Below are 50,620 nucleotides of genomic sequence, written 5' to 3'. Positions count from 1 at the left end.
TGGAGAAGTGGTTGTAGAACGAGCCCATGCCGACGTCGGCGGCCTGGGTGAGGTCCAGGATCGCCATGTTGGTGTTGCCGTCGGCGATGAAGGTCTGGGCCGCGTGGATGAGCGCGGCGCGGGTGCGCGCCTTGCGCCGGTCCAGGCGGCTCGGTGCGGCGTCGGTCATCTGTCCCTCTCCTGTGGGCTGTGGTGCGCCCTCCACTGTAGTGGGATCCGTCAAGAGTGACGGAATCATCACTGATGCTTTGGCGAGTCATTACACGACTGACGATACTGTCCATAAATGACGAAATCATCAGATACCATCATGCCCGCAGTCACCACCACCACCGCGGTAAGTCCCGAGCACGCGGTCACGGCGCTGCTAAGCGAATACGACGCCCTGAAGGCGGAGGAGCGGCAGCGGATCGGCGTGCGTGGCCAGCTGTTGTACGCCACGCTCACCGCGGTCGCCGGCATCAGCACTGTCACCGCAACCGTGGGCCGGCTGGAGTTGTTGTTGCTGCTGCCGCTGGCCGCCACGGTGCTGGGCTGGGCCTACGTCACCAACGATCACAAGATCACCGCCATCGGGCGGTACGTCCGCAGCCGTCTGGGACCGTGCTTGGTCGGCCTCGTCGACGACGGCTCCAGTGACATCGACCTGTTCAAGTGGGAGAAATACCACCGCGAGGATCCACTCCGCCCCTCTCGCAAGCGGCTACAACTGGCGGTGGACCTGGCTGCGTTCTGCGTGCCCTCGCTGACGGCCCTCACCCTGCTCTGGCTGCTGGGCCCACACACTCCATCGGTCCTGCTCGGTTCGGCCGCCGCGCTGGCCGCTGTGGTGGTCCTGGCGACCCAGATCATCCGCTACGCGGACGTAGCCGGTCCCGTACAACGGGCATGAGCGACGGGTAGGTCCACGCTCAGCCGAGGAACCGCCGGACGTCCGCGATCTCGGCGTCGAGCTGCGGCCCCGGCGCCGGCTCGCCGAACGGCGACACCGTCACCTCGCTCCCCTTCCGTCCCCAGACCCCGGCGATCATCCCGTCGACGAGCACGACAGGGCGGAGGATCCCGCCGCCGGGGAACACCTTGCGGGCGTGTTCGGCGGGCAGGATGGGGTCTCGGCTCTTCCAGCCCAGCAGGTACTCGTCGAAGGCGGGGGCCAGTCGTACGAGCTGGGTGGACGCGGGAAGGCCGACGGCCGCGGGCGGTCCGGCGAGGGACCAGGCGGTGCGGGCGGCGCCCAAAGGGAGGCCTGACCAGGCGGCCAGGTCTTCGGGGGTCGATGGGTGGTGGGCGCGGCGGTAGCGGTGGGCCAGTTCGGTCAGTGCGCGGTCCCTGTCCGGTTCGGGGACGATGGGGGCGCCGAGCCAGTCGGCGGCGTGCACGTACGTGGGCTTCCCGCCGCGTGGCGGACCGAGCACGGCCAGGCCGTGGTGGGCGGCCAGGGCGACGAGGTGCACGATGCCCTGGCCGCTCGCCCTGCCCGCCAGCCGTTCCGCCAGTTCGGCCTTGGTGAGTGGGCCCTGTCCCGCGAGGGTGCGGTCGATCAGCGGGAGCAGGTCGTCGCCCGTTACGCCCTCCTGGTGGAGGCGGCGCGTGGTGTTCGTGGCGTTCCGGGTGAGCGCGTGGATCCACGGCAGGTCGTCGGTATGGACGAAGTGCAGGGTGCCGCGCGGGCCCCAGGTGCGTACGATCTCGCGGTCCCGCCACGCCGCCTCGACGTCGGCCACCGTGACCGTGGCCGACCGCGCGCGGAAGGCGAGGTAGGCGGCGGTGACGTCCTGCGCCTGTACGGCGAGCAGGTGACGGACGATCTCACCCACGCTCAGGCCCGGGGGGCGGTGCAGCAGCTGGGCCTCGACGCTTCTCATGCACTCGATCTTCCCGGACGAGGTCGGCGGAGGAGCAGGAGAGCCGGGATGAAGCTTTCATCGCGTCCGCGATGTTCGCGCTGGTCGTCGGGGTCAGGCGGGGGCGGATCTTGCGGTGGTGCGGTGCTTGGCGTCCAATTCACGGTGATCGCTCTTCGCGATTTCCGGCCCTTCATGAGGGGAGAACTGGTGCGTCGCCGAATCACCGCCTTGTCGCTTGTCGCGGTCACCGCTCTGGCGCCCATCCTGGCCACGAGCACGCCAGCACACGCCACGTCCACGCTCCAAGTCGTCTACACCAACCTGCCCTATGACATCTGCATCAGCTTCGGCCGGTCGGGCCAGGAGACCGGACGCTGGCAGACCTGGTGGTGCAGCACCCACCAGCCCGAGAACCCGATGTTCTACACCTACGACCTGTGGGCGTACGTGAACTGAGGGTCTAGCTTCGTGGCCCGCCGGGTGAACGCTCGACCGTCGCGGTGACGGCAGTCACCACCTCGCCGGGATCGGCGGGTTTCGGGGCTGTGGCGAACAGCGGGGCCAGGCCCTCGACCGCGGCCATGGCACGGGGGCGCCAGGTGTCCTCCCATTCGGTGATGGGCTTCAGGTTCTCCGGGCGGGCGGCGATGGCGTACCTGGCCAGTGCCGAGCTCCAGTCCTGGCTGCGGGCGGTGTCGGCGCCGGAGTCGCGCAGGAGTCGTGTGGTCAGGCCGTCGCCGTTGGCCAGGGCGAGGTCGGCGAAGCACTGCTTGAGCAGGGTGTCGAAGGCGGGTTTGACGACGAGGTTGAGTGCGGTGAACGCCTCGCCCCAGTCGTAGGCGAGCAGGAGCCTCTCCAGGGTCTCCCGGGCGGGCTGCCAGGCCGGGTCGTCCTCCCAGAGGGCGCGGGCCGTCTTCCCGTCGGCGAGTGCGGCGCCGTGGGTGAGCGACAGCGACTTGGCCCGGTAGGCGATCCATTGCAGCGCGCGGAGTTCGTCGGCGCCCTGGAACAGTGCCGCGTTCATGATGGCGGTGCTCGGGGCGAGCTGGCCGACGTACTCGCTGGTGATCTGCAGGACGTGGAGGGCGAATCGGGCCGGTAGGTACAAACGGCCCAGCACGGCGACCCATGCGGGGTCGAGGCGCGCGTCGTGGTCGTCGGCCTCGAAGCTGTCGACCACGCCCTCGGCGTAGATCTCGCGTTCGTGCTGCAGGGCGATGTAGCGCCGGTAGTTGAGCTGCGCGTGGTCGCGGAAGCCGTCCCAGTCGGGGGCCTGCAGGGGCGACCCCTCCCGGTGCCGTAGGTACCACTGGTTGATCGCGCTGCCGGGGTCGAGGTCGAACGGGGCCGGCTGGCGGCCGAAGTGGTAGTGGAAGCCGCGGGTGACGATGTCGTACTCGGTGGGTCTGCGGCGTTCGCCGTCGAACAGGCTCCAGGTACGCCGCCGGGTCGTGGCCATGGTCAGTCCTCCCTGGTCAGGTACCAGACGAGTTCGTCGTCACCGATGTAGCGCATGCGGCCCGCGAAGCTCGCGATCGCGGGTTCGAGACCGGCCAGCGGGAAGGGGTGCCCCGCGGCTTCCTCCAGGCTGGCGCGCGTCAGGCGGAGCAGATGGGGAGCGTGGATGCGCACGTATCCGCCGTGGTCCTCGACGAGGAGCTCCTTGTCTGGATTGTCCTTCTCCAGCGCGGTCACCAGCGCGTCCACGACCTCGGGATCGAATCCTCTGGCCACAGGTCCCACCAGGTGTTCGCGGTCATCGGCCACGACTGTGCTCCTCATCCACGGCATCGGTTGTGGTGACGCCGGCCGTCGGCCGGCACGGCTACGTAGATCCGCTCGCCGTCCAGGCGGACCGGGAAGGCGTACAGGCGGCAGGTGTCCGGGTTGTTCCCCCGGCCGGTCGTCAGATCGAACTCCCACCCGTGGCCCGAGCAGGTGAGCACCTCGCCGTCGAACTCGCCTTCGGCCAGCGGAAACTCCGAATGCGGGCACATCCCCTGGTAGGCCCGCAACTCGCCGCCCGGCAGATGGGCCAGCAGCACCTGGTCCTCCCCCACCGTGACCTCGGCGATGTCGCCCTCCCACAGCTCGTCGAGGGTGCCGACGCTCGTCCAGGACAGTTCCTCAGGATTCATCGAAGAACGCCTCCACGTGATCGAGCGGCCCCACCCCCGCCTCGCCGATGCGTTGCTCGGGCGGCAGCACCCGGCCCTCATGGCGAACGCGGATCGGGGCCGATCTGGCCGCCACCCGGTGGCCGACGACGTGCTCGGCGATCTTCTCGCCGACGACCTGAGCCGTGTCCTGATCGTCGACGGCGACGAGCAGCGCGACGATATCGTTCTCGAAGGTCGCGCTCAGCGGGAGCAACGCCATCAGATCCCCCTCAATCGGCGGCCGGGCCGAGCGCCCAGGCGTAGTCGGTGGCGTCGCGTCCCTGCTCGGCCTCGGACAGGCCCATGTAGGCGAGCGCTCCGGCCAGATCGGGCGGCACGATGTCGCCGGCCAGGAAGCGGTCGATGAGCGACTTGTGCCCGGCGAAGCGTTCCGGCCGTCGGGTGAAGATCCACTTGCACGGCTCCGAGCAGAACAGGTACGTCCGGCCGTTGTGGGTGTGCCGCAGCGGGGCGGCCGAGTCGAGCGCGCCCGCCATGACACCCGCCACGCGGACGATCGGGATCTGGCAGAGGTTGCAGGTGATCGGCAGCGTCTGGGGGAAGGTCGCCGCGACGTTCCCGCTGCGCAGGTTGTCCTGGATGACGTCCCAGTTGCGGCCGAACGTGCTGTTCCAGCCCGGGTACTTCTCCTCCAGCCATTGGCGTTCCGCGGCGGAGACGCCCGCGTCCGGGTTCCACCACACGGTGGGCCGATAGTTCCAGACGCCGAGGTGGATGGCGTGGTGGTACCAGGTGAGTTCGTCGATGAACTGGTCCCAGTACCAGGGATAGTCCAGGCCGAAGTCGCGGAACTGCTCGGCGAACTGCTTGACGACCCAGTCCTCGATGAATTCCTTGAACGACATCCGGCGGCTTTCCAGCGGCGTGTAGTAATCCATCGACAGCCCCGTGAGCACCGCGAACGCTCGCCAGGAACGCCAGAACATGTGGTCGATCAGAAACTGTCCCCATTCCTTGTGCCCGTTGTCGATGAGCACCTTGATGGTCGGCTCGCCCTGCTGGGAATGGCGCGCCTCATCGGTCTGGATACTGGAGATCAGCGCCCCGAATTCCAGATCGCCGACATCCATCGCATCGGCCGCCATGCCGAGGAACTGCAGGTTCGTGAAGCCCGTCTCCAGGGTGAAGGTGAGTTGCAGTGCGATGGAGACCGCGTCGTTGGCGACGAACATGTCGTCGAAAAGGTGCCGGACGGCGAGCACCACCCAGTTGTTCGTGTGGAACGACTTCAACGCCCAGTCCGCGCGCGGCTCCTTGTCCAGCAGCCCGTACGGGAAGAACGCCTGGATCTGCCCGTGCCGCATCTCATCCAGCGCGCCGAAGGTCGCCGTGTTGCGCCAGGCCGCCGACCTGCCGAATCGGGCCATGCGCGCCTCTCCGATGGCGGCCAGATACTCCGGCATCGTGATGGCACCGTAGTGCGCCAGAATCACCGACTTCCAGCCGGGATCCAGTTGGTCGAACAGCTTGGAGCGGCTGATCGCGTTCTTCAGCGAGTAAGTAGCGGTGTCTTTGGTGACCTGGTTGTGGACGTACTCGCGGTAGCTGATCTTGTACGGCTCGTCCCACTGGGTCCATGCCTCACTGGTGACCCGGTGAGAGCCGGATAACTCCTCCGGGAAGACCTCTTCTTCGGTGACATAGCGGAACGTCCAATTGGTGTCGCGTGATAGGTCGTACCAGTCGCTACGTGAGAGCTTCGGCATCGCCGCCCCTTGAACGGGTTTCACGACAAGAACAATCCCAGACTCCTCAATGTCATGGAATCGCGCTTCGGTCAAATGACTCTGGAGGGTCAGCGCAGGAGCAGTCGCTTGCGGAGGCGGGTTTTGAGGGGTGTTCTGGCGCGTACGGCCTGGCGGACGGCATCGCTGTGGCGCCAGGCGGCGTCGGCGGCCTCGTGGGCGACAGCGTCGGGGGCGTAGCGGACGAAGTTGGAAATATCGGCGAGTGGGCGGAGGTGTGCGGAGATGTCGGCGGGATGCCGGGCCACCACGTCCTCGGCGGTCAGCGCCTGCTCCCCCTTCAGGCCGAGGTCGTCGCAGGTCTGCCACCAGGCGCCGAGCACGCGCCGCTCCGCGCCCGCCACTGTCCTGCGGGCCCGCCTGCGCCACCACGGCAGCACCATCGCCGTGCCCGCGTACACCACCAGGATCCCCGCGCCCGCCGCCGGGACGATCACCCACAGCGGCGGCCCAGCGGAAGGCTTGTCGCCCGCCGTGGGCTGCTGGCCGGGCTCCGGCTGGTTCACGGTGCCCTGGGTGAACTCGCCCTCCAACTCCTCGCTCTCCTTGATCGCGGAGGACGCCACGTCGTGGTCGTCCTTCGCGCCGCCGCGGCCGGGCGTGGGGTAGAACGGCCGCCAGCCGAGCTTGTCGAACTTGATCTCCGCCCACGCCATGACGTGGCCCGATTTAACGTGATAAACCCCGCCGGACGCCTGCCACGGCCGGAACCCGACCACCACCCTCGACGGCAGCCCGAGCGTCCTGGCCATGAGCGCGAACGTCGACGCGAACTGTTCCGACGTCCCCCGGTGCGTGGTCTCCAGGAAGAACTCCAGGCCCTTCAGCGAGTGCCCCGGCGGCGCGGTGACGTCGTACGTGGCGTTGGTGCGCAGGTAGTTCTGCAGCCGGTACGCCTGCTTGATCGGCACGTCCGGCGACGGCGGCCGAGGCGGCGGCGTCCACGGCCAGTTCGGTGAGGTCGCGGGTGTCGAGGACGACCGTCGTGGTGGGCAGGCTGGCGTCGATGAGCTGGCGCACCATGAGCGTGCCGGTGCGGGCGCTGGACTTCCAGTGGACGTGGCGCAGGTCGTCGCCGACGACCCTGGCGGCGCGTCTGGGCAGGCGGGGCAGGTCGACGGTGTGCTCGGCCGTACCGATCCGGTCCTGTGCGCGCAGCCCCGACAGGCCCCGGCGGCCGAGATTGCGTACGTGAAGAACCGCGACGGCCGCGTCACCGCGCGCCACCTTGAGCGGCGTGACCTCGCGGTGCACCTCCAGCTTCGGTCTGGGGGCGGTCCAGGCGAGGGCGGCGGCGAGCGCGAGCAGCCCGCCGGTGGCCAGCACGACGGGTTCCGGGTAGCCGAGCCCGAACCCCGCCGCGTACAGGATCGCCGAACCGGCGAGCGTGCCCCAGCCCAGCGGTGTCAGCACCTAGGCCGCCTGCGGCACCGGCATCCCGGCGAGGAGCTCGCCGAGCACGTTCGCCGCGGTGACCTCGCGTAGTTCGGCCTCGGGGGTGAGGATCAGCCGGTGCGCGAGCACCGGGACGGCCAGCGCCTTGACGTCCTCCGGCACGACGTAGTGGCGTCCGGCGGCGGCGGCCTTGACGCGGGCGGCCCGCAGCAGCGCGAGGCTGCCTCGCGGAGAGGCGCCCAACCGCAGGCTGGGGTTGGTGCGCGTGGCGGAGCAGAGGGCGACGATGTAGTCGTACACGGGATCGGCGACGTGGATGCGGGTGGCGAAGTCGATCATCCCGGCCACGTCCGACGCGCGGGCCACCACGGGCAGCCGTTCGACCTGTGGCCCGTTGGGCATGCCCTTGAGCACCTCGACCTCCGACACGTGGTCGGGATAGCCGACGGAGATCTGCATGAGGAACCGGTCGAGCTGCGCCTCCGGCAGCGGGTACGTGCCGTCCATGTCGACCGGGTTCTGCGTGGCGACCACCAGGAACGGCCTGGGTACGGAGTGCGGCTCGGCGTCGACCGTGACCCGGCGCTCCTCCATGACCTCCAGCAGCGCGGACTGCGTCTTCGGCGATGCGCGGTTGATCTCGTCGGCGAGCACGATGTTGGCGAACACCGGCCCCTGGTGGAACTCGAACTTCTGGTGCGCCTGATTGAAGATGGACACGCCGGTGATGTCGCTGGGCAGCAGGTCGGGCGTGAACTGGATGCGCCGCCACTCGGCGTCGACGCTGGCGGCGATGGACCTGGCCAGCGTGGTCTTGCCGGTGCCGGGCACGTCCTCGATCAGCAGGTGCCCCTCGGCGAACAGGCAGATCAGGGCCAGCTCGATGGCTTCGTGCTTGCCGCGGATGATGCGCTCGATGTTCTGGGCCAGCATCTGGAAGCGCTGGGCGAACTGTGCCGCAAGCTGCTGCGGTTGCTGCGTCTGCTCGTTGTACAACTGAGGTCCCCTATCTCAGTCGGTGCATTCTTGACGTGCTCCTCCGCATAAATAATTGTGGAGGATTCCTGTGCTGCTTACGCAGCAGCTCGCAGCGCGGGTGCGGGCGAGACTGTGGGACAGGATGCTTGACGCTTCACAGGCCCCGGCATCCCGGAGTCTCCACGTCCTGTGACCGCCCATCCGGCGGCAGAGTTGTACCGATGAAGCTGGTTTCGGGCGGCGTTGGTGTCGGCGTTGCCGATCCATCCGCACGCCAGGTTCTTGCACGCGTACCGCGACTGCGTCTCGCGTGATCCTGCAGTGGTGGTGCGGCAGCGGTGGCACTCTTGGCTGGTGCCGTGCGGGTGGACCTTGGCGACCAGGCCGCCGCGGTCGGCGCTCTTGTAGGTCAGGAACTCCACCGTTCGCCCCCACGCCTGGCCCGCGATCGAGCGGTTCAGGCCCCGCTTTTGGGTGACGTTGACCCCCGGCTCCCGCACGGTCCCAGACGCCGAGGCCATCATGTTGGTGATGTTCAGGTCTTCGACCACGATCGCGCTGAACCGCCGCGCGAGGTCGGTCGTGCTCTGATGCTGCCAGTCGACGGCTCGGCGCTTGGCTGTCGCACGGAGCCGGGCGATCTGGTCGTAGGTGCGGCGTTCCCGATGGGAGACCGGGTCGCCTTTCTTGCGGGCGGCACGCTGACGGGCGCTTTTGCGCTCCAGACGCAACAGCCGCTCGCGCCGCCCGCTGCTGAGCCACGGACCGTGCCGAAGGTGCTCCCCGCTGGACAGGGCCAGGGGGACCGTGATGCCCCGGTCCATACCGGCCTTCGGCCCGATGTGCGGTACGGGGACGGATACGACCAGCTCGATACGGAAGGCGATATTCCACCCGTGGGCCTCCTTCACCAGGCGAGCCCCGGTGATCCTCCCAGAGGGTCCGCCCTTGGTGACGCCGGGCAGGTCTTTCGTCAACCGGAACCTCACCCGCCCGACCTTGGGCAGGTTCACCGCACCCCACCTGCGGTTGATCCCGGTGATCTGCAAGTCGCGGGCCTGGGGAACGTCCACGGCCATCCGGGACACAAACCGGCCCTTGAACGTCGGACGCTCGGCCGGGTGGTCGGGGTTGAAGAAGTTCGCCCACGCCTGCCGGTAGGTCTTCAATACAGCTTGCGCAGCCTGAGCAGGGAGCTGCCCCATCCACTCGATCTCGTGGCGGGCCTGCCGAATCGCCGCGTCGCACTCCTTCAATGACGCCAACCGGCCCTGGCGGAAGGTCGTGAACTCATGCAGCAGGTTCCACACGGCACGCGCGGTGTGCGCCTGAGCGTCCAAGACGGCCGATTGCCGCTTGTCCAACTCCAGGCGCGCGACGTGCGCACGCTTGTGGTTCACTCGCTCCACACCGTGATCGTATCGTTTGGTGTCATGGAGCAGAACCCCGACGTACGCAAGGGAAGACACTGCGTTCACGAACTCAGTGTCCACCTCGTTTTCGTCACCAAATATCGTCACAACGTCTTCACGGAGCCGATGCTGACCCGCTGCGAAGAGATCATGAGGAACGTCTGCACCGACTTCGGATGCGAGCTGATGGAGTTCAACGGCGCCGACGACCACGTCCACCTGCTCGTCGACTTCCCGCCCAAGGTCGCACTCTCCATCTTGGTCAACTCCCTCAAAGGCGTCTCTGCCCGCTACCTGCGCAAGGAATACGACTCCCACCTCCGCAACCACCTCTGGCGCGGACATCTCTGGTCCCGCTCCTACTACGCGGGCTCAACCGGCGCAGCCAACCACGCCACCGTCAGCAACTACATCCAGGACCAGGACCGGCCCACCCGCTAAGGTTCAGACACCCTCGCGCCCAGAGGACACTCCCGCATGGGCCTTCACCTCCCACCTAAAAACGAGAGCACTGGCCCACATTCCGGTAGAGCGGAGCCCCCGGGAAGGCGCCCCCTCGGGTGTGGCCACCAGAGTGTCATTGAGGTAGCCGTTGCCCGGTGTAGGCCGCGCCCTTGACCTGGCAGATCACCGTCAGCGTGATGTAGCCCTTGGTCACCGGTACGACCTCACCTTTCGCGGCCATCGCACCGGCTATCACGGCCGTCGCACGGTCGCCCCGGAGCACACGGATACGCAAAGCGTCACTCACCCCGTATGTACGATTACTTAACGTTTGCCCCCGCATTACCCTGAAGCACACTAGCGTGCGGCCCTGACTACTCGCGGGTAAGCGCGTCAGGTCGGGCCAAGATTGTCGGTCGGAAGCCGTACCTTAGTGCCCGTGTCCGAACAGCCCTTGACTCTCGACGCCGCGCTCTCGGAGGAGGCGGTGCTGTCGACCTACCGCCGGATGTTCGCGGCGCTGGCCCGCGACAGCGGCGCGGTCGTCGACGACCCGGCCCTGGTCGACATCGCAGAGACGCTGTTCGCGGCGTTCGCGGAGGCGGGCGAGGAGTGGCTGACGCACGAGCAGATGCGCTTCGCCTGCCGCGCCTACCCCGGCGACCAGTTCGACAACCGGCTGCGCGTGCTCAAGGGGCTGGGCGCGATCCGCGAGGTGTTCCCCAAGCCCAACCAACTGCGCTATCGCGCGTCGTTCACCAGCGTGGTCGGGCTGATGTTCATCAGGCGGATGATGGACGACGGCGGCCAGTCCGAGATGCACCGGCTGCTCGCGCTCGAAGACCTCAACGTCGCCGACCCCCGCACCACCATGGAGGAGGCCAGGCAGAGCGCCGCCAACCTGGCCAGGGCGTTCCGGCTGTGGGCGCTGGAGCTGATCACGCTCACCACCGGCACGATCGAGGAGCTGCGCGAGCAGGCACCCAAGCTGTGGGGCACCGAGGAGATCGCGCGCCGGGCCCAGAGCCTGCACGGCACGATCCTGACCCGCTGGCCGGTGCTCGACCGGGTCTGCACCGATCTGCGGGCGGCCATCTACGCCTACAGCGACGCCTCCCGGCGGGCAGCGGGACGCCTGGCCGACTCGGCGGGCACGACCCGCAACCTGACACTTCTGCCCACCGAGACGTGGCGCACGTTCTCTCAGACCGCTTCGCGCGAACGACTCGCGGCGGTGCTCGACGGCTTCGTGTTCGACGCTCCGGCGCCCTGGCACGACCCGGCGGCGATCGCCCGCGCGGTCGACGAGGCGCCCCGGCCCGCCCCGGCCCAGCCCACTCCCCCGCGCTCCACCCTTCCCGACCAAGGCCCGGAAGACTCGCTCGCCTCCTCACCGAGCGCGGCGATCGAGCGGCTGACCGAGGTGGCGGAGTCGCTGCTGGGGTCGTCGTCGCGGGTGGCGCTGGCCGGCGTGCTGCGCTCCGACTGGCCGTCGGCGCGGCGGCTGCTGGCCGATCTGACGACGGTTGATCTGCGGCCTGAGCTGCCTTATCGGCTGGTGTGGGCCGACGATCTCACGATCTCGCCAGGGGAAGAACCGGCCTGGCTGTCGCACGGCTTTCTGGAGCGCACCGCATGAGCGGCACTCGTCAATCTTCAGGCTCCGGTGACGCGGGCCGCTCTTCTGCTGGTGCCGGGGCTCGTCGCCCGCTGGGCGACGGCGCGGTGGCTCACGCGCGGGCGCGGTCGGGTGGGCCGCTGCGGCTGGGGGCCGGTGTCGCCGCGCCTCCTGGGATGCTCCGGCTCACGCGGCCCGACTCCACCGGCCAGGCACTGCCGGTGTGGCCCGATTCGGCCACCCCTTCGCTTCTCGACGAATACCAGGTGTCCCCGGTCCCGGTCGAGCGCGCGGGCGAGACGCGGCGGGTGCTGGCGGCGACGCTCAAGTGCTGCTGGAGCGACCTGTCCGTCGATCCGTGGCCGGGCACTCCGGCGCCGGCTGAGCTGATCCTCGACACTTATCGGGCGTTGATCGGCCGTACCGACGACCTGATGCGCAACTGGGCCATCGGGGCTCTGCGCCGGTTGCACGACTCGGCGTGGATCGTCATGTCCGACGGCGTGGTCTCGCTGGGCCCCCGCTGCGCCCTGTGGCCGGTCGAGTCGCACGCCCAGCTCAAAGAGCTGATCCGGCGCATTCCCGTGCCCGAGCACCGTGACCTCACGGTGGTGGCGGACGCCGACATCGTGGCAGCCGCCACGGAAGGTCCGCCGGGAGCGACCGCCACGGGAGAGCCACCGATGGCGACCGACGCGCAAGAGCCGCCGACTACGGTCGCCACCGAAGAACCACCGGTGGCGACCGTAGTCGAAGAACCGCAGGTGACCGCGGCGCAAGAGCCGGCGGCGGCGACCGGCGCGGAAAAGCCGCGGGCGGCGAGCGCGGCGCAAGAGTCTCCGAGGGCGCCGGATTCCGCGATGGCGGCGGGCCGGGTCGAGGGTGGCGAGGCGGAGTTCGATGATCTGCTGGGCGGCTATGACGAACGGCGGCGGGCCGAGCTGGTGGCGGCGTTCATGGCGGTGGAGCATGGTGCCGAGCCGGTGTTGGAGGCCCGGTTCGGTGGGCTCCGCGACCCAGCGCTCCGCCACACGCTCGGCGAGATGCTCGCCCGGCGCGGCCGGACGCTGATCCAACACCGGGAGCGATGGACCTCGGGCTACGACGACGCCTATCGCGACGGGCCGGTGCCCAGACACGGGCCCGCGCCGGGGCCCGCGTCGGGAGTCGCGTCGGGGCTTGGTGAGAGTGAGCGGGCGGTGTTGACGCTGGTGCTGGTGCATTCGGTGGCGATCCCGCGGGCGGAGGGGCTGCTGCCCGACGACACCTGGCTGTCGCCGCATCCCACTCCCGTCGATGAGCTGCGCCGCCACACCCAGTTGCCGATCGGCGAGCTGGAGGCGGCGCTGCGGATGCTGCGGCATGCCGGGCTGCTGACCCAGGTGAAGGCGGGCGAGGAGGCTGGCGGCTACGCGCCGGGACCGCAGTTCCACCGGCTCACCCCGGCGGCGCGGCGACGGCTGCAGGAGGAGCTGATCCTGGCGGCCGGGCCGCACAGCCCGCTGGCCTCGGCCGTACGAGCTCGAAGATCGGCCGGGTAGCCGCCCGGACCTAGCAGGCACAAGCGTCTGCCCCAGCCGGGACGGCACGGCACAGACAACGAGCGTCAGCCCCAACCGGGGCGGCGCGGTGAAACGGAAGGGCTACGGGGGTTACAGGTGTCGCAGGTGGAGAACGTCGTCGGGGACCGGGTGTTGATCGCCATGCAGGCGGTCAACATCTCACGGCTCTCGACCCATCCGGTGCCGACCGTCCCCGGCACGCTCATCGTCGTCGCGGGCGCCGGGCCCAAGGACTCCAACGGCGCGGGCAAGTCGTCGTTCATCGCGTCGATCACGGCGCTGCTGGGTGACGAGCAGTGGCGGTTCGCCTCGGGCGCGAAGGCGGTGTCGGAGCTGCTGTTCAACGCCGAACTGGCCAGCGGCGCGGGCGCCCGCCAGTGGGCCAGCGCCGACCATGGCTACATCGTCGGTGTCTTCGGGCCGCCGGGCGCCTCCTTCGACCTCCCGCCGCGCACCACCGAACCGCCCGCGACCCCCGCGGAGGCGGTGCCGACCGACCTCGTCGAGACGCTGGCCTCGGTTTCCCCCGACGCTGCTGCTCCAGGAGCCGGGTCTCCCCAAATGGGCACGGAATCCTCCGAGTCCGGCCCGGAGAGCGGCGAGCTGTTCGCCGTGCCCGACACGTCGGGCGGGGCCGTCACTGTGTGGCTCAAGGTCAACCAGGAGGCCCCCCACCTGGAGATCCGCTGGCGTGACGGCGTACACCTGGCCTCCGCCGCGTCCGAGGCCGAGCGCGTGGCGCGCGCCGACGAGATGTGGGCGACGCTGCCCAAGTCGGCCGGGCGCCGCGACGTGGTGGCCCGCGACCTGACCAAGGTGCTGTACGGCGACCGCATCCGCTGCGTGTCGTTCCTGTCGACCTCGGTTCGGAGCAAGGTCGCCACCAACCTGCTCTCGCAGCCGCTCAACGAGATCTCGCCGGAGCGCGTGTTCGAGGCCATCGCGGCCCTCACCGGGCTCGACGCCGAGCTCGAACAGGAGCGCGAGGCTCGCAGGGACGAACACGCCAAGCGGGTACGGGCGGCGCAGGCGGGTGATCGGCTGGCCGAGTTCGAGGCGGAGTCGAGGGCGTTGCTGACCACGTTCGACCGGCGCGATCAGGCGCGGATCCGGCTGGCCGACGCGCTGCGGTGCTGGCGTGGGCGGCAGGCCCGCAAGCTGGACGACGCGGCGGCCAAGGACGAACTGCTGGTGGCCGAGCTCGAACGGCACCGGGCCGCGGGGGAGGCGGCGGCCGAGGCGATCTCCAAGGTGAAGGCCGAGACCGCCACGCTGAAGGACGACACGCTCGACCGGAAGGTGGCGGAGGCGCGCAAGGAGCTGGCCGTGATGCAGGCGCGGGCCGCCAAGCTCGACGCCGACCGGGCCGTGGCGGAGAACTCCGCCGACGAGTTGCGCGGCCTGATCCCGGCGCTGGAGGAGACGCGCCGGTTCGCCGACGGCCGCGATGTGCCCACGGCCGAGCGGGAGCTGCGGGAGGCGCGGCTGCGGCTCAACGAGGCGCTGAAGGCGCTGGGCGTGGCCGATCGCGAGGTGGCCTCGGCCCAGGCGGCGCTGGACGACGCCGAGGGCGGTCCGGCCGCGGCGCAGCTCAACGCGCTCGCCACGGCCGGCGTCGGGGCGACGGGCCTGCTGGACGCGCTGGACGTGGCCGAGCAGGCGCGCGACTACGCCCGCGCCCACGGCACCGAGGACGGATCCGCCGGTGAAGCTTCTCGCGGGGGTGGGCTTGGGCTGGAGGAGCTGCGGGGTTGGCCCCATGAGCATGCGGTGATCGTCGACGCCGACCAGCTCGAGGCCGCCGCGGTCGCGCTGGCCGACCTGCCTGGATCGGTGCTGGTGAGCGCGGCCGGGGTGAGTGTGGTGGGGGCGTTCGACGGGGAGGCGACCGGCCGGGAGGCGCGGATCAAGGCCGCCGAACACCGGCTCAACCGGGCCAGGGACATCCAGGAGACGGCAGCGCAGGCCGTACGAGATGGGGAGGAAGGCGTCGCGGAGGGTCAGCGGCGACTGGAGGGGGCCAAAGCGGGTGTGCGGCTCGCCGAGCTGGAGACGAAGCTGGCCGGGCGGCGGGCGCGGCTGGGCGAGCTGACGGCGGCGCTGGAGGAGCTGACGCCCGCGGTGGCGGAGGCCGAACGGCAGGCGGGCGCGCTCGACTTCCGGGCTCGCACGAAGGACATGGAGATCGAACGCCTGGAGGGGCGGCGGCAGCGGCACGAGGGCGAGCGGGCCCGGTCGCGTCAGGACGAGACGAGAGTGAGCGGCGAGCGGGAGGCGCTCAAGGTCGAGGCCCTGGCCGCCGACTGGGGCGGCACCGCCGAGGGGGCGCGTGAGTGGCTGAAGGCGCTGCCCGAGGACGAACGTTCGCGTACCGCCGAGGAATGGTGGCGCATCGCCGAACGCCATTTCGATCAGGCGCTGCGCGACACGTTCCCTGAGGAGGACGCGGAGATCCCGGAGGAGCTGCGGTTCCTGCTGTCCGAGCGTGGGGGGAGCACGGCGCGGGAGCAGGCGACGTTCGCGGCGGTGTGCGGCTCGCTGGCCTCTTACCTGCGTGGGCAGGAAGAGTACGAGAAGCATCAGCGCCGCCAGATCGAGGCGCAGGTCGTGTCGCGGCAGCGCGACCTGGCCGCCGCCGACAAGGGCGCGGAGGAGGCGGCCAGATCGACGGCCGTCCACCGGGCGGCGCTGACGGCGGCGATCAAGTCCAGGCTCACCCGGGTGGCGGAGGAGTTCGAGCAGCTCGACACGTCGTACGGAGGTTATGGGGCGACCCTGGAGTTCCCGGTGCCACCGGCGCCCGCGGACCCCGAACAGCGCTGGCAATGGCGCGTCACCCCGAAGTGGCGGCGTGGCGAGGGCCAGGGCTTCGTCCCGTACAACCGGCGGGCCAACACCGCGCTCATGGACGAGAAGGCGGTCAAGCTGGTGTGCGCGGCGGCGATCGCGTCGTCCGGCGGCGGGCATCTGTGCCTGGTGCTCGACGAACTGGGCCGCAACCTGGGCAAGGAGCACCGGCGGGAGGCGGTGGCGCTGTTCCGCCGGATCGGCGAGACGTACGGGATCACGGTGATCGGGGCGCTCCAGGACGACATGGAGCCGTACGCGATCGATGCCTGTGGCCAGTACATCAAGCTCAGGCGTTCGTCGGACGCCATGCCGTACAACGAGCCACCGGTGATCGTCGGACACGACGAGCACGCGGAGCGGGTACGGGCGTTGGCCGCCTATGTGGACAGGAGCACCTGACCGGAGCGCCCATCACCTGATCAGCGGGCCGGTATACGAGGCGCGGAGGCGGAGCAGGGAGCCTTTGGCGTACTCCTCCATCGCGTGGGCCAGCCATCCCGCGACCCTGGCCACCGCGAAGATCGCCTCGCCGGACCCAGGCACCATCCCGGCGACGCCCACGAGGGTGGCGAGCGCGAAGTCGACGTTCCGCTCGGGCAGGCGTCGCCGACGGACTTCAGCCAGTACGGCCCGCGCCACGGCGACGCGTTCGTGGCCGGGTGCGGCCTCCGCCACCAGGTCGAGCAGGAAGCTGCCGCGGGCGTCGCCGTTCTTGTAGACGCTGTGGCCGAAGCCGGGGATGCGCTCGCCCCTGCGTACCCGCTCGGCGATCACGCGGGTGGCCTGGCCGGGCTCGTTGACCTCGGTCAGCAGGCGTTCGGCCGCGTAGCACGCGCCGCCGTGCAGAGGGCCGCCGAGCACACCGAGGCCGGTCAGCACCACGGCGTACGGGTCGGCCCGAGCGGAGGCGGCCACCCGGGCGGCCAGGGTGGAGGCGGCCAGTTCGTGGTCGGCGAGCAGCACGAGCGCGGCCCGCAGGGCGGCGAGGAGCGGTGGGCTGGCGGGGCGCGGGGACAGGCGGGACCAGAGCCGCTCGGCGATCGACTCACCGCCGGGGGTGTGGAGGGGCGGCAGGGCATCGACCAGGCCGGAGATGAGGCGACGGCCGGTGGCGGCGACGGAGACGGGATCGAGCTGGTAGCGGAGCGAGTCGGTGGCGCCGAGAACCGTGATGATCACTTGGAGGCGGTCCAGGGGCAGCAGCCCTTCGGGGAGGCCGCGCTGAGCTGCGACGGCGGCCTGCGAGGTCGCGGGATCGCGCACCCAGCCCTGCGCCATACCGGACCTGTGCACCGCTTCCGGGGGTGGGGCGGAGCCGCCTGCCGTTCGCCGGTGGTTTCGCGGGGAGCGGAGCTCGGCGTTCGGGGCAACGGCGAAGACATCGGGGTCTCCCGTCCACAGCCACTCGGCCACCGTCTCGAAATCCGTGGTTGTGGCCAGGTCGAGGGCGTCGAGGCCGCGGTAGTACGGGCGGTCGAGGCCGAGTGCGGTGATGCCCGACTCGATGACCAGCTCCGGCGGCTGGTTGCGCGGCCGCCCGCGCCGGGCCAGCTGCTCGATCTCCGCCGCGTCGAACAGGCTGCGCCGATCGTCACCGTGTCGGCGCTTGAGCACGCCCCGGCTCACGTACGCGTAGAGGGTGGCGGGCTTCACACCGAGCCGCTCGGCCGCCGTCGCCGCGTCGATCCACTCCACGCCCAGCCTCCTATGTTGATGAAAATCAATATTGATACACATTGAAGGAGCGTGTCAACGTGTGGGCATGCCCAAAGTCCATTTCCTTGATGTGACCAACCGGGACGGCGTGCAGACCGCGCGCACCGGCCTCTCGAAGTTCGGCAAGACCATGGTCAACTTCTACCTGGCCAAACTCGGTGTGGCTCAGTCCGAGATCGGTTTCCCCTTCCTGTTCCATGAGGTCCCCTACGTACGGGCGCAGACGGCGCTGGCCGAGGCGGGCGCGTTCGGCGAGCTGCGGCTGTCGGGCTGGTGCCGCGGCGTACCGCAGGACGTGGAGCAGGCGGCGCCGCTCGGCCTGAAGCACTACAACCTGTCGATCTCCACGTCGGACTACATGATCCAGAACAAGTTCCGCGGCCGACTCGACCGCGACGCGATCATCAGGGAGATGACGGCGGCCGTGCGGGCGGCCAAGTCGGCGGGCGCGCTGACCGTGGGCGTCAACGCGGAGGACGGGTCGCGGACCGATGACGGGTTCCTGCTGGAGTTCGCGCTGGCGGCGAAGGAGGCGGGCGCCGACCGGGTCCGCTACTGCGACACCATCGGCGGCGACACGCCCGACCGGATCCGCGAGCGCTTCGCCAAGCTGGCCTTGGCCGTCGGGCTGCCGATCGAAACGCACTGCCACAACGACCTCGGCCTGGCCGTGGCCAACTCCATCGCGGGCGCGCTCGGCGACCTGGAGGCCGGGCAGGACGCGTGGATCAACACCTGCGTGAACGGCATCGGCGAACGTTCCGGCAACGCCGACCTGCTGTCCACCATTCTCGCCTTCGAGCACGGCTTCGGGCTGGAGGCGGAGATCGGTGACGCCATCGATCTGTCGTGGGCGCGCAGGTTCGGGCTGTGGGCGAGTTACGCGTTCGGGCAGGCGCTGCCGTACAACCAGGTGGGGGTGGGGCGCAACGCGTTCGCGCACGAGTCGGGCATTCACGCGGACGGGGCGCTGAAGGATCACGGCAACTATGAGCTGTACGACGAGGCGACGCTCGGGCCGTTCCCCGAGGACTGGCACGCGCGCAGTGGGCGGGTCGTGCTGACCGGCGAGTACGGCGGGAAGGCCGGGTTCAGGCACGTCATGGACGGGCTCGGCGTGGAGGTGCGGGAGGAGGATCTGGCGTTCCGGCTCGTCCAGCTCTGCAACGCGATGACCGGCCGACCGCTCACGGACGACGAACTGCGGTTGATCGCGGCTTATCCGCGGGAGCTGTCACTGCTGTTCCCCGGACAGGACTGAGCACTCTCCAAGCCCGGCGGTTGTGCCTGAGCACTCCCCCGAAGCACTCTGGAGGTTTCGGGGTAGACGGGGCCCGTCGTTCAAGCTGCCCAATGGTGCACGGCCATCTGCCTGACGGGTCCGCTCGGCGATCACCGCGACCTCCTCGGGCGTTTACCGCGCCGGCTCCGTCCACTACGCGCCGCCCGGCGTTCATTGGGTCAAGGGGTTGTCGGAAACGGAGCTGTCGGGTTCACTTCGACTGCCACAGTGGGCTTTGGCGCCATACCGAGTGATGCCAGCGGGACGCTGGTGTTCGTGGACGCTCGGCCCCACCACAGCGCTGTAAGGACTGCCATTGAGTGATGATCACGCAGGTCCTCTCGATGCCCCGTTCGGCAGGATCAAGATCCGTGTCAACGCCCTGGTCTTCTGCGGGAACGAGGTCGCACTTTTGCGTAGGGACCGCGCCAACAACATCCACTTCTTCACCACCATCGGCGGGAACGTTTCCGCAGGCGAGCCGCTCAATACCGCCCTCGCCCGTGAACTGGAAGAAGAGCTCGCCCTCGCGCCGGGTTTAGGAACGGAGCCGGAACTGCTGTGGCTGATGGATGTGAGGGTAACGCGGCCGGGAAACACACCTGCGCCGCGTAAGCTCCACCTGATCTATCGCCTCCACGTCAGCGCGGATGTCCGTCGCACTCTCGCCACTCACGAGTTCGACGAACTCACCGACGGCGGCCATGAGGTCGGCCATGTGCAGTGGATCGACTACCGGCAGGCGGCTGACCTGCCGTTGTTCCCTCCCATCGGAACGGCGCTCGCCCAGTTGGCCAGTCCGACCGCGAGGCCGAGCATCGTGGAACTGCCCGCGGTAACGGACAAGGAGTATTCCTGGGTCTGATGCGGGCCGCCCGACCGAGCCTCGGCTATTGAGGGCCGGCAGTACCCGCCGAAAATCCAACGGACCTGGCTGCGGCCTGCGGCGTCGGGTTTCAGGGGCGGCGTTGGCGGTGATGTGGGCGGAAGTCACTTCGCCAAGAAGGACTCGGCGCCCGAGGCTGTCCAGGTCGCAGGCCTCTCTTAACTGACAACTGTCGCCTAAGAGCCTGCTACGGCCTGTCTCAACCGCCCGTATCTTTGTGCTTCTTCGATGGGTTGATGCTTACGCCTCGACGGCGCGAATATCCCCAATAATTCGATCCATATCAGCGATTGCCCGCCTCTCGCCCACAGTTCATTCGCTTAAGCTAAGTCGCTCGATGCCCGAGACCTCTCCTGTATCAACCAACTTCAATTTTTCAATATGGCGCAGTAGGCCGTTGACGTGAGAGAGTCACTTCGAGCATCGGGGGTGGTCCTGTGTGTGGGGCAAGCTATACGTACGTTTACAGCACGAAGTACCTGCCACTCTGACTCGAAGAAGTTCACCGACCGTCCGAGCCGACGTGTCTCACGGCCTGCCGAGGTTCTGAAGGAGAGACGTTGAACGACACGGCCGAAGCGCAGGGATGCGGCTTACCGCTCGGGAGAATGCTCCCTGTCGTGCTCGCCGCCTCGCTGGTCGTCTGCCTGGTGGTCATGGGGTCGGTGGTGTGGCGCGAGCAGGAGAGGGCATCGGCGCAGGAGCGTGTTGCGGTGGCCCGCAGGCTCGCGCTGCATGCCGCGGAACTCCGCGATGACGACCCGGCCAAAGCACGGGATCTCGGATTGGCCGCGGTCAAAATCCACGCGGATGAGCAGACCCGGGCGGGGTTGATAGACACTCTCGTCATGTGGCGTCGTACGGACGTCTACTCGCTCGCCAGTAGCGGCGTCGATGGGGTGGCTCTCAGCGGCGACGGGCGGATCGCTCTCACCGGGGACGCCGATGGGGTGGGCGTGTGGGACCTCAGGACCTGGCTTGATCCCGAGATCGCATTCACCGACAAAGCCGATCGGCTCGCCGTCCTGACGGGAAACAAGAAAGACGTCAGCGCACTGGTGTTGTCATTCGACGGCCGCACCGCGTTGATCGGCGGCGACGATGGCACCACGATCGTGTGGGATCTGACGGACCCGGCGCATCCGGCCCGGCTCGCCACTCTGCCGGGTGAGCCGAAAGACGATTTCGCGAACAGTGTGCGGGCTGTGGCATTGACGCGTGACGCGCGTATCGCCATGACGGCCGATTTCAGCGGCAACATCATCGTGTGGGACCTGGCCAACCCCTCTCATCCGGTGCGCCTGTCGATCACCAAAGCCCACCGTTCTTACGTACGAGACGTGACGCTGAGCGCCGATGGCCGGACCGCCGTCACCAGCGGCGAGGACTATTCGGTGATCGTCTGGGACCTGGCTGACCCCGTGCGGCCGGTCAAACGGGCCGATCTATCGCTTCCAGCCGGCTTCGCCGAGGCGACGGCCATGAGCGCGGACGGGCGTACGATCGTCGTTGCGAACCCGAACCAGGCTGATGTCTGGAGACTCGACGACCGGACGCATCCGGCTCACACCGCCATGCTGGCCCTGCCCCCAACGGACATGTACGACGTGGCCTTGACTCCGGACGGCAAGACCGCCCTCATGGCTGGTGGCAGTGGCACGGGTTTCCTGTGGAACCTTTCCGATCCGGCCCGCCCTGTCCGGCTGGCCAACTTGAAGGGATACACGCATGAGATCAACAGCGTGGCGCTAGGCGCTGATGGCCGAGTCGCCCTGATGACCAGCCCCGACAGGGGGTTGTCCGTGTGGAACCTCGCCGATCTGCGGGAGATCGTCGCGGATCCGGTGGAAACCCTGTGCGGGAGCATGCCTGGCCGGGAGACCATCAGTAGGGCGGAATGGACTCGGTTCGCGGGCGACGCGGACTGGTCCGACTACGGCGAGGACCCCATCACGGGCAACCTTCCCGTCTGCTTCATCCGCTGAGTTTCGGGCCGGCAATCGCCTAGGTCGAAGTCGACTCCACCGGCCCCAGCGCTTGCTCGGGCTCCCGTCCCAGACGGTGAAGGATGCCAACAGTGGGCCCAAGGAACTGAATTGCGCATTCTTCGCAGCGCCTCGTTGGTCAGCCTGTCCTGCTCGGGAACGCGGTTTCGTACTGTGAGCTGGGAGTTTTGCTGCGCGATCGGGCCGGCGGCTGCGACCCTGCCGGGCGTGGTTGTTGCTTGTCTACCGATTGGTGGTGGATTAGTCAGCTCATAACATGTCTGCATGCTGATCGAGGAACGGACCGTTGCCGATGCCGACCTGGGCGGGCTGCTCGATGCGGCGTTCGCCGAGCTGGTGAGCCGGTACGGAGCCGAGGGACGGTCTGTTGTTCAGGCGGAGGCTCGCTATCTCGTCGCCTATGCCGGAGCCCGGGCCGCCGGGTGTGGCGCCATCCAGCCGGCGGGTCCGGACACGGGTGAGCTCAAGCGCATGTACGTCGCGCCCGCATTCCGTGGGCGGGGCATCGCCCGGATGCTCTTGACGGCGCTGGAGGACCTGGCCCAGAGCATGGGGTACCAGACCGTGCGCTTGGCGACGGGTGTCAGGCAGCCAGAGGCGATCGCTCTGTACGAAAGCAGCGGATTCGTGCGTGTCGAGCCCTACGGGAGGTACACGGACCAGCCGTTGACCCGCTGCTACGAGAAGGCGCTCATCTTCGACCCCGTGCGGGCGCCTTCCTGGCGCATCGGCTGAGGGGTCTGTCGGAAACGCGATATCGATGTGCTCGAGATCGGGCCGGGGTACGGGCCGACCACCCGGGCACTGGTCGGCCTCGTTCCGAAGCTCACAGCCCTCGAGCTCGATCCGCGACTCGCCGAGGATCTGGAACGCACGCTGGGCGGCCGGGCGACCATCGTTCAGGGGGACGGCTCGGCGATGCCGTTCGGCGACGACTCGTTCAGCGCCGTCGTGTGCTTCACGATGCTGCACCACATTCCGTCCGCCGAGCTGCAGGACCGGCTCTTCGCCGAGGCCTGCCGGGTCTTGCGGCCCGGGGGCGTCTTCGCGGGCAGCGACAGCGGGATGTCCCTTGGTGTTCGGCTGCTTCATGTGGGCGACACCATGGTGGTGGTCGATCCGGACACGTTCGACGGACGTCTGAGCAGGGCCGACTTTACGGAGGTCCGGATCGAGCGGGCGGCTCCGCCGAGGAGATCATTTCGATTCACCGCCCGTAAGCCGCATGAGACCGGGTGAAAGGCTTCAGTGCGGGGCCACCGGTGAGCCGGGTACGCCGTAGTACAGGTGGCACGATCATCAGGAGACCACGATGCCGATCAACGCGACACCGATAGGCGGCCCGGCGGCATGGACCAGGTCCACCCTGCGCGAACGGGACTGGCTGCACCCCATCGACCAACCACTCACCGGAGCGCAACCGGAGTTCCACATCCCGGCGCTGACGCTGCTGGCCAAGAGGGCCAAGGCCGCCCTCGAAGAGGGCCCCGGTCTGGTGGTGATCCGGGGGTGGCCGGTCGAGGGCTGGTCCGAGGAGCAGATCGACCTGCTGTGCTACACGTTCGGCTCGCTCATCGGTACGCAACGCGCCCAGAAGACCGGCCTGGTCACCACCGGCGCGAACCAGCCGCGCAGAGGCATGGACAACCAGGGGCTCGCCTTCCACACCGACCGGGGCGGCCCGCCCGGCCCGCCGCATCTGGTCGGCCTGCTCTGCCTCCGCGCGGCCGTTCGCGGTGGAGAATCGCTGCTGGTGAGTGGCCACGCCGTACACGACCGGCTGCTGGACGAGCGTCCCGACCTGCTGCCGGAGCTGTACGAGGACTTCCGCTTCGGCGCGGGCACGGTCTCCGACTTCGACCGCGTCTATCCGGTCTTCAGGCGGCACGCGGGCCGGGTCCGCGTGCAATACAACCGCTACTGGATCGAACGCGGTCAGGAAGCCGCCCAGAAACCACTGTCGCCCAGCGCTGTGGCCGCCCTGGATGCTTTCGACGAGGTCCTCGCCGATCAGGACATGGTGCTGCGCCTCTTGTTACGGCCGGGCGATCTCCTGCTCGTCAACAATGACGTGGTCCTGCACGGCCGTACCGCGTTCACCGAGGACCCGCGCGCCCGCCGCCGCCTCGCCCGGATCTGGCTGGACTAACGGGTACGGTGGCGCAGCACGACGGCCAGGACGCGGGTCATGAGCCGGCCTTGTCATAGATCCCTACCGTCCAGGTGCTGCCCTGCTGAGGGCCGAGCTCGGCCGCCAGCCGTTCCGGCATCTTGGGGACCGCCTCGCGATCCCACGGTCGATCGCACCTCCCCTCCCGCCGGTCGGCGAGGGTGCAACTGGGCGAGCCGGTGATCGGCGTGTCGGCGGGGAAGACCCAGATCTCCAAGGTCTGCGGTGTCCGCAGCCAGTCCGGTGTCACGGACGTCTCGTTGTGCTGGAGGTCGAGGCCGCTCCCTCGTACGCCGCAGCGGCCGAAATTGCTCCAGGTGGCCCGCGCATCCCGCACCAGCAGCCACACCTTCGGATCAGCGCACTTGATCGCGAAGCCGGTGTAGACGCTGGTCGGCCGGAACGTGACCCGCACCCTCTCCCCCACGGCCTGGTAGGTCTGGCCGACGAGCAACGACAGCGGCCCCTGCGGGCTCGTCACGGTCCGCGGGAGTCCGGGCGCTGTCAGGACGTGTGACGTGGAGCCCGCCGTCGGATCGCCGAGCCACGGCACCACGCGGCCGGCCAGAGTCCCGACCGCCGCGGTGGCCCCCGTCAGGGTCACGACCACCGCGGTGGCCCCCGCCAGCGCCGCGCCCGCCGTCACCCGCCTGCGCAGCCGTGTCCTGGCTCCCCGCCGCCTGATCTCGCTCACCAGGGGCGCCCGCCCGTGGTCGCGGGCGCTGTGCTCGGTGAACGCCACCCGCAGGTCGTCCTCGGTGTACCGGGTCATTGAAGCGCCTCCATCTTCAGGTCGTGCAGGGCGGGATCCACGCGCAGCCGTGCCAGCGCCCTGCTGAGCTGCTTTTTCACGCTGCCGACCGAACAGCCGAGCGCGTCGGCCACCTGCTGCGGGGTCAGATCGTCGAAGTAACGCAGGACGAGGGCCGCGCGTTGCCGGGGCGGCAGGTCGCCGACCGCCACCCAGAGGGCCGAGCGTTCCGCGACACTCGTCTCGAAGTCCGGCTCGATCGGGCCCTCGGGCAGCACGTCGGTCGGCACCTCGTTCCGCCAGCGCCGCCGCCACCACGAGGCGTGCGTGTTGACGAGGATCCGGTACACGTACCGGTCGGGGTCGGCCTCGATCCTGCGCCACACCGCCCACGCTTTGACCAGCGCGGTCTGCACCAGGTCCTCGGCTGTCGCCCAGTCCCTGGTCAGCAGGTACGCCGTACGGCACAACCGCTCATGTCGTTGCCCGACATACTCGGCGAACCCATCCGCCATCATGTCCTCCAGCTCGGTACCGCCTCACGAGGTACTACCGGCTGGAGGGGCGCTCCGGGTGACAAGCCTAGAGAGCTTGCTCCCCCATCTCCGGAAGGGCGAGCAGGCACAGCGAAACTCGATGGCCGTGCCGATGAGGCCGGCCGCCGCGACTCTCGACCGACTGGGCAACCTCTTGACGCATTCTCCGTCTGAGTGAGAACGTTATCAACGCACGACTGAGAACGTTCTCAAAAGGACTGGGGAGACATCCGTGACCGACCTGCTGCCGCTCAAACCGATCGAGTCCGACCTGGCCGAGAAGACCCGCGAGACGCTCGACCAGCGCGCCCGGCTGGACGAGCTCGTCTCGGGCGCCATCGACAGGGGCCTGCGCAACGTGTTCTTCGTGGGCGCCGGCGGCTCGCTCATCGCCGCCTACCCGGGCCACTACCTGCTCGAGAACGAAGGCACCTGGCCCGTCTACAAGCTGCAGAGCGACGAGCTCAACACCGGCCGTCCGCGGCGCCTGGGCGACGGCTCCCTTGTCTTCCTCGCCTCGTACACCGGCAAGACCAAGGAGACCGTCGCCGCCGCGCGGTACGCCAAGAGCACCGGCGCGACCGTGGCCGTGGTGACCAAGGAGGGCGGCCCGCTCGCCGAGGCGGCCGACGTGGCCTTCACCGGCAAGAGCGACCTGTTCATGCAGTTGGCGGCTTATGCCCTGCTGCGCAGGTCAGGGGTGGAACGCGACTGGGCGCTGCTCGACCAGGCCCTCGACGCGCTCCCGGACGCCATGGTCGCCACCGCGCACGAGGGTGAGGAGCGGGCGCGGGTCATCGCCGAGGCGCTGAAGGACGAGCCGATCACCTATGTGCTCGGCTCGGGCCCCAGCTATGGCTGGGCTTACGGACTGGCCATGTGCTTCCTGCAGGAGATGCAGTGGAAGCACGCGGCGGGCTTCAACTCGGGCGAGTTCTTCCAGGGCGCGTTCGAGGTGATCAATGACGACGTGGCAGTGATCAACCTGCTCGGCGAGGACCCGTCGCGGGCCATGGCCGAACGGGCGAAGCGCTTCCTCGACACGTATGCGACCAAGAAGACCTTCCACATCGACACGGCGGACCTCACGCTGCCCGGCATCCCGAAGGCGCTGCGCGGCGAGGTGTCCGCGCTGGCGATCGCCGTGCTCATGGACCGGCTGGCCCGCCACTACGAGGCCGTGCGCGGCCACGACCTGGACAAGCGCAACTACATGTTCCAGGTGGATTACTGATCCCATCGGGGTGGGGCTGTCTCAGCGCGGCTATCCGTTTCATGCGAAAGGCGATCTTCTAGTACGGCAAGCATGGGCCGGCCCCACCCACCGCACATGGCTGAGGGCCTCCAGGAATACGCCCGCTGAACCCGCACAGGGCGGGCCGCCGAAACGTGCGCCTCCTGACCCAGCACCAGGAGGCGCATCGGCACGTTCAGCGTCCGTGAGGGCCCGGACGGCCGGCCGCGCTGGGCGGAACCGGCTCGGCGATGACCGCGTTGGGCAGGAGCAGCACCCCGAGCGCCAGCCCGATCAGCCCGGCGACGACCGGCGCGCCGGTCCACAGCTCCGGCACGGCGGGCAGGCCGCCCCCCGCGACCGAGGCGACCCCGAGGTACAGCGACCAGGTGGCGAAGGCCGACAGCCCGGCGAAGGCCCAGTAGGCGGCGCGCCGCTCGCCCGACGGTCGCAGCCGGCGGATCAGCAGGTCGCTCACGAACCCGGCGGCCACGAACGACAACAGGATCGGCACGTTGCGGAACCCCGTCTGGGCACCCGGCATGAGCACCATGATCGTGTACATGACGGTCACCGAGCCGAACGGCAGCAGCCAGCGGCGCACCAGGAACAGCACGGGGCTGAGCATGATGACGTTGGTGACGACCATCGCGACGGCCACCCGGTCGGCGCCCGGGCCCACCGGTCCGGGGCCGGCTCCCCGCTGCCCGGCACCCGAGTCCCGCAGCATGGAGAACGCCTGGACAATGCCCGCGGGGCGGTACTGCATGGCGTCGCCGTACGACAGGAACAGCGACACCAGCGTGGTGGCGAACGCGAGCCCGATCAGCGCGGGCAGCAGGCGGCCGAGCGACGGCCGGGCGGCGACGTCGGGGGCGTTCCACGCCGAGCGCAGCGGTGTGGTGATGATGAGCATCATCGTCACGACGAGGCCGAGGTGTGACGGGCTGAAAAAGATGTTGATGGTCGTCTCGATGCCGAGGATGGTGTGCCACATCATGTCGGCGAGTCCGAAGGCGGCGAACGCGGGAATCGCCACCAGCCCGGCGAGATAACCGGTGGGGACGGCCGCCGGCCCCTGCCGCCCGGCGCGCACGTTGCGCCACACCTGCCAGATGATCCAGCCGGAGACCACGGCGAAACCGGAATAGAACACCGCGTGCCACGGCGTGAAGAACGTCTCCAGCTTCGCCAGGTTGCTGTGCGCCCACGCGTCGATCATCAGTCCGACCCCGAACCAGATGCCGAGCAGCGCCATCACCAGGTCTGTCCTGGGGGACACCCATCCGCGGGGCTCCCCCGTGTCCACCATGAATCGCCGAACACCGGCGGCGGCAAATGCCACTTCATGCCCCCTTTCCGGCAGATCGCATCGATGTAGTCGGCAGCCGGGCGCCCGTCGGCAAACGCTCGTGCGAGACGGCTCATTGGTGAGCATGCACCCACCCTCTAACGGTTAGCCAATAGATAGCGGTTAGCCATAAGGGTGTCAAACGCCGCACGCCGCCGCGGATCCCCGACGCGTGGGAAGGCAGCTCTTACCGACGGGATAGCTCGAAAGTGAGTTCGACCATGGAAGCCTCTCTCTACCGGGCGCACGGGGGCCCGCAACGCGAGGAGACATGCCATGCCCGTCCCATCGTCCTTACGCGCGATCGCGCTCACCCTGGTGACCGCCACCGCGCTCGTCGTGCCCGCCTTACCCGCGCACCCGGCGGCGGCGACTTCGCAGCCCAACGTGGTGGTCAGGTGGAACACCGCGCTGCTGGCGGCGGTGCGCGGCGGCACGCTGGGCCCGCCGCTGGCGGCCAGGGCGCTGGCCACCGTGCACACCTGCGCCTATGACGCGTGGGCCGCCTACGATCCGGTCGCCGTCGGCACCCGGCTGGGCGGGTCGCTGCGGCGGCCCGCGGCCGAGCGGACCGCGGCGAACCGGGCGCAGGCGATCAGCTACGCGGCCCATCAGGCGGCCGTCGATCTCTATCCGGCGCAGCGGGCCGGGTTCGACGCGCTGATGACCGAGCTGGGCTACGACCCGGCCGACCAGTCCAGCCAGCCGGCCCGCACCGGTCTGGCCGCCTGCACGGCGGTGCTCGAATACCGGCACGCCGACGGCGCCAACCAGCTCGGCGGCTACGCCGACACCACCGGCTACGCGCCGGTCAACGCCCCGATGGTGGTCGCCGACCCGCTGACCACGGTCAACGATCCGAGCCGGTGGCAGCCGCTCACATACCGCAACAAGGCGGGTGTGGTGGTCACGCCGCCGTTCCTGGCGCCGCACTGGGGCGGGGTCGCCTCCTTCAGCGGTCGCGCGCGCGACCTGGCCGGCGGCGTGCCCGCGCCCGCGACGTACGGCACGGCCGCCTACCGTGCGCAGGCCGCCGAGATCGTGGCGGGCACCGCCGCGCTGACCGACCACCAGAAGGCGATCGCGGAATACTGGGCCGACGGCCCGAGCAGCGAGACGCCGCCGGGACACTGGTGCCTGTTCGCCCAGCAGATCTCGTTGCGTGACGGGCACAGCCTCGACCAGGACGTGAAGATGTTCTTCGCGCTGGCCAACTCGGTCCAGGACGCCGGGATCGCCTCCTGGGAGGTCAAGCGGCACTACGACTCGGTACGCCCGATCACCGCAGTCCGCTTCCTGTATCAGGGGCAGCAGATCGCGACCTGGGGCGGCCGGGTGATCGACGGCTCGACATGGGTGCCCTACCAGGTGCCGACGTTCCCGACGCCGCCGTTCGCCGAGTACGTCTCCGGCCACAGCACGTTCAGCGCGGCCGCGGCCGAGGTGCTGCGGCGCTTCACCGGCGGCGACGCGTTCGGCGGCTCGACGGTGATCGCGGCGGGCTCGTCGCTGGTGGAGCCGGGGGTGAGCCCTGCGAACGACGTGACGCTGCGCTGGCGTACCTTCAGCGACGCCGCCGACGAGGCCGGGATGTCGCGCAGGTACGGCGGCATCCACTTCCGCGCCGGCGATCTGCAGGGCCGCGCCCTCGGCCGGGCGGTCGGCGACGCGGCGTGGCGGCGCGCCACGGCCTACTGGTCGGGACGCGGCTGAGGCAGCGCGGTCAGCCCTTGGCCACCAGCGGCTGAAGCAGCACGATCAGCCCTTGGCGACCAGCGCCTCAAGCAGCGCGGTCAGCGCTTGGCCACCAAGGTGAGCACGTCGTACTTGGCGACCACGGCGCCGTCCTGGTTGGTGACCTCGGTGTCCCAGCGCACCTCGCCGTAGTCGGCGTCCTCGCGGGGTGTGATCTGCTTGGCGGTGAGGGTCACGGTCAGGGCGTCGCCGGGGAAGGTCGGGGTGAGGAAGCGCAGGTTCTCCAGCCCGTAGTTGGCCAGCACCGGGCCGGGGTCGGGCGAGACGAACAGCCCGGCCGCGAACGACAGCACGAGATAGCCGTGCGCGACCCGGCCGCCGAAGAAGGGGTTTGCGCGGGCCGCCTCCTCGTCCATGTGGGCGTAGAAGGTGTCGCCGGTGAACTCGGCGAAGTGCTCGATGTCGTCGAGGGTCACGGTGCGCGGCCCCGCCACCACCGTGTCCCCCACCTTCAGCCGTCCCAGATGCTTGCGGAACGGGTGCTCGCCGTCGGTCCGGGGCGCGCCGGGCACCCAGCGTCCGGTCAGCGCGCTGAGCATGGACGGCCCGGCCTGCACCGCGGTGCGCTGCATGTGGTGGAGTACGCCCCGGACGCCGCCCATCTCCTCGCCCCCGCCGGCCCGGCCGGGGCCGCCATGAATGAGGGCGGGCAGCGGGGAGCCGTGCCCGGTGGACTCTTTGGCGTCCTCCTCGTTCAGCACCAGCAGCCGCCCGTGCCAGGGGGCGGCGCCGATGATCACCTGCCGGGCGAAGGCCGGGTCCGCGGTGACGATCGACCCGACCAGGCTGCCCTGTCCCCGCGCGGCCAGCTCGACGGCCTGCTCGGCCGTGCGGTAGGGCAGCAGGGTGCTGACCGGTCCGAACGCCTCCACCTCATGCGGTTCGCCGCGTTCGGGGTCGTCGGCGCGCAGCAGGATCGGTGACAGGAACGCGCCGCGTTCGGCGTCCGCGTCGATCACGTCCACCCGGTCGGGGCTGCCGTAGACGAGACGGCTCGCGTCCAGCAGCGCCTTGAGCGCGCGCCGGACCTCCTCGCGCTGCTCCAGGCCGGCCAGCGCGCCCATGCGTACGTCCGGATTGGCCGGGTTGCCGACCTTCACCCGCGCCAGCCGCTCCGCGGTCGCCTCGGCGACGTCGTCGATCACCTCGGCGGGGACCAGCGCGCGGCGGATCGCGGTGCACTTCTGCCCGGCTTTGACGGTCATCTCGGTGACGAGCTGCTTGACGAACAGGTCGAACTCGGCCGTCCCCGGACGGGCGTCGGGCCCGAGGATCGAGCAGTTCAGTGAGTCGGCCTCGGCGTTGAAGCGGACCGAGCGGCCGGTCACGGCCGGGTGGTGGCGCAGCCGCAGCGCGGTGGACGCCGACCCGGTGAAGGCCACCAGGTCCTGCTCGGTCAGGTGGTCGAGCAGGTCACCCGCCTCCCCGCAGAGCAGTTGCACGCTCCCGTCTGGCAGGATGCCGGACTCGGCGACCAGCTCCACCAGGCGAGCGGTCAGGTAGGCCGTCTGACTGGCCGGTTTGATCAGGCTGGGCATCCCGGCCACGAACGCGGGCGCGAGCTTCTCCAGCGGCCCCCAGACGGGGAAGTTGAAGGCGTTGATCTGCACCGCGACGCCCGGCAGCGGCGTGCAGACGTGCTGCCCGACGAAGGTGCCGCCCTTGCTCAGCGGCTCGACCGGGCCTTCGACCAGGATGGTGTCGTTGGGCAGCTCGCGCTTGGCCTTGCTCGCGTAGGAGAACAGCACGCCGATGCCGCCGTCCACGTCGAAGCGCGAGTCGGCGAGCGTGGCGCCGGTGCGGGCGGACAGCGCGTACAGCTCCTCGCGGTGCTCGCGCAGGTGCAGCGCCAGCGCCTTCAGCAGCGCGGCGCGCTGGTGGAAGGTCAGCTCCCGCAGCGCGGGACCGCCCACCCCGCGGCCGTACGCCAGCGCCGCCGCCCGGTCGACGCCGGTCGCGGAGACGCGGGCCACCTCCTCGCCCGTCACGGCGTCCTTCAACGGCACACCCTCGTCCGGCGGGACCTGCCACCGGCCGGACACGTAGCTGCGTAGTGGAGTCACCGCGGGGTCCCTCCTCGATGAATTACCTACCGGACGTTCAGTCAGCAGGTTAACCCGGCGATTTGGGAGAGGGAAGCGGCAGCGCCGTCATGTGGTCACCGTCCGTTCGGTCGGCTCCCGGTGCAGGCCGACGGCGGCCTCGAGGGCTCAAGGAGGCGTCGACGTGGCGGGCGTCCTGACAGACTCGGCCGAGTCGCGTTCGATGAACCGGGTGGGCAGGCGGCGGTGTACGGGGCGGCGGTCGGTGCCGTGGACGCGGTCCAGGAGCAGGCGGCCCGCCTCCGCCCCCAGCTCGTACACCGGCTGGGCCACCACGCTGAGCGGCGGGGAGATCGCCTCCGCCCAGTCGGCGTCGTCGAAGCCCACCAGCGACACGTCGGCGGGACAGCGCAGCCCCAGTCGCTTCAGCGCCTGCAGCACCCCCAGCGCGAGCAGGCTGTCCAGGGCGAGTATCGCGGTCGGCGGGTCGGGCAGCGCGAGCAGGCGGGTGGTGGCCGCGGCGGCGTCCTCCCTGCGGAAGCCCTCGGCGCTGACCAGCTCGGGCCGGGGTTCGATGCCCTTTTCGAGCAACGCGTCGCGGTATCCGGCCGCGCGGGCGCCGACCGTGGTGGCGCCCAGGCGTTCGACCCCGCGCAGCCCCGGGCGGGCGAGCCGGGGCCGCAGCTTCTCATCGCCGCCGGTCAGTAAGGCGATGGAGCGGTGTCCCAGCGCGAGCAGGCGTTCGGTGGCGTCCTTGGCGGCGGCGCGGTTGTCGATGCCGACGGTGTCGGCGTCGAGACCCGGGACGCGCCGGTCGAGCAGGACGATCGGGATCCCGGCGTCGATGACGCCCTGCAGGGCGTCGCGGTCGGCGGTGTCGGTGGGCGCGACGACGAGGCCGTCGACGCGCCGCTCGGTGAGCACGCCGAGCGCCTTGCGTTCGAGCGAGAGGTCCTCGTCGGTGTTGACCAGCAGCACCTCCCAGCCGCGCTCGTGCGCCACGTCGGCGACGCCGCGCAGGGCGCGGGAGAAGAACGGGTTCTCGATGTCGGGTACGAGGACGCCGAGCGTGTGGGTCAACCCGGTGATCATGCTGCGGGCCAGGCTGTTGGCCCGGTAGCCGAGCCGTTCGGCGGCGGCCAGCACCGCCTCGCGGCTCTTGCCGCTCACCGAGCCGTAGCCGCCGAGCGCCCGCCCGGCCGTCGCGGTGGAGACCCCGGCCTCCTTGGCGACGACCTCGATCGACGGCATGCTGCGCCGAGCGCTGCCGCTCATCCGCACCCCCGGGCTGCTAGATCCTGTCCAGACCATCATGCTCCCACTGACGAGTGGCGATCACCGTAGCGGATTTCGCAGGGGCTATTGACATGCGTCTCAGCGATTGAGAACGTTCTCACTCAAGCGAGTGAGAACCTTCCCAGTCACAGGAGAACGTGTGGAGCCGCGCTTGATTCGCCTGGTGGCCGTCGGGGACAACGTCGTCGACTGCTATCCCGACCTCGGCGTCATGTATCCGGGCGGCAACGCCGTCAACGTCGCCGTGCACGCCCGCCGTACGGGCGCCGAGTCGGGCTACCTGGGCGCGGTCGGCACCGACGAGGCCGGGCGCGTGGTGCGCGACGCGCTGGCCGCCGAAGGCGTGGACCTGTCACTGCTCCGGACGGTGGACGGGCCGAACGCCGCCGCCACCGTCCGGCTCGTCGCGGGCGAGCGCAAGTTCACCGGCGGGCGCGAGGGCGTCTCGCGGTTCCGCCTCTCCCCCGCGGATCTGGTACGGCTCGCGGCGGCCGACATCGTGCACACCGGCGAGTGCTCGTTCCTGGAGGGCCAGCTCGACGAGCTGGCCGCGCACGCCAGGCGGCTGTCGTTCGACTTCTCCGAACGCCCGTGGGAGTACGTCGAGGCGCATGCCCGGCACGCCGGGATCGCGATCCTGTCCAGCCCGTCCGGCTCGCGGGACGAGGCGCTCGCGCTGGCCCGGAGGGTACGGGCGCTCGGCCCGGCCACGGTGGCGGTGACCCTCGGCGCCCACGGCGCCGTCCTCGTCTCCGAAGCCACCGAAGGTGCCGGGATCGCCGGAGCTGCCGGGGGCGCCGGGACCGGCGTCGGGACCGGCGACCGGGCTGGCGACGTCTTAGCGGTCGCCGAGGACGTGGTCGTCTGGGGCGCGGCCGAGCCCGTCGCCGTGGTGGACACGCTCGGGGCCGGGGACGCGTTCATCGCCCGCCTCCTGGTCGGTCTCGCCCGCGGCGAGGACCTGCCCGCGCTCGCCGTCGCGGCCACCGCCTACGCCTCCCACGCCTGTACCTCCTACGGCGCCTTCGGACACGAAGCCCCCCTGCCAAGCACCAAGGAGACCTCATGAACACGCATCGCTGGACCGCGCTGCTCCTCGGTACCGCGCTGGTCACCGCCGGTTGCGGTGGCGGTTCCGCCGGCGCGCCCGCGAAGGCCGATCTGTCGGCGCCCAAGGAGAAGTCGGGCACGCTGACGATGGTCACCAAGTTCGCCGATCCGAAGTACGCGCCTTACTTCGAGAAGGTCGTGGCGGCCTACAAGGCGGCCAACCCGAAGGTCGACATCAAGCTCGAACAGGTCGGCGACCAGCCGTACAAGGACAAGATCCGGGTGCTCACGGCGTCGAAGGACCTGCCGGACATCTACTTCTCGTGGGCGGGCGACTTCGCCAACAAGTTCGTCCGGGCCGGGCTGGCCGCCGACCTGACCGGCGTCATCGGCCCGGACACCCCGTGGGGCTCGACGTTCGCGCCGGCCGCGCTGAAGACGTTCCAGTACGGCGGCAAGTACTACGGCATGCCGATCGACCTCGACGCCAAGTACCTCGCCTACAACAAGGCGGTCTTCACCAAGGCCGGCGTGCAGGTGCCCAAGTCGTTCGAGGAGCTGCTGACCGCCTGCGACACGCTCAAGGCCGCGGGCACGCAGCCCATCGCCTTCGGCAACCAGTACGGCTGGGCGGCCATCCACTTCATCACCCAGCTGAACGCCTATGACGTGTCGGCCAAGACGCTGGCCACCGACTACGCCCCGGCAACCGGCGCCTTCACCGACCCCGGCTACGTCACGGCGCTCAAGCAGTTCGCCGACCTGGTGTCCCGCTGCGGCACCAAGGACGCCAACGGCCTGTCGCACGAGACCGCGCAGGCGCAGTTCCTGGACGGGAAGGCGGCCATGCACTACCTGGAGTCGGTCGAGTTCGACGTGCTCAACAAGTCGAAGCTCGACTGGAGCTTCCTGCGCCTGCCCGCTCCGGCGAGCGCTCCCGGCGACACCGACGCGCTGACCGGCGCCCCCGACGGCTTCCTGGTCAACGGCCAGAGCAAGAACGCGGGCCTGGCCGTGGACTTCCTGAAGTTCCTGTCCAGCAAGGAGAACGCGGCCACGATGACCAAGGACATCGGCTGGCTCAGCCCGGTCAAGGGCTCGGCCACCGCCGCGAACTCCTACCCGCAGCTCACCGACGCCCTGCAGGACATCGACAAGGCCGGCAGCTTCGCCGTCTGGCTGGACACGATCACGAACGCCGAGGTCGCCAGTGCCTACCTGTCGGGAGTCGAGGGCATGCTGTCGGGCTCCCGCACTGCCGAGCAGGTCATGGCCGGCGTCCAGAAGGCGGCGGCCAAGGCCAAGAAGGACGTCGGGTGACCATGCTGAGGCGGTGGCGGACCTGGGCCTGGGTGCTGCCCGCCGTCGTCCTCCTGCTGGTGTTCGTCTACTACCCGATCGCCGACAACCTGCGGTTGAGCCTGTTCTCCTGGAACGCCTTCTCGCCCGAGCCCCGGTTCGTGGGCCTGGACAACTACGCCGAGGCGTTCGGCGACCCGGTGTTCTGGCGGGCGCTGGGGAACAACACCGCCTACGCCGTGGTCTCGCTGATCTTCCAGGGCGGGCTGTCGCTGGTGCTGGCCGCGCTGCTGGAGGAGTTGGTCGGGCGGCGGATGCGCGGGCTGCTGCGCACGCTCTACTTCATCCCGGCCGCGATGTCGATCACGGTCGTGGGCGTGCTGTTCTCCTTCCTGTACAACCCTCGCTACGGCCTGCTGAACGGGGCGCTCAACGGCCTCGGCCTCGGCCACCTGGCCAGGGCGTGGCTGGGCGAGGAGGGGTCGGCCATCTGGAGCGTCATCGCGATGAGCCAGTGGCAGTCGGTCGGCTACACCGCCGTGCTGTTCGTCGTGGCGATCCAGCGCATCCCCCGCGAGTACTACGAGGCCGCCAAGGTCGACGGCGGCGGCCCGGTGCGTACGTTCTTCTCGATCACGCTGCCGATGGTCCGGGAGATGACGACGCTGGTGGTCATCCTCACGATCTCGGGCGCCTTCCTGGTGTTCAACGAGGTCATGGTGATGACGGCCGGCGGGCCGGACAACTCCAGCCAGGTGCTCGGCACGTGGCTGTACCGCAAGGCGTTCATGGAGGACGACATGGGCTACGCGGCCACTGTCGCCACGGTGATCTTCGTCATCACGTTCGCCATCGCGGCCGCGCAACTGGCCTTCTCCCGCCGCCGGAGGTACGACACATGAGCTCGACCAGCCTGACCCGCCCGGCGGGCTCGGCGCACGGGACCAGGGCGCGCACCGGGACGCCCGTACGGGTGCGGACCGTCGTGGCGCGGCTGCTGGGGTGGAGCCTGCTGGCCGGGTTCGGGGTGGCGGTGCTCTATCCGGTGCTGTGGATGGTGCTCAGCGGGTTCAAGGACAACCAGGAGATCTTCAATCAGCCGTGGGGGCTGCCTGGCGAGCTGCGCTGGGAGAACTGGGCGCGGGCCTGGGACCTGGGTGTCGTCCGCTACTTCACCAACAGCGTGATCGTCACCTCGGCGACGATCGTGGCCACGACGTTGATCAGCGCGTGGGCGGCTTACGGGATGTGCCGATTGCGGCTGCCGTTCGGCAACGGGGTGGCGTTGCTGGTGCTGGGCGGGCTGCTGCTGTCGCCGACGGTGGCGCTGATCCCGCTTTTCCGCCTCTTGACGTCGATCGGACTCTTCGACACGTACTGGGCATTGATCGTGCTTTATACCGCTTTTCGGGTGCCTTTCACGATCTTTCTGATCCGGGCGTACATGATCGAGCTGCCGCGGTCCGTGGACGAGGCGGCCACCATCGACGGGGCCTCCAGCACGCAGATCTTCTGGCGGATCATCCTGCCGATGTCGCGGCCGATCCTGGTGTCGGCGGCGTTGCTGCAGGCGCTGTTCGCGTGGAACGAGTTCGCGTTCGCGCTGGTGTTCGTCAGTGACGACTCGCTGAAGACGCTGCCGGTCGGGCTGATGGCCATGCAGAGCCGCCTGCTCACCGACTGGCCGGTGATGCTGGCGGGGCTGAGCATGGCCGCGCTGCCGACGATCGTGCTGTTCCTGATCGGTCAGCGCCAGTTCCTGCGCGGCCTCACGGAGGGCGTCGGCAAGTGACAACGTACTGCTCTTACTAATAGAGTTAACTATTAAAAATATAGTACGGTGTCGGCATGGAACTAGGTATCGCCCTGCCTACATCCGGCCCGCTGGCCGGCCCCGCCAACATCGCCCGCGTCGCACAGGAAGTGGAGCGGCTCGGGTACGATTCGGTGTGGACCTACGAAAGGCTGCTGCGGCCGACCGCGCCCGTTTCGATGGGCGGCGGTGAGCCGCAACCGGTGCCCGAGGTGTACCGGCTCACCTACGAGCCGCTGGAGACGCTGAGTTATGTGGCCGCACTCACGCACCGGGTCAAGCTCGGCACCAGCATCATCGACGCCCTGTTGCACCCGGCCGCCGTCCTGGCCAAACGGTTCGCCACCCTCGACCAGTTCAGCGGCGGCCGGGTCATCGCCGGGCTCGGTCAGGGCTGGATGCCGCAGGAGTTCGCCGCGGCCGGCGTGCCGATGAGCCGGATCGGGCCCGGCATGGACGAGGTCGTCGCCGCCATGCGGGCCTGCTGGGGGCCGGATCCCGTCTCGTACGACGGCACGTTCACCCACATCGCCGAGTCGGAGATCAACCCCAAGCCGGTCCAGGCACGCGTACCGATCCTGCTCGGCGCCATGACTCCCGGTGGCGTGCGGAGGGCCGCCCGCATCGCCGACGGGCTCAATCCGGTGGCGATGTCGCGGGACATGCTGCTGGGCCTGACCACGGCATTCCGGTCGGCCGTTGCGGAGTTCGGACGTGACCCGGCGTCGGTCACCGTGGTCGCCCGGGCCAATGTGCCGTTCACCGCCAAGGCGTTGGGCGGCGAACGGCCGTTTCTCGGCGGCTCGCCGCGTCAGATCGCCGACGATCTGGCCGGGCTCGAGGGCACGGGCGTCGACCACGTGCTGTTCGCCTCCACCGGGGGCGACGAACTCGGGATCGACGAGGAGCTCGCTCTCTATGCCGAGCTCATCGACCTCGTCCGCCGGTAGGCCACCTGGCCCCGGCCGGCCCGGGGCCATCGCCGGCGGTCAGGCGTCGCAGTCGTTGCCGATGTCGTTGCGACCGGCCCAGGCATGGAGCTCGTGGAATGCCCCGCGCAGATCTTCGCCGACAGGCGTGAGCCGGTAGAGGACCGCTGTGGTCGGACCCTCGGCAAGCTGGCGCTCCACGAGTTTCGCCGCCATCAACTCGCGAAGGCGATCGGTGAGGATGCCGTCGGTGATTCCTGAGATCATCTTGGCCAGCTCGCCGAACCGCGCGGGCCGCTGCAGCAGGGCGACGATGATCATGCCGTTCCAGCGTTTGCCGAGCAGCTTGAACACGTCCGTGAAGTGCACATCGCACGAGATGCCGTCCGACGCGCGGCTCTCCGGGACGTGTTGCACCATAACCGCAGCTTACCCTCCCGGCACTAGGCACTTCATAGCCGACTAGCTTTGGCGGAGTACGTCGACGATCGTCTTCACGATGTCGCGCGGCGGCTCGGCCAGCCCGCGCGCCACGGCTTGCGAGAGCGGGACGGTCTGGGTGGGCAACTGGTCGACGCGGATCTGCCCGCCGTGCAGCAGGGCGACCGCGGCACGCAGGTCGGTGTCCCACCGGTGGGAGGCCGACCCCACGATCCGCTTCTCGCCGAGCACCACGTCCAGCGTGGGAAGGGCGGCCGGCTCCGGCGACACGCCGAGCAGGACCGTGGTACCGCCGCGCCGGCACAGCGACAGCGCGCTCTCCACCGCGGCCGCCGGTCCCGCGCACTCCACCACCGCGTCGGCGCCACGGCCGTCGGTCAGTTCGCGTACGGCGGCGAGAGCGGAGTCGGGCGCCACGCCGACCAGGCCGCACGAGCGGGCCAGCGCGCGGCGGCCCGGGTCCGGGTCGACCGCGACGACCGTCGCCGCGCCGCGCGACCTGGCCACCTGGGCGACCAGCAGGCCGACGGCCCCGGCGCCGACCACCGCGACCACCGCCCCGGACACGTCGCCGGCCTTGTCGAGCGCGCGGACCGCGACCGCCGCCGGCTCGGCGAAGACGGCCACGGCGGCGGGCATGCCGTCGGGCAGGGGGACGCAGCGAGCGGCCGGTGCCACCAGGTACTCCGCCAGCCCGCCGTCGGCCTGCAGCCCGAGTGCCGCGCCACGCTCGCACAGCGGGTAGTCGCCGCGGGCGCACCACCAGCACCGGCCGCAGCCGAGCACGACATCCGGCACGACCGGGGTGCCGGGCGCAAGGGCCACGCCGGGACCGGCCTCCGCCACCACGCCGACGACCTCGTGCCCCAGGGTGAGCGGCGCGCTCCGGCCGGTCAGCGGGTGCGGTTCGACCGGCACCACGACCGGCCCGAACCGGTACTCCTCGCTGTCACTGCCGCAGACGCCGCACAGCGTGACCGCGATCAGGACCTCTCCGGGACCCGGCACGGGCACCTCGGTGTCGACCAGCCGCACGTCGCCGCGGCCGAACCAGCGCAGCGCCCTCATCCGCGGCCGGCTCACGACCGGCTCCCGGACAGCCGGGTGGTGACGTCGGCGCGTTCGGTGAGGCCGGGGACGAGCTCCACCCCCAGTCCCGGCCGTCCGTCCAGGCGCACCGTGCCGTTCTCCACTCGTGGCAGGCCGGTCGCGAGCTCCTGATACCAGGTGTGCTGGAAGGCCCGCACGCTCTCCTGCACCAGCGTGTTGGGCTGGCTCAGGGCGAGGTGGACGCACGCCGCGAAGGAGATCGGCCCGGTGCAGTCGTGCGGCGCGAACGGGATGTCGTACGAGTCGGCGAGCGCGGCGATCTTGCGCGCCTCCGTGAGCCCGCCCGACCAGCCCATGTCGATGATCGCCACCCGGATCGCCGAGCGTTCCAGCAGCCCGCGGAACGAGCGCTGCCCGGTCAGCGTCTCGCCGGTGGCCAGCGGCACGGACGTCCCCGCCTGCAGGGTCGCGTAGGAGCCGTGGCTGTCGGACCGCAACGGGTCCTCCACCCAGAACGGGGCGAACCTCTCCAGGTCCCGCATCAGACCGGCGGCCGCGTACAGGCTCCAGAGCCCGTGCAGCTCGACCATGACCTCCATCTCCGGCACGGCGTTCTTGATCTCGTCGAGCACCCGCAGGCCGGCACGCAGGTCCTCCCGGTCCAGCCGGGTGCCGCCGGTGCGCTCGGCCGCCTGGTCGAACGGCCACACCTTCATCGCGCGGAACCCCTCGTCCCACAGGGACTTGGCCAGCTCCGCCGGCCGCTCCAGGAAGCCTTGGAGGTCGTCGTACGGCGACGCCGTCGCCAGCCCCCAGTTGGACACGGCCTGACGCGGCTCGTTCTTGACGTACGAGGGGCCGGCGCAGGTGTTGTAGACAGGAAGGCTGTCCTGGTACGGCCCGCCGAGCAGGGTGGACACCGGCTGCCCCGTGGTCTTGCCGAGCAGGTCCCACACGGCGAGGTCCACCGCGCCGTTGCCACGGGTCTCCACACCGCTGCCCTGGAAGCCGACATGGCCGATCAGCAGCCGGCGCAGCCGCTCCGGGCCGGGCACCGGCGCGCCGACGAGGAGCGGGGCGACGGTCTCATGCAGGTAGGCCTCGACCGCCTCGGCCCCGAAGAACGACTCGCCGAGGCCGGCGTGCCCGTCGTCGGTGTGCAGCCGCACCAGCAGCACGTTGGGCTGAATCGAACAACGGATGGTCTCCAGTCCGCGCACGACCGCTCGGGTACTCATGGTTCCAGGACGTTATCTGGTAAGACCAGTAATCCGCAAGAAACAATTGACCCTTGACAGTAATGCTCCTACCAGCAAAGCTCTTGCAATCTGGTAAGACCACGGTCGGGACGGATGTTGAGGCTATGACGTTGACCGACAGACCCCTGGCGATCACCATGTGGGACTTCTCCTGGCTCGAACGGCGCTGGGACGGCGCCGGGTACGAGGACTGGGACCGCGCGCTCGACGAGCTCGTCGAGCGCGGCTACGACGCGGTGCGCATCGACGCCTTCCCCCATCTGGTGGCGGCCGATCCGCAGCGGACCTGGCGCCTGCTGCCCGTCTGGCACTTCGAGGCGTGGGGCGCGACCGAGCCCGTATCCGTGCGCGTGCTGCCCGAACTGCTGGAGTTCATCCAGGCCTGCGCGGCCCGGGGCTTGCGGGTGGCTTTGTCCTCCTGGTTCCGCCGGGACGAACTCGACACCCGGTCCCATATCCGGACCGCGGCCGACCTGGCCGGTGTCTGGGACGTCACGCTGTCGGCCATCGAGAACGCGGGTCTCGCCGACGCTATCTACTTCGTCGACCTGGTCAACGAGTGGCCGATCCCGATGTGGGCGCCGTTCCTGTACGGGAACGACCCGGACGCCGTCCTCCTGTCGCGGTCCGAGAAGGTGGTGCGGAGCTGGACGCGCGAGGCCATCGCCACCCTGCGCGCGGCGCATCCGCGCTACCGCTACACGCTGTCCATCGCCACCGAGACCACCGGCGCGGACGGCGAGGACCTCACCGAGCTGGACCTGCTCGAACCGCACGTATGGATGACGCCGCAGGCCACCGATTTCTACACCGAGATCGGCTACGACCTGGAGCACTCCCAGTTCGACCCGCACGCCTACCAGGCGCTGTCCGGCCCGGCGGAACGCCTCTACCGGGCGGACCCACGGCGTTGGGCCGACGGCCTCACCGCCCACATCGAGCGCGTCGCCGCATGGTCGCGGTCGGCCGGCAAACCGCTGGTGACGACCGAGTGCTGGGCGGTCGTGAACTACAAGGACGGGCCGGGCCGCGACTGGGCCTGGATCAAGGAGCTGTGCGAGGTCGGGGTACGTGCCGCGCTGGCCACCGGTCGGTGGGAGGCGCTGGCTACCAGCAACTTCTGCGGGCCGCAGTTCATCGGCATGTGGAATGACGTGGCCTGGCACCGGAGCATGACCGACGCCATCCACACGGGGGTAACCGAGTTCACCGCCGTTCCCTGAACGGCCTGTGTGTTGGAAGGAACCGAACACATGAGTGCCATCCCCCGTCGAGACCTGCTGCGTGGCGCCGCCCTGCTCACCCTCGGTGGCGCAGTGAGCCAACTGACCCTGACCGGGTGCGGGTCGGACGACCAGCCGGTCGGCTCCAGCAAGGCCGGGCCACAGGGCCAGGTCGTCGTCTGGATGCATGAAGAGCCCGCGAACACCAAGTACTTCAACGCCAAGATCGCCGAATATCAGAAGAAGTACCCGAAGGTGACGATCAAACCGCTGTACGTCCCGATCGCCAACCTCGACACCAAGCTCTCCACGGCGTTCACCACGGGCGCCCCGCCCGACCTGATCAAGGTCGGCGCCTGGACGCTCGCCGAGCGGGCGTCGAAGGGGCAGCTCGCGCCGTTGGCGCCGGCGGACTTCGGCGTCGGCTCCCTCGACCAGCTCAAGAGCAGGTTCGAGGCCAACGCGTTCGCCGCGCTGACCTACGAGAATCAGATCTACGGCACGCCGATCGACTTCAACTCGGTCCACCTGTGGTACCGCCGCGACCGCTTCGAGCAGGCCGGACTCGACCCTGACAAGCCCCCCACGACCTGGGAGCAGATCGCCGAGTTCAGCCAGAAGCTCACCAACGCGGACGCCTCCAAGGTCGGGCTCCAGTGGCAGCTCGCCGACAACATCTGGGCGATGCTGAACTTCATCCCGCTGATCCACGGGCTGGGCGGCCAGATCATCGACGAGAGCTCCCGGCGCGGCATGCTGAACACGCCGGAGGGCATCAAGGCGCTCGAATACTACGGCAGCCTCGGCAATCCCAAGCTGAGCGACCCGGTCGGCGCGTTCGGCCTGTTCGCCAAGGGCACCTCGGCCATGCTGATGTCCGGCCGGTTCACCTCGAGCCTCATCCCGGCCATCAACCCCGAGGCCAAGCTGGGCAAGACCTTCGACAGCGCCATCGTGCCCAGCTGGGAGGGCAAGGAGAAGGTGGCCGCCGGCTACTCCTGGGGCTGGATGGTCGCCAAGAAGGCGAAGAACCCGTTCACGGCCTGGCATTTCATCAACTGGCTCACCGAGGGCGACAACGTCGACCAGCAACTGTCCGCCACCGGCCTGGTCACCCCGACGGCCGGCTGGCAGAAGCTGGCCAGCGCGAGCGACAAGGCCAGTCAGCAGCTTGAGGAGCAGATCCCGTACACCGATTTCGGCCCGGTGCTGCCGCAATGGACCGAGACGATCAAGGCGCTGCTCGACTCGCTCGAATCGGTGATCCACAAGAAGCAGGACGCCAAAACAGCCGCGACCGCGTTCGACGACGCGGTGGGGCGGATTCTCAAGTGAGAGCCCGCTCCATGTCCACGGTCGAGGCCCGCGCCGGCGCGGGCCTCGCCGCCCCGGCGATCGTGTACTTCGTGCTGTTCTGGGCACTGCCCGCGCTCGCCGCCCTGTACCTGAGCTTCACCTCCTACGATCTCTCCGGCACTCCCCAATGGGTCGGGCTCGACAACTATCGCCAGATGGTGACGAGCGACGAGTTCTGGAGCAGCGCGTGGGTGACCCTGCTGTACACGGTCTTCGCCGTGGGCCCGACGATCGTGATCGCTCTGGTCGTGGCCGTGCCGCTGGCCAAACCCGGGCGGTTCCGGGCCTGGCTACGCGGGCTGATCTTCATTCCCGCGGTGATGCCGCTGGTCGGCGCCACCGTACTGTGGCAGGTCATCTACTCGACCGGCGGTCTCGCCGACACGATCGCCCAGGCGGCCGGGGTCGGCGCCCGGCCGTGGCTCACCGACTCGGACTACGCCATCTGGGCGCTGCTCGTGATGGTCATCTGGAAGTACGTCGGCCTGTACGTGATCATCTTCGTCGCCGGGCTGCAGGCCCTGCCGGCCAACGTCTTCGAGGCCGCGGCCATCGACGGCGCCCGCACGCTGCGTACCTTCTTCCTGGTCACCGTGCCGCTGCTGCGCCGCACCTTCACCTTCGTGATCGTCGTGGCGGTCACCGGGGCCATGCAGTCCTTCGTGCCCGCCTACCTGCTCACCAAGGGCGGACCGGTCAACGCCACCCAGGTGCTGCCGTTGTACCTGTACAACAACGCGTTCTCCTACTCCCGGTTCGGCTACGCGTCCGCGATCGCGATCGTCCTGCTGGTGGTGCTGCTGATCTTCGCCTTCACCCAGTTCACGTTGGTCAGGAGTGACGAGGAATGAGAATCGGCCGGCCACTCACCGCCGTGGCCCTCATCGGCTTCGTGGCGCTGATGCTGCTCCCGCTCTACTCCATGATCGTGCTGGCGTCCGCGCCGGACGACGGCGATCTGTCCGGGCTCGGGTTCCACGGGTTCGCGCTGTTCGACAACATCGGCCAGATCATGACCGACGGCCGGTTCCCGCGCTACCTGATGAACAGCGTCCTGATCGCGTCGGCGGTCTCCGTGCTCGACGTGGCGATCTCGGCGGCCGCCGGGTACGCGCTGGCCCGGCTGCGGTTCCCCGGCCGGGCCGCCCTGCTCAACCTGGTGGTCATCGCGCTGTCGCTGACCCCGGCGGTCGTCATGATCCCGGTGTTCGTCATGCTCAGCGAGATCGGGTGGCTCAACAGCTATCAGGGCCTGATCGCGCCCTTCGCCGCCAGCGCGCTCGGCGTCTTCCTGGTCCGGCAGTTCGCGCTGGGCATCCCGGTGCAGATGCTGCACGCCGCGCGGGTGGACGGCGCCAGCGAGCTGCGCATCTTTCTCCGCATCGCCGTACCGCTGCTGCGACCGGCCCTGCTCACCGTTCTGCTGCTGCAGTTCCTCGCCCAGTGGGACAACCTGATCTGGCCCTTGATCGCGGCCAGCGAGCAGGAGCTGTGGACACTGCCGCTCGCGCTGTCGTCCTTCGAGGGGGAACACGGGATCGTCTACCACCTCCAGACCGCGGCGGCACTCATCTCGATCCTGCCCCCGCTCGTCCTGTTCTCTTTCCTGCAGCGTTACTACGTCTCGGGCCTCACCCTCGGAGGAGTCAAGCGATGACCGACGGCATCCGCGTCGAGCAGGTGACCAAGCGCTACGGCAATCAGGTGCTGTTCGCCGACATCGACCTGCACGTCCAGGACGGGGAGTTCCTGGTGATCGTCGGTCCGTCCGGGTGCGGGAAGTCCACGCTGATGCGTATCGTCGCCGGCATCGAGCCGGTCAGCTCCGGGCGGGTGACGGTGGGCGGGCGTGACGTCACCCACGCCCACCCCGGTGACCGCGGGATCGGGATGGTCTTCCAGGACTACGCCCTTTATCCGCATCTGAGCGTCGAGGGCAACCTGGCGTTCGGGCTGCGTGCCCACCACGTGCCGAAGGACGTCATCCGGCAGCGGATCGCCGACACCGGCGAGGCCCTCGGGCTCACCGACCAGCTCAAGAAGCGGCCCGGGCAGCTCTCCGGCGGTCAGCGCCAGCGGGTGGCGCTCGGCCGCGCCATGATCCGCGAGCCGGCCGCGTACCTCATGGACGAGCCGCTGTCCAACCTGGATGCCGCGTTGCGCGTGCAGATGCGCGCGGAGCTCATCGAGTTCCACCGCCGCACCAAGGGCACGGTCCTGTACGTGACGCACGATCAGGTCGAGGCCATGACCATGGGAGACCGTGTGGCGGTGCTCAACGAGGGCGAGTTCGCCCAGATCGGCACTCCGACCGACATCTACGAGAGACCGGCGACCGTGTTCGTCGCCACGTTCCTCGGCAGCCCCCGGATGAACCTGCTCGGCGCCACCGTCCGCCCCTTCGAGGAGGAAGTGGAGCTGACCAGCGGCGAGCTGACCTGGCGGCTGCCGCGCAAGGGGCTGCCGGCGGACCTGCCGGAGTCGGTGCGGATCGGCTTCCGGCCCGAGTCGGTCCACATGCGCGTCGACGACGGAACGCCCGCCTATCCGTTGGCGGCGACCGTGTCGTACCGGGAGAACCTCGGCAACGAGAGCATCCTCCACCTGCGCGACAGCACCGGACGGGCCATCGTCGCCCGCCTCCCGCCCCGCACCGGACCGCGCGACGGAGAACCCGCGACCTTCCAGGTGCCGCTCGCCGATCTTCACCTCTTCGGCCCGGATGGGCGGGCGTGCTGGCACGGCATCGAACTCGCCGCCGACGGCCAGCCGCTACCGTGGTCGGCATGACCGCTGGGCGCGGGAAGACACCGTCGACGACGAACCTGAGTACGCTCATCGCCGTACTCGAGAACCGGATCCTGACCGGAGGCTGGGCCCCCGGGGTCCGCCTGCCGTCCGAACGCGACCTGGCGACCGAGTTCACCGTCAGCCGCCCCGTCATCCGGGAGGCGCTCAAGGCCCTGCAGGAACGTGGGCTCGTCGAGGTCTCGCCGAAACGCGGCAGCTTCGTCCGCCACTACACGGCGGAGAACCTGATGCGGCCGATGAACCTCGCGGCCCGCGCGGCGGGCGTCACCGCCCGGCAGCTCATGCGCGCCCGCGTCATGCTGGAGACCGAGGCCGCCGGCCTGGCCGCGATCAACGCGACCAAGCAGGACCGGACCGACCTGCTGCGCATCCACCAGCTCTTCGCGCAGCCGGGCAACCTGCACGCCAGGGCACGCGTCGACCTCACCTTCCACGAGACCATCGCCAGGGCCTCCGGCAACCCGGTCATCCACATGATGTTCACCGCGATCCAGGACCTCGCCTACGGCCTGATGCTGCGCAGCCTCAGCGACCGCGAAGTCCGCGCCGCCGGCGAGCCCCTGCACACCGTGATCCTGGAGCACATCCTCGACCGCGACCCCGACGGCGCCCGCGAGGCGATGCGCCGCCACCTCAACCTCGCCGAGGACCTCTACGGGCCGGACATGGACACCAACCTGGCCGAAGTCGTCGAACACCAGCTCGCGGCCCCCTTGTCCGAGACCTCGCTCCGCGACGACATTCCGGCCAACCCCACACTCGTCTGACTCAGGGCCGCGTGACGCGGCCCTGAAGCCTCACTGTGTAACCCGCAAGGCCCATTCGACCGAGTCGGGGGCCCGAACACGGATCCGCAATGCCTTCTTGGACGTGAGGTCGAGCTTGTTCAGGGTCGGTGTGAGCGACTCCGCCAAGCAGGTGAACGGCATGTTCACCACCGACTCCACGATGATCTCCGCCTTTCCCGCCCCCCGGCAGTCGAACAGCACCCAGACGCTCCCCTTACCGCCGGGGATGACACCGACCTGGCGAGATCCCTTGGTCGGCCCCGCGGCGAGCAGGGATGTGGTGCCCGCGTCCATACTCGGCACCCGCAGCGGACCGGCCTCGCCTGGTGGCGATGTGCTCACTTCGGTCTGGGATGGATTGCCCGGCGAGGCGGCATCCCGTTGCGATGACCGAGCCGTCGGAGGCGCGGACGTGCAGGCGGCCACCGTACCGGCCAGGAGGAGAGACGCTATGACGGGCGCCAGTTGCCGGATTCTCACTCCCGGGACGCTACGGCGCGGGGAACAGCTCCGGTAGGGCCATTCTGGCGATCGGGCGGAGTCGTTCGGCGTGCTGCTCCGCTACCGAGCGGTACGGCCAGCGGACCCGGGTGCCGATGTCCGCCCAGCCGCCGACATGGGCGAGGAACTTGTCGAGCGCCGGGTTGGCGTAGCCCCCGGACGCGAGGGGCCGGACGTGCTCGGCGAAGAAGCGGCCGATCCGGCGTTCCACGTCGCGCGCCGCCGCCGGAGCGGTGCGCATGAGGTGCTGCCAGGCCATGGCGCCGGCCGGGCTGAACGCCGCGATGTTGGAGTAGGACCCCGCCGCGCCCAGTTCCATGCCGGTGGCGAGGGTGTGCCCCGCCACGAACAGCGGCAGGTCGGCCGCCTCGTTCAGCATCTCGCGATACCAACCCGCGTCGCCGCCCGCGACCTTCACCCCGACCAGCGCGGGGACCCGGGCGGCCAGCATGCCGAAGTCGGCGGGCGTGAGGCGGGTCTTGGCGTGCGGCGGGTTGTACAGCACCAGCGGCACGGGGTCGGCGACCTCGGCAACCCGCTCGAGGAAGGTCACCACCTCGGCCCGCGACGGTGGCGCCCAGTCAGGCAGGATCACCTGGATGGCCCCGGGCCGGAGCTCGCGGGCGAGCTCCACCCGTCGCAGGCAGGTGGTGGCGCTCATGTGACTGGCGCCTATCTGGAACGGCAGCCCCGCGCACCGCTCCGCGAGCAGCTCGTTGACCTGCTGGTATTCCTGATCGGATAACGCGTGGAACTCCCCCGCCGTGCCGTGCGCGTACACGCCGTCCAGACCCACGGCGGCCAGCCGGTCCAGCTCGTCGGCCAGCCGGGCGAAGTCGATGGAGTCGTCGGAGCGGAGCGGCAGCAGGACGGTGCCCCACGTACCGCTGAGGGACTTGCGCGTAAGAAATGACTGCATAGACCGAAATATAGGAGAGGCGGAACGCGCGAACGTGGCACGGAACCGCTGCGGCAGCGCGGAACGACCGAACCACTGGACTCGCGGCGTCACAGAGATCCAGGATGTGGAGTGTGACGGCGGCGACAACAGTGGCCGGCCGGGATGAGTCCTGAGGCGCTGCTTCAGGGACCGAACTGGATCGGCGCGCTGCTCTGGGTCGACGGCGACCCGGTGCCGGTGCCGTGTGATCAGGACATGGGCCCGCTGTGCGAGCAGTTCGCCGAATGGCTGGACGATCGCGTCGTCTATGCCGAGCTCGGCGGCCTGTGGGACCATCCGCTGCACGACCCGGTCAAGATCAATCTGCTCGGTGACGTACGCGGACTGCTGATCTGGGACGCGTCGCAACGGGTCCGGCACATCGAGCTCCCTCACCCGACCGAGGCGTGGCGGAGCCCGATACTGCTGGCGTCGGGCGATTCGTGGCGCATCTACCCGGATGGTGAGGCACGCCGGCAGGACCACCCCGACCGCGTGCTGCCGATCCCCCGCTGAGACACCGCGCGAACGCCGAACCGCGTCATTCTTCCGCGTCCCGGGTCCGGTCTTCCGCGGCCTGGATCAGGGCCGCGTCCTGGTAGGCCCGGGTAACGGCGGCGACCATGGCGACCAGCGCGACGATCAGCGCCGCCAGCAGGATGAGTTCCCCCGAAAGGAAGTACACGGGGACCAGCGGCGCGGCGGCCAGGAAGATCCACAGGAGCGGCGTGCCGGGCACCCTCAAAATTTGCTCACCCACAGGTACCAGGGGCCGTCCATGTGCGTATATCCAGTGTGGCTCTCCTCTGGTGGCGGCCCCTTCGGGCTCCAGGCGAACCCGTACTGGTCCAGGAAGCCGGTGCCACTCACCAGGAACCGCGCCCCGCCCTCGTTCGGCTCGATCGACGTCAGCGGATAGAGCCCTACCCACGTGTCACCGATCTCCGTCTCCTCTGCCTGCGAGGCGACCGTGCGCGCGAAGTCCTCCAGGCTCGACTCGGACAGCGCGAACCGGGCAGTGGACGGCACATCGAAGTACACCAGCCCGATCACGGCCACCCCCATGATCGGCGCGGTCAACCAGCGCGGCCAGTGCCTGCGCAACCTGGGACGACCGTCCGAACGCAGCAGACCCACCCCGAATCGGGCGGTCCACACGATGACGGTGCAGAGCGCGATCGCGAGCCCCAGCAGCAAGCCGATGAAGCCGCCGCCGCCAGGCAGGCTGTAGTCGTTCAGTATGATCAGCCCGGCCAGCGCGACCAGGGAATGCAGCACCCATCCCGGGGGGCCGATCAGCACCCGGGTGAGCTCCGGTAACGGTGGTGGTGCGGTGGTGGTTTCAGACACGCCCGAGAGTACCGCGCCTCTGAGATCGTCAGCCTACGCCGACCGCCGACAGGGTGGATCCGGTACGCGTCTTGGAGACCTTGAGCTGCGCCGGGACCCGGGAGCGGAGCTCGGCGACGTGACTGATGATGCCGACCGCCCGGCCTCCGTCACGCAGCCCGTCGAGGATGTCGAGCACGCCGTCGAGCGTGTCCTCGTCGAGCGTGCCGAAGCCCTCGTCCACGAAGAGCGTGCCGATCTCCGCCCCGCCGGCTTCGGCGGTGACCACGTCGGCCAGCCCGAGCGCGAGAGCGAGGGACGTGATGAAGCTCTCCCCGCCCGACAGCGTGGCCGGGTCGCGGTCGACACCCGTCCACCCGTCGGCCACCCGCAACCCCAGCCCGCCCCCGGAACGCCCTCTGGCCCCGGCCGTCTTCCGCAGGTCGTGCCGGAGCAGGTAGCGTCCGGCCGACATGTGGTCGAGGCGCTCGTTGGCGGCGTCGACCACCTGCCGGAGCCGTTCGCCGAGCACGAACGACGACAGGCTCATGCTCCACTGGTTGTCGCTCGACGTGCCGCTGGCCAGCGCCGCCAGCCGCTCGGCCAGCCGATGCCGGTCGGCGGCGGGCTGCCACCGGTCAATGCACGTCGACAGTTCCGCGCCCAGCTCGGCCACCCGCCGTTCGCGCTGTGCGGCCTGGTCCCGGGCCGACGCCAGCGCTGTGTGCGCCCGCTCGGCTTCGTCGCGTGCTGCCTCGGCGGCGGCCAGATCGGG

Annotated in this window: 49 protein-coding genes and 1 pseudogene (1 of these 50 running past the window's edge); 26 read left to right on the top strand and 24 right to left on the bottom strand. The window is 69.6% G+C overall.

The features are described from left to right. Positions 1 to 310: 310 nt before the first annotated feature. Positions 311 to 892, top strand: a complete 582-nt coding sequence (locus tag KLK06_RS49455) for a hypothetical protein (protein WP_214642728.1) — start codon at positions 311 to 313, stop codon at positions 890 to 892. 19 nt (positions 893 to 911) lie between these two features. Here the strand turns inward: KLK06_RS49455 and KLK06_RS49450 are convergent, their stop codons facing one another. Then, entirely contained in the window at positions 912 to 1,865 is a 954-nt protein-coding gene (locus KLK06_RS49450; RefSeq protein ID WP_214642726.1) for a winged helix DNA-binding domain-containing protein, read from the bottom strand. Positions 1,866 to 2,054: 189 nt separating this feature from the next. On the opposite strand from KLK06_RS49450, the gene KLK06_RS49445 reads away from it, so the two are divergent. Beyond that, positions 2,055 to 2,303 carry a hypothetical protein gene (locus tag KLK06_RS49445; RefSeq protein ID WP_214642723.1) on the top strand — a complete coding sequence of 83 codons (249 nt, stop codon included), beginning with the start codon at positions 2,055 to 2,057 and terminating at the stop codon, positions 2,301 to 2,303. A gap of 4 nt (positions 2,304 to 2,307) precedes the next feature. On the opposite strand, the gene KLK06_RS49440 is transcribed toward KLK06_RS49445, so the two are convergent. From KLK06_RS49440 to KLK06_RS49405, 9 genes and pseudogenes are all read right to left on the bottom strand, one after another. Then, positions 2,308 to 3,306: an aromatic/alkene monooxygenase hydroxylase subunit beta gene (locus KLK06_RS49440; protein WP_214642721.1), complete on the bottom strand. Its 999-nt coding sequence runs from the start codon at positions 3,304 to 3,306 to the stop codon at positions 2,308 to 2,310. 2 nt (positions 3,307 to 3,308) lie between these two features. After that, on the bottom strand, positions 3,309 to 3,614 hold the full coding sequence (locus KLK06_RS49435) for an MmoB/DmpM family protein (RefSeq protein ID WP_214642718.1): 306 nt from the start codon (positions 3,612 to 3,614) through the stop codon (positions 3,309 to 3,311). Positions 3,615 to 3,625: 11 nt separating this feature from the next. Beyond that, positions 3,626 to 3,985 carry a Rieske 2Fe-2S domain-containing protein gene (locus KLK06_RS49430; protein WP_214642716.1) on the bottom strand — a complete coding sequence of 120 codons (360 nt, stop codon included), beginning with the start codon at positions 3,983 to 3,985 and terminating at the stop codon, positions 3,626 to 3,628. Next, the gene (locus tag KLK06_RS49425) at positions 3,975 to 4,226 is read right to left on the bottom strand and encodes a toluene-4-monooxygenase system B family protein (protein WP_214642714.1); all 252 of its coding nucleotides are present in this window, start codon (positions 4,224 to 4,226) and stop codon (positions 3,975 to 3,977) included. Before KLK06_RS49425 ends, KLK06_RS49430 begins: the two co-directional genes overlap by 11 nt. A 10-nt stretch (positions 4,227 to 4,236) precedes the next feature. Continuing rightward, positions 4,237 to 5,733, bottom strand: coding sequence for an aromatic/alkene/methane monooxygenase hydroxylase/oxygenase subunit alpha (locus KLK06_RS49420; protein WP_214642712.1), 1,497 nt, complete (start codon positions 5,731 to 5,733; stop codon positions 4,237 to 4,239). A gap of 89 nt (positions 5,734 to 5,822) precedes the next feature. After that, complete coding sequence (locus KLK06_RS49415) at positions 5,823 to 6,683, bottom strand: transglutaminase-like domain-containing protein (RefSeq protein WP_214642710.1); 861 nt, start codon at positions 6,681 to 6,683, stop codon at positions 5,823 to 5,825. A 19-nt stretch (positions 6,684 to 6,702) separates the two neighbouring features. Beyond that, positions 6,703 to 6,999 (bottom strand): annotated as a pseudogene (locus KLK06_RS62740) (DUF58 domain-containing protein); the annotation flags it as partial. 186 nt (positions 7,000 to 7,185) lie between these two features. Further along, on the bottom strand, positions 7,186 to 8,163 hold the full coding sequence (locus KLK06_RS49410; protein WP_250907234.1) for a MoxR family ATPase: 978 nt from the start codon (positions 8,161 to 8,163) through the stop codon (positions 7,186 to 7,188). A gap of 77 nt (positions 8,164 to 8,240) precedes the next feature. Next, a complete protein-coding gene (locus tag KLK06_RS49405) occupies positions 8,241 to 9,554 on the bottom strand; it encodes a transposase (RefSeq protein WP_308168791.1) in 1,314 nt (437 codons plus the stop codon). 24 nt (positions 9,555 to 9,578) lie between these two features. Between KLK06_RS49405 and tnpA the strand changes: the two genes are divergently transcribed. From tnpA to KLK06_RS49380, 4 genes are all read left to right on the top strand, one after another. Beyond that, positions 9,579 to 9,998 carry an IS200/IS605 family transposase gene (tnpA, locus tag KLK06_RS49400; protein WP_214642708.1) on the top strand — a complete coding sequence of 140 codons (420 nt, stop codon included), beginning with the start codon at positions 9,579 to 9,581 and terminating at the stop codon, positions 9,996 to 9,998. A gap of 442 nt (positions 9,999 to 10,440) precedes the next feature. Then, positions 10,441 to 11,640, top strand: coding sequence for a hypothetical protein (locus KLK06_RS49395; RefSeq protein WP_214642706.1), 1,200 nt, complete (start codon positions 10,441 to 10,443; stop codon positions 11,638 to 11,640). Then, on the top strand, positions 11,637 to 13,160 hold the full coding sequence (locus KLK06_RS60875) for a hypothetical protein (protein WP_250907233.1): 1,524 nt from the start codon (positions 11,637 to 11,639) through the stop codon (positions 13,158 to 13,160). Before KLK06_RS49395 ends, KLK06_RS60875 begins: the two co-directional genes overlap by 4 nt. Before the next feature lie 117 nt (positions 13,161 to 13,277). Further along, positions 13,278 to 16,430, top strand: coding sequence for a chromosome partitioning protein ParA (locus KLK06_RS49380; protein WP_214642705.1), 3,153 nt, complete (start codon positions 13,278 to 13,280; stop codon positions 16,428 to 16,430). A gap of 12 nt (positions 16,431 to 16,442) precedes the next feature. On the opposite strand, the gene KLK06_RS49375 is transcribed toward KLK06_RS49380, so the two are convergent. Beyond that, positions 16,443 to 17,726, bottom strand: coding sequence for a citrate synthase (locus KLK06_RS49375; protein WP_214642704.1), 1,284 nt, complete (start codon positions 17,724 to 17,726; stop codon positions 16,443 to 16,445). 67 nt (positions 17,727 to 17,793) lie between these two features. Here KLK06_RS49375 and KLK06_RS49370 point away from each other — a divergent pair, with 67 nt between their 5' ends. The 6 genes from KLK06_RS49370 to KLK06_RS49345 all read left to right on the top strand — a co-directional run bounded on the left by KLK06_RS49370 (position 17,794) and on the right by KLK06_RS49345 (position 24,070). Continuing rightward, positions 17,794 to 19,008, top strand: coding sequence for a LeuA family protein (locus KLK06_RS49370; RefSeq protein ID WP_214642703.1), 1,215 nt, complete (start codon positions 17,794 to 17,796; stop codon positions 19,006 to 19,008). Between the two features lie 337 nt (positions 19,009 to 19,345). Then, positions 19,346 to 19,894 (top strand): NUDIX domain-containing protein, encoded by a 549-nt coding sequence (locus tag KLK06_RS49365; protein ID WP_214642702.1) that lies wholly within the window; start codon positions 19,346 to 19,348, stop codon positions 19,892 to 19,894. Between the two features lie 581 nt (positions 19,895 to 20,475). Beyond that, the gene (locus KLK06_RS49360) at positions 20,476 to 21,900 is read left to right on the top strand and encodes a WD40 repeat domain-containing protein (protein WP_214642701.1); all 1,425 of its coding nucleotides are present in this window, start codon (positions 20,476 to 20,478) and stop codon (positions 21,898 to 21,900) included. Between the two features lie 285 nt (positions 21,901 to 22,185). Continuing rightward, positions 22,186 to 22,656: a GNAT family N-acetyltransferase gene (locus KLK06_RS49355; protein WP_214642700.1), complete on the top strand. Its 471-nt coding sequence runs from the start codon at positions 22,186 to 22,188 to the stop codon at positions 22,654 to 22,656. Between the two features lie 21 nt (positions 22,657 to 22,677). Further along, on the top strand, positions 22,678 to 23,160 hold the full coding sequence (locus tag KLK06_RS49350) for a class I SAM-dependent methyltransferase (RefSeq protein WP_308168792.1): 483 nt from the start codon (positions 22,678 to 22,680) through the stop codon (positions 23,158 to 23,160). 73 nt (positions 23,161 to 23,233) lie between these two features. Continuing rightward, positions 23,234 to 24,070: a TauD/TfdA family dioxygenase gene (locus KLK06_RS49345; protein ID WP_214642698.1), complete on the top strand. Its 837-nt coding sequence runs from the start codon at positions 23,234 to 23,236 to the stop codon at positions 24,068 to 24,070. Positions 24,071 to 24,107: 37 nt separating this feature from the next. Here KLK06_RS49345 and KLK06_RS49340 read toward each other — a convergent pair whose 3' ends face one another. Continuing rightward, on the bottom strand, positions 24,108 to 24,863 hold the full coding sequence (locus KLK06_RS49340; RefSeq protein ID WP_214642697.1) for a hypothetical protein: 756 nt from the start codon (positions 24,861 to 24,863) through the stop codon (positions 24,108 to 24,110). Then, the gene (locus KLK06_RS49335) at positions 24,860 to 25,360 is read right to left on the bottom strand and encodes a SigE family RNA polymerase sigma factor (protein ID WP_250907231.1); all 501 of its coding nucleotides are present in this window, start codon (positions 25,358 to 25,360) and stop codon (positions 24,860 to 24,862) included. Before KLK06_RS49335 ends, KLK06_RS49340 begins: the two co-directional genes overlap by 4 nt. A 250-nt stretch (positions 25,361 to 25,610) precedes the next feature. On the opposite strand from KLK06_RS49335, the gene KLK06_RS49330 reads away from it, so the two are divergent. Then, complete coding sequence (locus KLK06_RS49330) at positions 25,611 to 26,612, top strand: SIS domain-containing protein (RefSeq protein ID WP_214642696.1); 1,002 nt, start codon at positions 25,611 to 25,613, stop codon at positions 26,610 to 26,612. Between the two features lie 196 nt (positions 26,613 to 26,808). On the opposite strand, the gene KLK06_RS49325 is transcribed toward KLK06_RS49330, so the two are convergent. After that, the gene (locus KLK06_RS49325) at positions 26,809 to 27,894 is read right to left on the bottom strand and encodes a hypothetical protein (protein ID WP_308168789.1); all 1,086 of its coding nucleotides are present in this window, start codon (positions 27,892 to 27,894) and stop codon (positions 26,809 to 26,811) included. A 345-nt stretch (positions 27,895 to 28,239) separates the two neighbouring features. On the opposite strand from KLK06_RS49325, the gene KLK06_RS49320 reads away from it, so the two are divergent. Beyond that, positions 28,240 to 29,676 carry a vanadium-dependent haloperoxidase gene (locus tag KLK06_RS49320; RefSeq protein WP_214642695.1) on the top strand — a complete coding sequence of 479 codons (1,437 nt, stop codon included), beginning with the start codon at positions 28,240 to 28,242 and terminating at the stop codon, positions 29,674 to 29,676. A gap of 80 nt (positions 29,677 to 29,756) precedes the next feature. On the opposite strand, the gene paaZ is transcribed toward KLK06_RS49320, so the two are convergent. Together paaZ and KLK06_RS49310 are read right to left on the bottom strand one after the other, a co-directional pair. Further along, entirely contained in the window at positions 29,757 to 31,781 is a 2,025-nt protein-coding gene (gene paaZ, locus KLK06_RS49315) for a phenylacetic acid degradation bifunctional protein PaaZ (protein ID WP_214642694.1), read from the bottom strand. Between the two features lie 147 nt (positions 31,782 to 31,928). Then, complete coding sequence (locus KLK06_RS49310) at positions 31,929 to 33,035, bottom strand: LacI family DNA-binding transcriptional regulator (protein ID WP_214642693.1); 1,107 nt, start codon at positions 33,033 to 33,035, stop codon at positions 31,929 to 31,931. A gap of 160 nt (positions 33,036 to 33,195) precedes the next feature. Between KLK06_RS49310 and KLK06_RS49305 the strand changes: the two genes are divergently transcribed. Genes KLK06_RS49305 through KLK06_RS49285 form a run of 5 tightly spaced genes read left to right on the top strand, consistent with a single transcriptional unit; the run spans position 33,196 to position 38,168 of the window. Then, positions 33,196 to 34,125, top strand: a complete 930-nt coding sequence (locus KLK06_RS49305) for a PfkB family carbohydrate kinase (protein ID WP_214642692.1) — start codon at positions 33,196 to 33,198, stop codon at positions 34,123 to 34,125. Next, on the top strand, positions 34,122 to 35,426 hold the full coding sequence (locus KLK06_RS49300; RefSeq protein WP_214642691.1) for an ABC transporter substrate-binding protein: 1,305 nt from the start codon (positions 34,122 to 34,124) through the stop codon (positions 35,424 to 35,426). Before KLK06_RS49305 ends, KLK06_RS49300 begins: the two co-directional genes overlap by 4 nt. A 2-nt stretch (positions 35,427 to 35,428) precedes the next feature. After that, positions 35,429 to 36,307 carry a carbohydrate ABC transporter permease gene (locus KLK06_RS49295; RefSeq protein ID WP_214642752.1) on the top strand — a complete coding sequence of 293 codons (879 nt, stop codon included), beginning with the start codon at positions 35,429 to 35,431 and terminating at the stop codon, positions 36,305 to 36,307. Continuing rightward, the gene (locus KLK06_RS49290; protein ID WP_214642690.1) at positions 36,304 to 37,197 is read left to right on the top strand and encodes a carbohydrate ABC transporter permease; all 894 of its coding nucleotides are present in this window, start codon (positions 36,304 to 36,306) and stop codon (positions 37,195 to 37,197) included. The genes KLK06_RS49295 and KLK06_RS49290 overlap by 4 nt, the downstream gene beginning before the upstream one ends. 56 nt (positions 37,198 to 37,253) lie before the next feature. Continuing rightward, entirely contained in the window at positions 37,254 to 38,168 is a 915-nt protein-coding gene (locus tag KLK06_RS49285; protein WP_214642689.1) for a TIGR03619 family F420-dependent LLM class oxidoreductase, read from the top strand. A 39-nt stretch (positions 38,169 to 38,207) separates the two neighbouring features. Here the strand turns inward: KLK06_RS49285 and KLK06_RS49280 are convergent, their stop codons facing one another. From KLK06_RS49280 to KLK06_RS49270, 3 genes are all read right to left on the bottom strand, one after another. After that, on the bottom strand, positions 38,208 to 38,501 hold the full coding sequence (locus KLK06_RS49280; protein WP_214642688.1) for a helix-turn-helix domain-containing protein: 294 nt from the start codon (positions 38,499 to 38,501) through the stop codon (positions 38,208 to 38,210). A gap of 108 nt (positions 38,502 to 38,609) precedes the next feature. Next, positions 38,610 to 39,671, bottom strand: a complete 1,062-nt coding sequence (locus KLK06_RS49275; protein ID WP_214642687.1) for a zinc-binding dehydrogenase — start codon at positions 39,669 to 39,671, stop codon at positions 38,610 to 38,612. Next, positions 39,668 to 40,876 (bottom strand): mandelate racemase/muconate lactonizing enzyme family protein, encoded by a 1,209-nt coding sequence (locus tag KLK06_RS49270; protein ID WP_214642686.1) that lies wholly within the window; start codon positions 40,874 to 40,876, stop codon positions 39,668 to 39,670. Before KLK06_RS49270 ends, KLK06_RS49275 begins: the two co-directional genes overlap by 4 nt. Before the next feature lie 131 nt (positions 40,877 to 41,007). Between KLK06_RS49270 and KLK06_RS49265 the strand changes: the two genes are divergently transcribed. The 6 genes from KLK06_RS49265 to KLK06_RS49240 are packed head-to-tail and all read left to right on the top strand — an operon-like array spanning position 41,008 to position 47,054. After that, complete coding sequence (locus KLK06_RS49265; protein ID WP_214642685.1) at positions 41,008 to 42,120, top strand: cellulase-like family protein; 1,113 nt, start codon at positions 41,008 to 41,010, stop codon at positions 42,118 to 42,120. A gap of 30 nt (positions 42,121 to 42,150) precedes the next feature. Further along, a complete protein-coding gene (locus KLK06_RS49260; protein ID WP_214642684.1) occupies positions 42,151 to 43,455 on the top strand; it encodes an extracellular solute-binding protein in 1,305 nt (434 codons plus the stop codon). Between the two features lie 11 nt (positions 43,456 to 43,466). Continuing rightward, positions 43,467 to 44,327: a carbohydrate ABC transporter permease gene (locus tag KLK06_RS49255; protein WP_214642683.1), complete on the top strand. Its 861-nt coding sequence runs from the start codon at positions 43,467 to 43,469 to the stop codon at positions 44,325 to 44,327. Next, positions 44,324 to 45,133, top strand: coding sequence for a carbohydrate ABC transporter permease (locus KLK06_RS49250; RefSeq protein WP_214642682.1), 810 nt, complete (start codon positions 44,324 to 44,326; stop codon positions 45,131 to 45,133). Before KLK06_RS49255 ends, KLK06_RS49250 begins: the two co-directional genes overlap by 4 nt. Continuing rightward, positions 45,130 to 46,266 (top strand): ABC transporter ATP-binding protein, encoded by a 1,137-nt coding sequence (locus KLK06_RS49245; protein WP_214642681.1) that lies wholly within the window; start codon positions 45,130 to 45,132, stop codon positions 46,264 to 46,266. The genes KLK06_RS49250 and KLK06_RS49245 overlap by 4 nt, the downstream gene beginning before the upstream one ends. After that, complete coding sequence (locus tag KLK06_RS49240; RefSeq protein WP_214642680.1) at positions 46,263 to 47,054, top strand: FadR/GntR family transcriptional regulator; 792 nt, start codon at positions 46,263 to 46,265, stop codon at positions 47,052 to 47,054. Before KLK06_RS49245 ends, KLK06_RS49240 begins: the two co-directional genes overlap by 4 nt. Before the next feature lie 30 nt (positions 47,055 to 47,084). On the opposite strand, the gene KLK06_RS49235 is transcribed toward KLK06_RS49240, so the two are convergent. Further along, positions 47,085 to 47,417, bottom strand: coding sequence for a hypothetical protein (locus tag KLK06_RS49235; protein ID WP_214642679.1), 333 nt, complete (start codon positions 47,415 to 47,417; stop codon positions 47,085 to 47,087). 148 nt (positions 47,418 to 47,565) lie between these two features. Next, positions 47,566 to 48,495, bottom strand: a complete 930-nt coding sequence (locus KLK06_RS49230) for a dihydrodipicolinate synthase family protein (protein ID WP_214642678.1) — start codon at positions 48,493 to 48,495, stop codon at positions 47,566 to 47,568. Positions 48,496 to 48,639: 144 nt separating this feature from the next. On the opposite strand from KLK06_RS49230, the gene KLK06_RS49225 reads away from it, so the two are divergent. Next, the gene (locus tag KLK06_RS49225; RefSeq protein ID WP_214642677.1) at positions 48,640 to 49,032 is read left to right on the top strand and encodes a hypothetical protein; all 393 of its coding nucleotides are present in this window, start codon (positions 48,640 to 48,642) and stop codon (positions 49,030 to 49,032) included. 25 nt (positions 49,033 to 49,057) lie between these two features. Here KLK06_RS49225 and KLK06_RS49220 read toward each other — a convergent pair whose 3' ends face one another. The 3 genes in view from KLK06_RS49220 to KLK06_RS49210 are tightly spaced (at most 28 nt apart) and all read right to left on the bottom strand, a layout consistent with a single transcriptional unit that may run on beyond the window. Next, the gene (locus tag KLK06_RS49220; RefSeq protein ID WP_214642676.1) at positions 49,058 to 49,255 is read right to left on the bottom strand and encodes a hypothetical protein; all 198 of its coding nucleotides are present in this window, start codon (positions 49,253 to 49,255) and stop codon (positions 49,058 to 49,060) included. 2 nt (positions 49,256 to 49,257) lie between these two features. Beyond that, positions 49,258 to 49,866 (bottom strand): hypothetical protein, encoded by a 609-nt coding sequence (locus KLK06_RS49215; RefSeq protein ID WP_214642675.1) that lies wholly within the window; start codon positions 49,864 to 49,866, stop codon positions 49,258 to 49,260. Between the two features lie 28 nt (positions 49,867 to 49,894). After that, positions 49,895 to 50,620 carry the end of an AAA family ATPase gene (locus KLK06_RS49210; protein ID WP_214642674.1) on the bottom strand. The gene runs 3,228 nt beyond the window's last position, so 726 of the gene's 3,954 nt are visible here — the last part of the coding sequence; the start codon falls outside the window, past its right edge; it ends in the stop codon at positions 49,895 to 49,897.

The sequence above is a fragment of the Nonomuraea sp. NEAU-A123 genome, assembly GCF_018603905.1.
GTDB lineage: Bacteria > Actinomycetota > Actinomycetes > Streptosporangiales > Streptosporangiaceae > Nonomuraea.
Note: the sequence above shows the minus strand (reverse complement) of the source record. Positions and strands in the feature narration are given on the sequence as shown.

Excerpts from the sequence above, each read along its gene's own strand:
- KLK06_RS49345 (WP_214642698.1), top strand. The coding sequence starts at position 23,234 with ATGCCGATCAACGCGACACCGATAGGCGGCCCGGCGGCATGGACCAGG.
- KLK06_RS49250 (WP_214642682.1), top strand. The coding sequence starts at position 44,324 with ATGAGAATCGGCCGGCCACTCACCGCCGTGGCCCTCATCGGCTTCGTG.
- KLK06_RS49450 (WP_214642726.1), bottom strand. The coding sequence starts at position 1,865 with ATGAGAAGCGTCGAGGCCCAGCTGCTGCACCGCCCCCCGGGCCTGAGC.
- KLK06_RS49455 (WP_214642728.1), top strand. The coding sequence starts at position 311 with ATGCCCGCAGTCACCACCACCACCGCGGTAAGTCCCGAGCACGCGGTC.
- KLK06_RS49245 (WP_214642681.1), top strand. The coding sequence starts at position 45,130 with ATGACCGACGGCATCCGCGTCGAGCAGGTGACCAAGCGCTACGGCAAT.
- KLK06_RS49300 (WP_214642691.1), top strand. The coding sequence starts at position 34,122 with ATGAACACGCATCGCTGGACCGCGCTGCTCCTCGGTACCGCGCTGGTC.
- KLK06_RS49335 (WP_250907231.1), bottom strand. The coding sequence starts at position 25,360 with ATGATGGCGGATGGGTTCGCCGAGTATGTCGGGCAACGACATGAGCGG.
- KLK06_RS49310 (WP_214642693.1), bottom strand. The coding sequence starts at position 33,035 with ATGAGCGGCAGCGCTCGGCGCAGCATGCCGTCGATCGAGGTCGTCGCC.
- KLK06_RS49225 (WP_214642677.1), top strand. The coding sequence starts at position 48,640 with ATGAGTCCTGAGGCGCTGCTTCAGGGACCGAACTGGATCGGCGCGCTG.
- KLK06_RS49340 (WP_214642697.1), bottom strand. The coding sequence starts at position 24,863 with ATGACCCGGTACACCGAGGACGACCTGCGGGTGGCGTTCACCGAGCAC.
- KLK06_RS60875 (WP_250907233.1), top strand. The coding sequence starts at position 11,637 with ATGAGCGGCACTCGTCAATCTTCAGGCTCCGGTGACGCGGGCCGCTCT.
- KLK06_RS49290 (WP_214642690.1), top strand. The coding sequence starts at position 36,304 with ATGAGCTCGACCAGCCTGACCCGCCCGGCGGGCTCGGCGCACGGGACC.
- KLK06_RS49270 (WP_214642686.1), bottom strand. The coding sequence starts at position 40,876 with ATGAGTACCCGAGCGGTCGTGCGCGGACTGGAGACCATCCGTTGTTCG.
- KLK06_RS49355 (WP_214642700.1), top strand. The coding sequence starts at position 22,186 with ATGCTGATCGAGGAACGGACCGTTGCCGATGCCGACCTGGGCGGGCTG.
- KLK06_RS49440 (WP_214642721.1), bottom strand. The coding sequence starts at position 3,306 with ATGGCCACGACCCGGCGGCGTACCTGGAGCCTGTTCGACGGCGAACGC.
- KLK06_RS49230 (WP_214642678.1), bottom strand. The coding sequence starts at position 48,495 with ATGCAGTCATTTCTTACGCGCAAGTCCCTCAGCGGTACGTGGGGCACC.
- KLK06_RS49240 (WP_214642680.1), top strand. The coding sequence starts at position 46,263 with ATGACCGCTGGGCGCGGGAAGACACCGTCGACGACGAACCTGAGTACG.
- KLK06_RS49370 (WP_214642703.1), top strand. The coding sequence starts at position 17,794 with ATGCCCAAAGTCCATTTCCTTGATGTGACCAACCGGGACGGCGTGCAG.
- KLK06_RS49320 (WP_214642695.1), top strand. The coding sequence starts at position 28,240 with ATGCCCGTCCCATCGTCCTTACGCGCGATCGCGCTCACCCTGGTGACC.
- KLK06_RS49255 (WP_214642683.1), top strand. The coding sequence starts at position 43,467 with ATGTCCACGGTCGAGGCCCGCGCCGGCGCGGGCCTCGCCGCCCCGGCG.
- KLK06_RS49295 (WP_214642752.1), top strand. The coding sequence starts at position 35,429 with ATGCTGAGGCGGTGGCGGACCTGGGCCTGGGTGCTGCCCGCCGTCGTC.
- tnpA (WP_214642708.1), top strand. The coding sequence starts at position 9,579 with ATGGAGCAGAACCCCGACGTACGCAAGGGAAGACACTGCGTTCACGAA.
- KLK06_RS49285 (WP_214642689.1), top strand. The coding sequence starts at position 37,254 with ATGGAACTAGGTATCGCCCTGCCTACATCCGGCCCGCTGGCCGGCCCC.
- KLK06_RS49425 (WP_214642714.1), bottom strand. The coding sequence starts at position 4,226 with ATGGCGTTGCTCCCGCTGAGCGCGACCTTCGAGAACGATATCGTCGCG.
- KLK06_RS49260 (WP_214642684.1), top strand. The coding sequence starts at position 42,151 with ATGAGTGCCATCCCCCGTCGAGACCTGCTGCGTGGCGCCGCCCTGCTC.
- KLK06_RS49430 (WP_214642716.1), bottom strand. The coding sequence starts at position 3,985 with ATGAATCCTGAGGAACTGTCCTGGACGAGCGTCGGCACCCTCGACGAG.
- KLK06_RS49420 (WP_214642712.1), bottom strand. The coding sequence starts at position 5,733 with ATGCCGAAGCTCTCACGTAGCGACTGGTACGACCTATCACGCGACACC.